Source organism: Buttiauxella sp. B2, from assembly GCF_006376615.1.
In the GTDB taxonomy this organism is placed as follows: domain Bacteria; phylum Pseudomonadota; class Gammaproteobacteria; order Enterobacterales; family Enterobacteriaceae; genus Buttiauxella.
Window position 1 is genome coordinate 1 of sequence record NZ_VEXQ01000008.1, and the last position, 57,671, is coordinate 57,671.

53 protein-coding genes and 1 pseudogene (1 of these 54 running past the window's edge) are annotated in these 57,671 nt (G+C 49.8%); 38 read left to right on the forward strand and 16 right to left on the reverse strand.

From position 1 onward, the window contains the following. Nucleotides 1-84: 84 nt before the first annotated feature. Nucleotides 85-930 (forward strand): annotated as a pseudogene (locus FH968_RS10865) (MFS transporter); the annotation flags it as partial. On the opposite strand, the gene FH968_RS10870 reads toward FH968_RS10865, so the two are convergent. From FH968_RS10870 to trxC, 5 genes are all read right to left on the reverse strand, one after another. Continuing rightward, entirely contained in the window at nt 927-1,250 is a 324-nt protein-coding gene (locus FH968_RS10870) for a YfiM family lipoprotein (RefSeq protein ID WP_139879295.1), read from the reverse strand. The pseudogene FH968_RS10865 and the gene FH968_RS10870 overlap by 4 nt on opposite strands. A 59-nt stretch (nt 1,251-1,309) precedes the next feature. Next, a complete protein-coding gene (gene pssA / locus FH968_RS10875; protein WP_139879298.1) occupies nt 1,310-2,665 on the reverse strand; it encodes a CDP-diacylglycerol--serine O-phosphatidyltransferase in 1,356 nt (451 codons plus the stop codon). Between the two features lie 129 nt (nt 2,666-2,794). Next, nucleotides 2,795-5,440, reverse strand: a complete 2,646-nt coding sequence (gene pat, locus FH968_RS10880) for a protein lysine acetyltransferase (RefSeq protein ID WP_139879302.1) — start codon at nt 5,438-5,440, stop codon at nt 2,795-2,797. A 32-nt stretch (nt 5,441-5,472) separates the two neighbouring features. After that, nucleotides 5,473-6,174: a tRNA-uridine aminocarboxypropyltransferase gene (locus FH968_RS10885; RefSeq protein WP_139879306.1), complete on the reverse strand. Its 702-nt coding sequence runs from the start codon at nt 6,172-6,174 to the stop codon at nt 5,473-5,475. 73 nt (nt 6,175-6,247) lie between these two features. Then, a complete protein-coding gene (trxC, locus tag FH968_RS10890; protein WP_139879309.1) occupies nt 6,248-6,667 on the reverse strand; it encodes a thioredoxin TrxC in 420 nt (139 codons plus the stop codon). A gap of 211 nt (nt 6,668-6,878) precedes the next feature. Here trxC and FH968_RS10895 point away from each other — a divergent pair, with 211 nt between their 5' ends. Then, nucleotides 6,879-7,940, forward strand: coding sequence for a tRNA/rRNA methyltransferase (locus FH968_RS10895; RefSeq protein WP_139879313.1), 1,062 nt, complete (start codon nt 6,879-6,881; stop codon nt 7,938-7,940). A gap of 55 nt (nt 7,941-7,995) precedes the next feature. On the opposite strand, the gene ung is transcribed toward FH968_RS10895, so the two are convergent. Further along, a complete protein-coding gene (gene ung, locus FH968_RS10900; protein WP_139879316.1) occupies nt 7,996-8,676 on the reverse strand; it encodes a uracil-DNA glycosylase in 681 nt (226 codons plus the stop codon). A 319-nt stretch (nt 8,677-8,995) separates the two neighbouring features. On the opposite strand from ung, the gene grcA reads away from it, so the two are divergent. Further along, the gene (gene grcA, locus FH968_RS10905) at nt 8,996-9,379 is read left to right on the forward strand and encodes an autonomous glycyl radical cofactor GrcA (protein ID WP_139879318.1); all 384 of its coding nucleotides are present in this window, start codon (nt 8,996-8,998) and stop codon (nt 9,377-9,379) included. 145 nt (nt 9,380-9,524) lie between these two features. Here the strand turns inward: grcA and srmB are convergent, their stop codons facing one another. Then, the gene (srmB, locus tag FH968_RS10910) at nt 9,525-10,847 is read right to left on the reverse strand and encodes an ATP-dependent RNA helicase SrmB (protein ID WP_139879320.1); all 1,323 of its coding nucleotides are present in this window, start codon (nt 10,845-10,847) and stop codon (nt 9,525-9,527) included. 133 nt (nt 10,848-10,980) lie between these two features. Between srmB and FH968_RS10915 the strand changes: the two genes are divergently transcribed. Further along, on the forward strand, nt 10,981-11,718 hold the full coding sequence (locus FH968_RS10915) for a tRNA1(Val) (adenine(37)-N6)-methyltransferase (RefSeq protein WP_139879322.1): 738 nt from the start codon (nt 10,981-10,983) through the stop codon (nt 11,716-11,718). Here the strand turns inward: FH968_RS10915 and nadB are convergent. Beyond that, a complete protein-coding gene (gene nadB, locus FH968_RS10920; protein ID WP_139879324.1) occupies nt 11,703-13,319 on the reverse strand; it encodes an L-aspartate oxidase in 1,617 nt (538 codons plus the stop codon). The two genes, FH968_RS10915 and nadB, sit on opposite strands and share 16 nt — an antisense overlap. A 353-nt stretch (nt 13,320-13,672) precedes the next feature. Between nadB and FH968_RS24165 the strand changes: the two genes are divergently transcribed. From FH968_RS24165 to acpS, 12 genes are all read left to right on the forward strand, one after another. After that, nucleotides 13,673-13,729, forward strand: a complete 57-nt coding sequence (locus tag FH968_RS24165; RefSeq protein ID WP_370090880.1) for a hypothetical protein — start codon at nt 13,673-13,675, stop codon at nt 13,727-13,729. A 22-nt stretch (nt 13,730-13,751) separates the two neighbouring features. After that, nucleotides 13,752-14,327, forward strand: a complete 576-nt coding sequence (gene rpoE / locus FH968_RS10930) for an RNA polymerase sigma factor RpoE (protein WP_034497749.1) — start codon at nt 13,752-13,754, stop codon at nt 14,325-14,327. A gap of 31 nt (nt 14,328-14,358) precedes the next feature. Continuing rightward, a complete protein-coding gene (gene rseA, locus FH968_RS10935; protein ID WP_139879326.1) occupies nt 14,359-15,006 on the forward strand; it encodes an anti-sigma-E factor RseA in 648 nt (215 codons plus the stop codon). After that, a complete protein-coding gene (rseB, locus tag FH968_RS10940; RefSeq protein WP_139879329.1) occupies nt 15,006-15,962 on the forward strand; it encodes a sigma-E factor regulatory protein RseB in 957 nt (318 codons plus the stop codon). Before rseA ends, rseB begins: the two co-directional genes overlap by 1 nt. Then, nucleotides 15,959-16,438 carry a SoxR-reducing system protein RseC gene (gene rseC / locus FH968_RS10945; RefSeq protein ID WP_139879331.1) on the forward strand — a complete coding sequence of 160 codons (480 nt, stop codon included), beginning with the start codon at nt 15,959-15,961 and terminating at the stop codon, nt 16,436-16,438. Before rseB ends, rseC begins: the two co-directional genes overlap by 4 nt. 205 nt (nt 16,439-16,643) lie before the next feature. Next, nucleotides 16,644-18,443 (forward strand): translation elongation factor 4, encoded by a 1,800-nt coding sequence (lepA, locus tag FH968_RS10955; RefSeq protein ID WP_139879334.1) that lies wholly within the window; start codon nt 16,644-16,646, stop codon nt 18,441-18,443. Nucleotides 18,444-18,457: 14 nt separating this feature from the next. After that, nucleotides 18,458-19,432, forward strand: a complete 975-nt coding sequence (gene lepB / locus FH968_RS10960) for a signal peptidase I (protein ID WP_139879336.1) — start codon at nt 18,458-18,460, stop codon at nt 19,430-19,432. A gap of 170 nt (nt 19,433-19,602) precedes the next feature. Continuing rightward, nucleotides 19,603-20,283: a ribonuclease III gene (gene rnc / locus FH968_RS10965; RefSeq protein WP_034459305.1), complete on the forward strand. Its 681-nt coding sequence runs from the start codon at nt 19,603-19,605 to the stop codon at nt 20,281-20,283. Beyond that, a complete protein-coding gene (gene era, locus FH968_RS10970) occupies nt 20,283-21,191 on the forward strand; it encodes a GTPase Era (RefSeq protein WP_139879338.1) in 909 nt (302 codons plus the stop codon). Before rnc ends, era begins: the two co-directional genes overlap by 1 nt. A gap of 3 nt (nt 21,192-21,194) precedes the next feature. After that, entirely contained in the window at nt 21,195-21,932 is a 738-nt protein-coding gene (gene recO / locus FH968_RS10975) for a DNA repair protein RecO (RefSeq protein ID WP_139879340.1), read from the forward strand. Between the two features lie 77 nt (nt 21,933-22,009). Further along, nucleotides 22,010-22,741, forward strand: a complete 732-nt coding sequence (pdxJ, locus tag FH968_RS10980; RefSeq protein WP_139879342.1) for a pyridoxine 5'-phosphate synthase — start codon at nt 22,010-22,012, stop codon at nt 22,739-22,741. After that, nucleotides 22,741-23,121: a holo-ACP synthase gene (gene acpS, locus FH968_RS10985; RefSeq protein WP_139879344.1), complete on the forward strand. Its 381-nt coding sequence runs from the start codon at nt 22,741-22,743 to the stop codon at nt 23,119-23,121. The genes pdxJ and acpS overlap by 1 nt, the downstream gene beginning before the upstream one ends. Here the strand turns inward: acpS and FH968_RS10990 are convergent. Together FH968_RS10990 and FH968_RS10995 are read right to left on the reverse strand one after the other, a co-directional pair. Then, nucleotides 23,118-23,378, reverse strand: coding sequence for a YfhL family 4Fe-4S dicluster ferredoxin (locus tag FH968_RS10990; RefSeq protein WP_139879346.1), 261 nt, complete (start codon nt 23,376-23,378; stop codon nt 23,118-23,120). The genes acpS and FH968_RS10990 overlap by 4 nt on opposite strands. Before the next feature lie 55 nt (nt 23,379-23,433). Continuing rightward, nucleotides 23,434-24,282, reverse strand: coding sequence for a MurR/RpiR family transcriptional regulator (locus FH968_RS10995; RefSeq protein ID WP_139879348.1), 849 nt, complete (start codon nt 24,280-24,282; stop codon nt 23,434-23,436). A 126-nt stretch (nt 24,283-24,408) separates the two neighbouring features. Between FH968_RS10995 and murQ the strand changes: the two genes are divergently transcribed. The 4 genes from murQ (at nt 24,409) to tadA (ending at nt 27,898) form a co-directional block, all read left to right on the forward strand. Then, the gene (murQ, locus tag FH968_RS11000) at nt 24,409-25,302 is read left to right on the forward strand and encodes an N-acetylmuramic acid 6-phosphate etherase (protein WP_139879624.1); all 894 of its coding nucleotides are present in this window, start codon (nt 24,409-24,411) and stop codon (nt 25,300-25,302) included. A gap of 18 nt (nt 25,303-25,320) precedes the next feature. Beyond that, nucleotides 25,321-26,688, forward strand: coding sequence for a PTS transporter subunit EIIC (locus tag FH968_RS11005; protein WP_139879350.1), 1,368 nt, complete (start codon nt 25,321-25,323; stop codon nt 26,686-26,688). Nucleotides 26,689-26,691: 3 nt separating this feature from the next. Continuing rightward, nucleotides 26,692-27,330 carry a phosphatidylglycerophosphatase C gene (yfhb, locus tag FH968_RS11010; protein ID WP_139879352.1) on the forward strand — a complete coding sequence of 213 codons (639 nt, stop codon included), beginning with the start codon at nt 26,692-26,694 and terminating at the stop codon, nt 27,328-27,330. Nucleotides 27,331-27,427: 97 nt separating this feature from the next. Next, the gene (gene tadA, locus FH968_RS11015; protein WP_370451496.1) at nt 27,428-27,898 is read left to right on the forward strand and encodes a tRNA adenosine(34) deaminase TadA; all 471 of its coding nucleotides are present in this window, start codon (nt 27,428-27,430) and stop codon (nt 27,896-27,898) included. Here tadA and mltF read toward each other — a convergent pair. Beyond that, nucleotides 27,783-29,339: a membrane-bound lytic murein transglycosylase MltF gene (gene mltF, locus FH968_RS11020; RefSeq protein WP_139879359.1), complete on the reverse strand. Its 1,557-nt coding sequence runs from the start codon at nt 29,337-29,339 to the stop codon at nt 27,783-27,785. The genes tadA and mltF overlap by 116 nt on opposite strands. Before the next feature lie 270 nt (nt 29,340-29,609). On the opposite strand from mltF, the gene purL reads away from it, so the two are divergent. From purL to glnB, 5 genes are all read left to right on the forward strand, one after another. After that, nucleotides 29,610-33,500, forward strand: coding sequence for a phosphoribosylformylglycinamidine synthase (purL, locus tag FH968_RS11025; RefSeq protein WP_139879363.1), 3,891 nt, complete (start codon nt 29,610-29,612; stop codon nt 33,498-33,500). Nucleotides 33,501-34,034: 534 nt separating this feature from the next. Then, a complete protein-coding gene (locus FH968_RS11030; RefSeq protein ID WP_139879366.1) occupies nt 34,035-35,471 on the forward strand; it encodes a HAMP domain-containing sensor histidine kinase in 1,437 nt (478 codons plus the stop codon). 3 nt (nt 35,472-35,474) lie between these two features. Beyond that, nucleotides 35,475-36,143: a two-component system QseEF-associated lipoprotein QseG gene (qseG, locus tag FH968_RS11035; protein WP_139879370.1), complete on the forward strand. Its 669-nt coding sequence runs from the start codon at nt 35,475-35,477 to the stop codon at nt 36,141-36,143. Continuing rightward, complete coding sequence (gene glrR, locus FH968_RS11040) at nt 36,140-37,477, forward strand: two-component system response regulator GlrR (RefSeq protein ID WP_139879374.1); 1,338 nt, start codon at nt 36,140-36,142, stop codon at nt 37,475-37,477. Before qseG ends, glrR begins: the two co-directional genes overlap by 4 nt. Before the next feature lie 49 nt (nt 37,478-37,526). Then, the gene (gene glnB / locus FH968_RS11045; RefSeq protein ID WP_002438074.1) at nt 37,527-37,865 is read left to right on the forward strand and encodes a nitrogen regulatory protein P-II; all 339 of its coding nucleotides are present in this window, start codon (nt 37,527-37,529) and stop codon (nt 37,863-37,865) included. Between the two features lie 91 nt (nt 37,866-37,956). Here the strand turns inward: glnB and hmpA are convergent, their stop codons facing one another. Beyond that, complete coding sequence (hmpA, locus tag FH968_RS11050) at nt 37,957-39,147, reverse strand: NO-inducible flavohemoprotein (protein ID WP_139879378.1); 1,191 nt, start codon at nt 39,145-39,147, stop codon at nt 37,957-37,959. 346 nt (nt 39,148-39,493) lie between these two features. On the opposite strand from hmpA, the gene glyA reads away from it, so the two are divergent. Then, the gene (gene glyA, locus FH968_RS11055) at nt 39,494-40,747 is read left to right on the forward strand and encodes a serine hydroxymethyltransferase (protein ID WP_139879381.1); all 1,254 of its coding nucleotides are present in this window, start codon (nt 39,494-39,496) and stop codon (nt 40,745-40,747) included. A gap of 57 nt (nt 40,748-40,804) precedes the next feature. Here the strand turns inward: glyA and FH968_RS11060 are convergent, their stop codons facing one another. Both FH968_RS11060 and FH968_RS11065 read right to left on the reverse strand, forming a co-directional pair. Then, nucleotides 40,805-41,227 (reverse strand): DoxX family protein, encoded by a 423-nt coding sequence (locus tag FH968_RS11060; protein ID WP_139879383.1) that lies wholly within the window; start codon nt 41,225-41,227, stop codon nt 40,805-40,807. Between the two features lie 89 nt (nt 41,228-41,316). Next, nucleotides 41,317-42,510, reverse strand: a complete 1,194-nt coding sequence (locus FH968_RS11065; RefSeq protein WP_139879386.1) for an ROK family protein — start codon at nt 42,508-42,510, stop codon at nt 41,317-41,319. 115 nt (nt 42,511-42,625) lie between these two features. Here FH968_RS11065 and FH968_RS11070 point away from each other — a divergent pair, with 115 nt between their 5' ends. From FH968_RS11070 to FH968_RS11085, 4 genes are all read left to right on the forward strand, one after another. After that, entirely contained in the window at nt 42,626-45,901 is a 3,276-nt protein-coding gene (locus tag FH968_RS11070; RefSeq protein WP_139879388.1) for a DUF5107 domain-containing protein, read from the forward strand. An 88-nt stretch (nt 45,902-45,989) separates the two neighbouring features. Continuing rightward, nucleotides 45,990-47,429, forward strand: coding sequence for a sugar porter family MFS transporter (locus tag FH968_RS11075; protein ID WP_139879390.1), 1,440 nt, complete (start codon nt 45,990-45,992; stop codon nt 47,427-47,429). A 1-nt stretch (nt 47,430) separates the two neighbouring features. Then, complete coding sequence (locus FH968_RS11080; protein WP_139879392.1) at nt 47,431-48,273, forward strand: aldose 1-epimerase; 843 nt, start codon at nt 47,431-47,433, stop codon at nt 48,271-48,273. A gap of 85 nt (nt 48,274-48,358) precedes the next feature. Continuing rightward, nucleotides 48,359-49,510 carry a 3-phenylpropionate MFS transporter gene (locus FH968_RS11085; RefSeq protein ID WP_139879394.1) on the forward strand — a complete coding sequence of 384 codons (1,152 nt, stop codon included), beginning with the start codon at nt 48,359-48,361 and terminating at the stop codon, nt 49,508-49,510. Here FH968_RS11085 and csiE read toward each other — a convergent pair. After that, complete coding sequence (csiE, locus tag FH968_RS11090; RefSeq protein WP_139879396.1) at nt 49,497-50,777, reverse strand: stationary phase inducible protein CsiE; 1,281 nt, start codon at nt 50,775-50,777, stop codon at nt 49,497-49,499. The two genes, FH968_RS11085 and csiE, sit on opposite strands and share 14 nt — an antisense overlap. Before the next feature lie 150 nt (nt 50,778-50,927). Here csiE and FH968_RS11095 point away from each other — a divergent pair, with 150 nt between their 5' ends. Together FH968_RS11095 and FH968_RS11100 are read left to right on the forward strand one after the other, a co-directional pair. After that, the gene (locus tag FH968_RS11095) at nt 50,928-51,551 is read left to right on the forward strand and encodes a DUF1007 family protein (protein ID WP_223271310.1); all 624 of its coding nucleotides are present in this window, start codon (nt 50,928-50,930) and stop codon (nt 51,549-51,551) included. After that, nucleotides 51,542-52,525 carry a nickel/cobalt transporter gene (locus FH968_RS11100; protein WP_139879401.1) on the forward strand — a complete coding sequence of 328 codons (984 nt, stop codon included), beginning with the start codon at nt 51,542-51,544 and terminating at the stop codon, nt 52,523-52,525. Before FH968_RS11095 ends, FH968_RS11100 begins: the two co-directional genes overlap by 10 nt. A 40-nt stretch (nt 52,526-52,565) precedes the next feature. Here FH968_RS11100 and suhB read toward each other — a convergent pair whose 3' ends face one another. Then, entirely contained in the window at nt 52,566-53,369 is an 804-nt protein-coding gene (gene suhB, locus FH968_RS11105) for an inositol-1-monophosphatase (RefSeq protein WP_139879403.1), read from the reverse strand. A 119-nt stretch (nt 53,370-53,488) separates the two neighbouring features. Between suhB and trmJ the strand changes: the two genes are divergently transcribed. From trmJ to hscB, 6 genes are all read left to right on the forward strand, one after another. Next, the gene (gene trmJ, locus FH968_RS11110; protein WP_139879405.1) at nt 53,489-54,229 is read left to right on the forward strand and encodes a tRNA (cytosine(32)/uridine(32)-2'-O)-methyltransferase TrmJ; all 741 of its coding nucleotides are present in this window, start codon (nt 53,489-53,491) and stop codon (nt 54,227-54,229) included. Between the two features lie 130 nt (nt 54,230-54,359). Beyond that, entirely contained in the window at nt 54,360-54,848 is a 489-nt protein-coding gene (gene iscR / locus FH968_RS11115) for a Fe-S cluster assembly transcriptional regulator IscR (protein ID WP_139879407.1), read from the forward strand. 207 nt (nt 54,849-55,055) lie between these two features. Next, the gene (locus FH968_RS11120; protein WP_139879409.1) at nt 55,056-56,270 is read left to right on the forward strand and encodes an IscS subfamily cysteine desulfurase; all 1,215 of its coding nucleotides are present in this window, start codon (nt 55,056-55,058) and stop codon (nt 56,268-56,270) included. A 43-nt stretch (nt 56,271-56,313) separates the two neighbouring features. After that, nucleotides 56,314-56,700, forward strand: coding sequence for a Fe-S cluster assembly scaffold IscU (iscU, locus tag FH968_RS11125; protein ID WP_015703172.1), 387 nt, complete (start codon nt 56,314-56,316; stop codon nt 56,698-56,700). Nucleotides 56,701-56,850: 150 nt separating this feature from the next. Further along, nucleotides 56,851-57,174: an iron-sulfur cluster assembly protein IscA gene (gene iscA / locus FH968_RS11130; protein ID WP_139879411.1), complete on the forward strand. Its 324-nt coding sequence runs from the start codon at nt 56,851-56,853 to the stop codon at nt 57,172-57,174. A gap of 72 nt (nt 57,175-57,246) precedes the next feature. Next, nucleotides 57,247-57,671, forward strand: the 5' portion of a protein-coding gene (gene hscB, locus FH968_RS11135) for a co-chaperone HscB (RefSeq protein ID WP_139879413.1). The gene runs 91 nt beyond the window's last position; 425 of the gene's 516 nt are visible here — the first part of the coding sequence; it begins with the start codon at nt 57,247-57,249; the stop codon falls past the right edge of the window.

Consider the following 57,671-nt stretch of genomic DNA (forward strand, 5'->3'; position numbering starts at 1 on the left):
CTGTACTGACGTACAGGGCTTTTTGCTGTCTGCAGTTTATGGAAATTCAGTTCCCTGTCCCCGTGATAATCCACTGCAAAACCCACTTATATGAGTAAAGTTGCTGTAGAAGGACGGAAGGGTTTTTATGCATCTTTTCAATATGTCACACTAATCAGTGGGCAGTTTTTAGCGCTATTGGTCGTGGTTGTACTTCAGCAGGTTCTTAGTGATGGCGAATTATGTGAATGAGGTTGGAGAATACCGTTCGCGCTTGGAGCCGTCCTGGCGGTCATCGCTCTGTACCTGCGCCGCTCACTGGATGAAACCTCGGATAAAGCAACCAAGAAGCACAAGAATGCTGGGACTCTGGATGGACTAAAAAGCGTCGTGCCTTCATTATGGTTCTTGGGTTTACCGCAGGTGGTTCGTTGAGCTTTTATACCTTCACAACCTATATGCAAAAGTACTTATTGAATACCACTGGTATGCATGCCAATACAGCCAGCGCATTAATGACTTTCGCATTTTTTTATTTATGTTGATGTTGCCATTCTTTGGTACGCTATCGGATAAAATTAGCCGCTGTAATTCTATGCTTTGTTTTGGTGGGTTAACCGCAGTGATGACAATGCTAATTCTGACCGCCCTGCAAAATATGAATTCCCCCTATGTGGCATTCGGTCTTGTTATATTAGCTATGCTGATTGTCATTTTTTACACTTCTACTAGTGGGATTTTGAAAACTGAGATCTTCCTGCCTGAGGTTAGGGTATTAGGTGTCGGTTTGTCTTATGCGATGGCAAATGCACTGTTTGGAGGATCGGCGTATATGTTGCGCTCTCACTGAAATCTATAGGAATGGAGACTGCATTTTTCTGGTATATCTCTGGAATGGGTGCTCTGGCATTCCTGGTGCTGCATCATAAAGGGCAGGGAATCAAACTTTAATATTTAGCTAATTGCCATACTGCATAGCCGGTGGCGGCACCGGCTACATCCCATGTTAAATCTTTCCAGCTCCACCCACTTCCGGCCTGTCGGCTATCCCAAAGCTCTTTTGTTGCACCAAGACTTACCGAAAATAAGAAACCGAAATTCGCACTACGAGAATCACTCCAACTCTGATGCTGACCATACTTATTACCTACTGCAGATAAAATAGCTGATGCAATAAAATGCTGGGCTTTGTCCTGGCCATGCCATTGATCTTGAGACATATGACTGCAACCACTGAGAAGAAATAGTGAGGGGAGTAAAAGGCGCAGCATTCATTATTCTCCGGCTATAAAAAAGCCCTGCAAGCAGGGCATTTCAGTACAGTGATGAACTACAGAATACGACTTATCAAACGATCTATACGGATACGGCGCAAGCGGCGAATAAGCTTGCGCACTTTCACGGGATATTCCGCAATACTCTGCAAATCACGATAATGTTGAACAACGGTGGTATGAGTACGAATTAAATCTAATTCATGGTCTCGCTGTTCGGTCAGCTCATGTTTAGGATCATGAATAAGAATCGCATTCTCTAGATCTAGTCGCCATGCTCTAGGATTCAGGTTATTACCCGTCAGCAGCATCCACTCTTCGTCGACCCACATACCTTTCAGGTGGTAGCTGTTATCATCATCTTTCCACAGGCGTACAATTAATTGCCCACTGTTTACGTAATATTGTAAGCGGCTCAGGAAGCGGCGAAGATTTATTTCATAGAGATATGGCAAAGCACCGATTATTTTAAATGGCTGATCTTCAGGAATATAAAAATCATTAGCCGTTTTATCGCCCACGATAATTTCGACTTGTTTTCCTTCGCGTAACAGCTGAATAATATTACGCACCAGTACGGCTGGCAGGTTGAAATAAGGGGTACAGATAATCAGTTTATGCTCGGTGCACGGCATCAAATGGTAGATAGTTTTATTCAGCAGGCTAGTTTTACCCAACCCGACCAGAGGCGTAACGGCAAGTTGCTCGTTATCGGCATTTCCCTGGAAATGGAAACTAGCCTCACGCAGTTCCTGGCGGAACAAGCGGATATCGTTTTTGATCTCTGGGCTTTTTGGTCTGTGTTGTCTATCTAGGCGATGTACCGCACGGCCTCGGACGAGATTTTCGTGCATCCAGTTATACATGACGTCGGATAACTGTGAATTGCAGATGACCTGATAACGGTCATAACGATATTTATCGTGCTGATGCAGGTAAACATCGTTGACGCTGGCGCCGCTGTAAATCACGCAATCATCGACAATAAAACCTTTGAAGTGCAAGACTCCCAACGCTTCACGAGTATTCACCGGCACGCCATACACTGGAATATTTACATCAGGATATTCCTCGGTCATACGATGATACCAGTCGGCGTTAGTATTAGTTGCAGCAGCGCCAATGCGGCCTCGTTGAGCACGATGCCAATCGACCAGTACCGTCACTTCAATTTCTGGGCGTTGCTGTTTTGCCTGGTAGAGTGCGGTTAACACGGCTTTACCTGCATCATCTTGCTCAAGATACAAAGCAATAATACAGATGCGGTGAGTTGCGCTAGCAATTTTTTGCAGCAGGACTTCACGGAAATCCGCTGGGGAGAAAAGGGTCTTTACATCATCAACTGACTGAGAAAGCTTCGGCAATTGGGCAAGGTGTTGTTGATGTTTACTACGTTTAAATTTAGACAACATCACAGTGCGTATCTTCTCTTTTCATTGGATGGCCTTCTGCAAAATCCAGACGTCAGAACTTGCTGATAATACCACTACTGACCTGCAAAGTGATTAAGTTTTCCAGTGCCTTACTCACGAATCTACATTTTATATCAATGATAAAGTCAGACTAACGATGCCATCTTCTAGCTGTATATCGACATCAAATCCGAGTTTTCGCGCCAGAGACACCATACCGTGGTTGTTCGGCATAGTAATACCATTCAGCCTTTGAAGCCCATGCTCGCCCGTATAGGCAATCAGTTTTTCTAATAGGCGACGCCCCAATCCCAGTCCTTTCAAATCAGAACGCACAAGTACTGCAAATTCAGCATCAATGTTATCGGGATCTGAGATAGCGCGCGTGACGCCGATTATCTCATTATTGCCGTTATATTGGCGGACAGCGACAAAAGCCATTTCTCGATCGTAGTCGATCTGGGTCATATTGGCTAAATCTTCATGAGTAAATTCGTTGATTTCACTGAAATAGCGATAGTAAAGATCCTCTTTAGTGACCAACGAAATAAACTGTTGTAGCAGTGGTTCATCTTCTGGAAGAATCGGGCGGAACAGACATTGTTCACCATTCTTGAGAGTCACACTTTCTTCAAGCTGATAAGGATAAGGACGGATTGCCAGACGAGTTTCTGCGTTGCCTTCGAATTTTTCGAGCAGCAAAGTGACATCCAGCAGTGTGAACTCGTTACCCGAAGCCAGTAGCGGATGAATATCCAGACGACGGATTTCAGGGCAATCAATAATCAGATTGGAAACCTGAACCAGAACCTGGCTAATGCCGGGGACGTCCAACGGACGTAATGCGCTTCGGCCACGAATTTTGCCACTCTTTATCGCCTGAATGACCAGATAGCGAGCAAGATTCATATTGAGTGGCGGTAATGCTACAACAGCTTGTTGGTCCGGACGCCATTCAATGCCACCTTCGCCCAGCATGATCAGCGGGCCGAAAACGGGATCATGTTCAACAACTATTCGTAGTTCCTGAGCGCCGGCACGGTTAGCCATACTTTGAACCAGCAGCCCGTGAATACGAGCCTGTGGCCATGTCATTTTTACGCGATCAATAATGGCATCAGCGGCTTGCTGAACTTCAGTTGCCGTCCTCAGATAAAGCATTACCCCCTGAACCTCTGATTTATGAGGAATGTCAGGCGATCGTAATTTCAGTGCCACGGGATAACCAATCTGCTCAGCGATATGTACCGCTTCTGCACTGTCACCGGCAATCCACGTGGGTAGAGTATTGAGCCCGTACGCCTGCAAAATAGGCCGCACTTCATGAGTATCGAGTGAAGAGGCTCCTTCATTTAATGCTTGCTGGAGAAGATGATGAGCTTCACTGGCATTGGCTTTCAGGTTGACTGGCAATGCAGGGGTTTCACGCAATTGCTTCTGGTTTCGACGATATTCCACCATATGCATAAATGCCGTTACCGCACCTTCAGGTGTGCGATAAGTTGGGATGCCCGCATCACTGAACAGCCGCCTGGCTTCCTGAGAGGAAAACTCACCACACCAGTTGGTAATTAGCGTGATGTATTTACCGCGTGGGTGTCGGCGTATTAATTCGATTAATGAATTGGCACTTTCAGTTCCGGGAGCTGCCGCACTCGGGGCGTGAATGACCATCAACGCATCAAAATCCTGGCTGTCTAGCAGGGTTTCGACTGCACGCAGGTAGCGTTCAGGTGTGGCATCGTCGCGCAGATCTAATGGGTTGCCACTTTCGACACTCACTGGCAACGCACTCTTTAACCTGTTGAGTATTTCATCGCTCAACTTCGCCAGTTTTCCATTGCGCAGCCATAGCTCATCCAATGCCAGTGCAGCAGGTGCTGCACCATTGCTGATAATCATTAAGCGCTCGCCGCGCAGTGGTCTCATATGGCTTAACGTTTCTACCGCCGAGAACAGCTCATGCGTATCCTGAACACGTAATAAACCTGCACGCTGAATTGCAGCATCCCATGCAGCATCAAGCCCGAGATGTGTTTTAAGTAATTCCTGCGCTTTGGCGCTACGGCCACTTTTAATCACCAGAATAGGTTTGTTACGCGATGCACTACGGGCTGCTGAAACAAAGCGTCGTGCATCGCTCAAATGCTCAAGATAAAGCAAAATAGCGCTAGTTTTGGTATCTCGGGCCAAATAGTCCAGTAGCTCATCTACGTCTATATCAAGGCTGTCTCCCAGAGCGATAAACCACGAGAATCCCATTTCACGCTGTTGAGCCCAATCCAGAATCGTATTAGAGACCGCGGCTGATTGTGAAATGAAGGCCAGTTTACCTTTTTGGATCGGGACGGGGGAGAAACTCGCATTAAGACCTTGCCATGGGGCAAGTAAACCAAGGCTATTAGGTCCAAGCAAACGCATCTGCCATTGGGTGGCTGATGCTAGTAGTTCAGGTAATTGTTCAGGTGGAGCAGAAAGAATAATGCAGGCTTTACAGCCCTTCTCACCCAGTGATTGCAGTAATTCGAGATTACGTTTTGAGTGAGTACAAATGATTGCGAGATCGGGTGGGAAGGGGAGTCTTGCGATATCAGGCCAGGCAAGAACGCCACATACCGCTTTATGGCTGGGGGTCACGGGCATTACAGGGCCGTTAAAGCCCCCAGCCAGCAGGTTGCGCATCATTAAATAGCCTGCGCGATCCATTTTTGCGGAAGCCCCGATCACAGCGATTGATTTGGGGCGCAGTAGCGCCTCCAGCCCACGTTGACTCATAGCTCTCTCCCCTGAGAATTAACTCAGTGAGTTTAAACGCTTTCTGACTCTGTTGTTGTGATGCTGGATTGATGATGGGGTTTACCTGCCAGATACCGTTCACGAAATAGCGTGAAATGTTCTGTCAGCCCGACTGAGGCATGCTCATCATCGGCAAGTTCAAGTAGCGCTGCGGCGACTTCTGCGGTGCAATATTGCCCATCAGCATGCGCTTCGCGAAGCCGGTAGGCTGAAACAATGCTCAAATCCACCGAAATCACCGGCAGTTGATCAAGATATGGGCTCTTACGGAACATCTTGCGAGCCTCCGTCCATGTACCATCCAGCATAATAAAGAGCGGCGGCTTTCCACTTTTAGGAGGCGTAGTCAGTACTTTTCTACCAACACTTGCATAAGAAGCAGGGAATACCACCATCGGTTGATAATCCGGAGATCTGACTAAGTCGAGTAGCGCCTGCGGTGGCTCGATACGCGACCATTGGAACGCCTCTGTGTCAGGTAAAATATCTGCGATAAGCCTTCCAGTGTTGCTGGGCTTCATCGGCTCGGTATCAAACATGACCAAACAGAAACGGCTTCGCGCTTTCTGGGGCTTTAGTGTTTCACACAGACATTGTTTCAGCGGCAGCAAGCAGCGCTGACAGCGGCGAATGCGATTACCTCGGGCAAGGAAGGGGCGTGTTGCGCGAGCCAGGCGTTCGGCACGAAGACGTAGGACGGCGTTTTCAGTCATCAGATAAACAAGTTTAAAAACGCCATTCTAACGTAGATGAACTGAACGGGTACTATAAACCGTACCCGTAAACTTAGATGTTTCCGTTCAACCAGCTATCAAATGAGGCTTTTGGCATAGCACCATTCAGCATGTCGACCATTTCACCTTTTTTGAACACCATAATGGTCGGAATACTGCGGATACGGAAACGTGCGCTGAGTGCAGGCTCGGCTTCCGTATTAACCTTAACAAACCGCACTTTGCCACTACGTTCTTCCGCCACATCTTCAAAAATAGGTGCGAAGTTGACACATGGGCCACACCACGGCGCCCAGAAATCGACAACGACAGGCAAATCGTCTTGCAGTAATTTATCCAGGGTTTCGCTGGTGGCATTAATCACGTCGCCATCAAACAGATCATGACCACAACGGCCGCATTTGGCTCCGTCATCAATACGCTCATTGGGTATGCGATTAATCGCCTGGCAGGCGGCACAAACGGTATTCATAACTAACCTCTAAAGGAAGTGTTGTCCGAAAATGGCAAAATTCTTAGATGATGTTTCTTATATGTTAAATATTATCAGCGATTAGTCGAGTGCCAGCAAAGTGATTTATTCGATGGATATAATAGTTATTGGCTTTTGACCAAAGTTAATGGCTAACCAGTGCCACATCGGGTAATCTGCGCGCCACGCGCTCAGCCAGGTGGAGAGAAGAATGAACGACGAATTTAAAGGTAAAAGCGGCAAGGTCAAAGTGATGTATGTCCGCGGTGACGATGACAGCGAAAAACGCAGCCAAAACCCGCGCACAGGTAAAGGTGGTGGGCGTCCGGCGGCACCGTCACGTGGTGAGGGCCGACGTGGCCCACGTCGCGATGATAAACCTGGCGCCGGGCGTGATCGGAATCGTAGTGACGATCGTGAAGATCGCGGTGATAACCCGTGGCGTACGGTTTCTCGTCCGCCAAGAGAAGAAGCGACTGAAGCAGGCGAGCAAATGGGTGCCAACGGTAGACCAATTGTTGACCCTGAAGTTATTCGCCGCCAGCGCGCGGAAGAAACACGTGTTTACGGTGAAAATGCTTGTCAGGCTCTGTTCCAGAGCCGCCCTGATTGCATCGTTCGCGGCTGGTTTGTCCAGAGCGTAACCCCGCGTTTCAAAGAAGCATTGCGTTGGATGGCAGCAAACCGTAAAGCCTATCATGTGGTTGACGATGCTGAGCTTGTCAAAGCATCGGGTACAGAACACCACGGTGGCGTTTGCTTCATCATCAAAAAACGCCGCGGTATTACTGTTCAAAGCTGGTTATCTAAAGCTGGTGAAGAAGATTGTGTACTTGCGCTGGAAAACGTAGGCAACCCGCATAACCTCGGCGGCATTATGCGCAGCTGCGCACACTTCGGTGTGAAAGGTTTGCTGGTGGAAGACGCTGCAATGCTGGAGTCTGGTGCTGCGGTTCGCACTGCTGAAGGTGGTGCGGAGCATGTTGAAGCTATCAGCGGCGAGACTTTCAATGAAGGTCTGGAGCAATTCCGTAATGCCGGTTACACCATTGTCACCACATCAAGCCATAAAGGTACTCCGCTTTTCAAAGCTGAACTGCCAAAGAAAATGGTTCTGGTGTTAGGGCAAGAACGTGAAGGTGTTTCCGATGCTATCTTTGAAAATGCTGATATGAGCGTTGCTATTGATGGTACCGGTAATGTTGAAAGCCTTAACGTATCAGTCGCAACCGGTGTGTTGTTGGCTGAATGGTGGCGTCAGAACAAAGCGTAATCCTTTGTGAATGACAGCTTTAAAAAGCCAGCGAAAGCTGGCTTTTTTGTCTCTTTTATTCAGGTAACACTGGCATCCAGTTAATCGCTGGTTGGTTGTGTTCAGTTAAATACTGATTGGTTTTTGAAAAGTGACCACAACCCAGAAAACCGCGATGTGCAGACAGCGGTGAAGGGTGAGGTGCTTGCAAAACATAATGACGCTGCCGGTCAATAAAACTGCCTTTCTTCTGAGCATGAGAGCCCCACAGTAAAAAGATCACCCCTTCGCAGTGTTCATTTATCAGCGCTATCACTTTATCTGTAAATGTTTCCCAGCCAAGCTTTGCATGGGAGTGTGCCTTGCCAGCCTCAACGGTTAGTACTGTGTTGAGCAATAGCACGCCTTGATGCGCCCAACTTTCCAGATAGCCGTGCTTTGGCCGCTCGAAACCAGCAATATCGCTCTGCAACTCTTTATACATATTGGCTAATGAGGGAGGGACGGCGACGCCTGGTAAAACGGAAAAAGCCAACCCATGTGCTTGCCCAGGCCCGTGGTATGGGTCTTGCCCAAGGATTACAACTTTTACATCACCTAACTCAGTAAACCTGAAAGCATTAAATACATCTTTCTGTGGAGGATAAACAGTGACCCCTGCTGCTCTTCGTTCAGCAACGGTTGCCAGTGTATTGGTGAAATAGGGTTGTTGCTTCTCTTGTGCTAGCACGTCGTGCCAGGTGAGGTGGGTAGTCATCTCGCTCTCCTGCGATTCGGAATCATACTAGCTTAACGGCTTCTTTCTTCTAAACAAAATCATGAGTGACCGATGAGGCTAAAACTTAAAAAAAGTTGATAATTTACATAATTTTTAATTTCATCATGCAAGGCTAAGTTGATGTAAAACAAATAAATGATATGATAGCCACATTAGATGCATGGATTTAATTGATTTAAATCAAGGTTTGGCGTGGGCTTGACTAGTATAAAGATCAGTAACGCAACAATGGTTTTACCAATGAGCCAGTTTATGGCCCGAAAAGAATCAACAAAATTAGCCCATAGGGAGAAATAAAATGATTACTGGTATCCAAATTACTAAAGCTGCAAATGATTCACTGTTGAACTCTATCTGGTTGCTGGACAGCGAGAAAGGTGAAGCACGTTGTGTTTGTGCTAAAGCTGGTTTTGCTGAAGACGAAGTTGTAGAAGTTAGCAAATTGGGTGAGTTCGAATATCGTGAAATCCCAGTTGAAGCAAAACCTGAAGTTCGTGTGGAAGGTGGTCAACACCTGAACGTGAACGTTCTGCGTCGTGAAACTCTGGAAGATGCTGTTAAACACCCAGAAAAATACCCGCAACTGACTATTCGTGTGTCTGGTTACGCGGTACGTTTCAACTCTTTGACTCCAGAACAACAGCGTGACGTGATTGCCCGTACTTTCACAGCAAGCCTGTAATTTCTAAAGTATTTAAAAAGCCGGTGGCAATTGCACCGGCTTTTTTTTGGGTTTGATTCAGTAACTGTTATGAAACGGTTAAAACTCAATATCAGGACGTAAAAAAACCGCCTCATTTGAGACGGTTTTTATATTCGCTGTTGAATTATTCAGCTGAGTCTGTTTTTGCACTGCTTGGTTTGCGGCGCTTACCGACATTCTTTTTATCGCGGAGACGGACTTTCACACGCGGTTTTTCTTTATCGTCCTTTTTCTTCTCTTCGCGTTTGGCGAGCACTTTCTTCGACGGTTTACCGGTGAGTTTCTCACTCGGCGCTCGAGTCGTAGGGCGCAGCTCATCAATCACACGCGGCTTCATGGGTTCTTTCATGTAACGAGTGACTTTGCCAAGCAGCAAATGGTCATGCGCTTCAACAAAAGAAATAGCGGTACCTTTGAGGCCAGCACGGCCAGTACGTCCGATACGGTGCAGATAGGTATCAGCGGTACGCGGCATATCAAAGTTGAACACATGACTCACTTCTGGAATATCAATACCACGAGCGGCAACATCGGTAGCAATCAGCACATTCACGCGGCCATCAGTCAAACGCTTGATAGCTTCAGTACGCTTCATCTGCACCATTTCGCCTTCGAGATAGCAGGTATTGATACCCGCTTCACGCAGCCATGCAACCAGTTCATGCACACGGTCGCGCTTACGCACAAAGACGATTGAACGCGTGGTATCCGGCTGTTGTAGCAAATGCACCAGCATTGCAGTTTTATGCTCAACATTGTCTGCGCGGTAGTACCACTGGTGGATTTTTTTGCGCTCGCGTGTTGAAGACGTTGCAGAAACTTCAACCGGATCTTCTAACAAACGCTCCGCGAAATTCTTAATAGCGTCGCCTTCAAGCGTTGCGGAGAACAGCATGGTTTGTTTGCGCCAGCGAGTTTCAGCAGCAATGGTTTCGATATCCTGCGCAAAGCCCAGATCCAACATGCGATCGGCTTCATCAAGAATCAGTGTTTCTACCGCACGGCAATCAAAGTTTTCTTCCTTGATGTATTGCAGTAGGCGACCCGTCGTTGCAACAACAATATCTTGGTTCTCGCTGAACACTTCCGCGTGGTTCATATAAGCCACGCCACCTGTGATGGTTGCGATATCAAGATGGGTATGTTTTGCCAGTTCACGAGCGTGATCGGCCACTTGCATTGCCAGTTCACGCGTTGGTGTGACGATCAAAATACGTGGTGGGCCAGATTTCTTACGCGGGAAATCGACCAAATGCTGTAACACAGGCAGCAAATAAGCGGCTGTTTTACCGGTGCCGGTAGGCGCGGAACCGAGGACATCACGCCCTTCAAGTGCAGGTGGAATGGCGGCAGCCTGAATAGCTGTCGGGCGGGTAAAGCCCTTGTCCTGGAGCGCGAGCAACAGACTCTCGTCAAGTTCCAGTTCGGAAAAAGTGGTTACAGTCATGGTCTTCCTCTATGTAGGGCGCCGATTATAGACGTTATGGCTGCGATCTTCATCTGTTTGTGTGGATAACTGACGCTTTTCCTGGCTGCGAGTTTCCCCTATGCTACACCCGTTTCTCTACAGGGTAGCTAAGATGTGCAGTCAAAAAGTAGTATTGCGTCGTGATGGATTCACCTTTAAACAATTCTTTGTCGCACACGATCGCTGCGCAATGAAAGTCGGTACCGATGGCACGCTGCTGGGCGCGTGGGTGCCAGTTGCTAATGTGACAAGCGTGTTGGATATCGGAACAGGGAGTGGTTTGCTGGCGTTAATGCTTGCGCAACGCACTCCTGATAATGTCACGATTGACGCAGTAGAGCTTGATCCTATTGCCGCTGAGCAAGCTGCGGAAAATGCAAAAGGCTGCCAGTGGACGTCGCGCATCACAGTGCATTGTGCGGATATTCGTGAATGGGCTCAGCAAGCTACGCAGCGCTATTCACTGATCGTCAGTAACCCTCCGTTCTTTGAACAGGGGAGTAATTGCGCCTCAGCTGAACGTGCGCAGGCTCGCTATACCACGACGCTGGATCATAATGCGTTGTTAAATAGCGCAACGCAGTTAATTACTGAAGATGGTTTTTTCTGTGTGATCATGCCTGAAACGGCGGGAACGGCTTTTACCGAACTGGCAAAGTCGCAGGGCTGGTTTGTTCGCTACCGTAACGATATTTCTGATAACGAAACTCGCCTGCCGCACCGTGTGATGCTGGCTCTGTCACCGACAGATGGCGAATATTTTACCGAACGATTAATGATTCGTGGGCCAGACCAACAATATTCTGAAGGCTATTGCAGTCTGACCCAGGACTTCTATTTGTTTATGTAAAGCGGCGAAAGAATACTTGGCCCGGAGTTTTCAGCCAAATCCGGGTAGTCCAGCGTGTAGTGCAGACCCCGGCTTTCTTTGCGCATCATGGCACAGCGGACAATTAACTCTGCGACCTGTACCAGATTGCGCAGTTCCAGCAAATTGTTCGACACGCGGAAGTTTGCGTAGTACTCGTCGATTTCCTGCTGCAACATGGTGATGCGGCGCAATGCCCGTTCCAGGCGACGCGTTGAACGCACAATCCCGACGTAATCCCACATAAACAGACGAAGCTCATGCCAGTTATGCTGGATAACGACTTGCTCATCTGGGTTATCTACGCGACTGTCATCCCAGTCTGGTAATGATCTGGAAACGCGAGCGTATGGCATACGCTTGATAATATCGTCTGCCGCAGACCAGCCATAAACCAGGCATTCCAACAGTGAATTCGATGCCATACGGTTGGCACCGTGTAATCCGGTATAGGTCACTTCACCAATAGCGTATAAACCATCTACATCGGTACGACCATTTTCATCCACCATTACGCCACCGCAGGTGTAGTGCGCTGCGGGCACAATCGGAACCGGTTCTTTAGTGAGGTCGATACCCAATCCCATCAGTTTTTCATAAATGGTCGGGAAGTGGTGGCGTACAAATTCTTCAGGCTTGTGACTAATATCCAGATACATGCAATCTGCGCCCAGACGTTTCATCTCATGATCGATAGCTCGAGCCACAATATCTCGAGGTGCGAGTTCACCGCGCTCATCAAAATCAGGCATAAAGCGGCTGCCATCAGGGCGCTTGAGATAAGCACCTTCACCGCGTAACGCTTCGGTCAGCAGGAAATTGCGCGCCTGTGGATGGAAGAGGGCAGTCGGATGGAACTGATTAAACTCCAGATTTGCTACACGACACCCTGCACGCCACGCCATGGCAATGCCATCACCAGACGAGATATCTGGGTTAGTGGTGTATTGATAAACTTTTGATGCGCCACCGGTGGCTAATACCACGGCTTTCGCGCGGCAAGTTTCCACTTTTTCACGATTGCGGTTCCAGACCCAAGCTCCGACAACTCGACGCGTGCCAGGAAGGCCTATTTTGTCAGAAACGATAAGGTCGACGGCATTACTACGCTCAATTACCCGAATATTGGGATGGCTCAGCGCTTTGCCAACTAACGTGGTTTCAACTTCTTTACCGGTTGCATCGGCTGCATGAAGAATTCGGCGATGGCTATGCCCACCTTCACGGGTCAAATGATAGCTTTCTGCGCCATTTGGCTGAATCTCAGTATCAAACAGAACACCTTGATCGATTAACCATTGCACACAATGACGTGCATTGCTGGCGACAAACTCTACTGCTTCTCGATCACAAATTCCGGCACCGGCAATAAGAGTATCTTCTACGTGCGAATCAATACTGTCAGTTTCATCAAACACAGCGGCAATGCCACCCTGAGCATAAAATGTTGAGCCTTCATTGATTGGCCCCTTGCTCAGAACAATAACTTTGCAGTTTTCAGCAAGCCGTAAAGCAAGAGAGAGGCCAGCAGCTCCGCTACCGACGATTAATACATCACAAGTGAGTTCGGAATTTGTGTTCATAGTGTTTAATTTACTAAACAATGGTTGGGCCAGCATACCATCCGATGTGGGCTGCAACACGTTTTTTTTAACTTAGGGTTATATGAACTAAACAAGAGCGTGGGGATCTCAGTTTCATCCGAATTATATGTGAGATAAGCCATATTTATCGCGAGTTCGCTGTGAATGGCAGATTTTCTGATGAAAAATCATGATTCATGCGATACTCTGCATGCAGTTTAGCGATCGCCTTTTATGATAAAAAGGTGCCACCGTTTGTGCCATGAAACTTATAATCAAGAAGAGATAATTCGTGGAGCAGATCAGGAAAACAAAGGCGTAAGGGAACTTTGCTCAAATCGAGCGTTCCAACCGTGAACTTGCTCATATATGCAGAGTTCGGGTGGCTTTTCAATTACGCGTGGAAATAGGTTTGGGGAGACATTACCTCGGATGAGCGAGCAGTTAACGGATCAGGTCCTCGTCGAACGGGTCCAGAAGGGAGATCAGAAGTCATTCAATTTACTGGTAATTCGTTATCAGCATAAAGTGGCGAGTCTGGTTTCCCGTTATGTACCTTCAGGGGATGTCCCTGACGTGGTACAGGAGTCTTTCATTAAAGCTTATCGCGCATTGGATTCTTTCCGTGGCGATAGCGCGTTTTATACATGGTTGTACCGCATAGCGGTCAACACGGCAAAAAATTATCTGGTTGCTCAGGGTCGCCGTCCACCATCAAGCGATGTGGATGCAATTGATGCGGAAAACTACGAAAGTGGCAGCGCATTGAAAGAAATTTCGAACCCTGAGAACTTAATGTTGTCTGAAGAACTGAGACAAATAGTTTTCCGTACTATTGAGTCGCTCCCGGAAGATTTACGCATGGCAATTACGTTGCGGGAGTTGGATGGTTTGAGCTATGAAGAAATAGCCGCCATCATGGATTGCCCTGTAGGGACTGTACGCTCTCGTATTTTCCGTGCGCGGGAAGCTATTGATAATAAAGTTCAACCGCTTATCAGGCGTTGACGATAGCGGATTACTGGAAGGGTAATTAGGCATGCAGAAAGAAAAGCTTTCCGCTTTAATGGATGGGGAAACTCTGGATAGCGAACTGCTTAGCACTTTGTCGAAAGACGAATCATTGCAGAAGAGCTGGGAGAGCTACCACCTAATCCGCGATACTATGCGCGGCGATACCAGCGAATTACTTCATTTTGATATTGCAGCCAATGTCATGGCCGCGATTGAAAATGAGCCAGTGCGTAACGTCACGCCACTCATTATTGAACAGCAGCCTGAACCTCAGCAATGGCAGAAGATGTCGTTCTGGAATAAGGTTCGCCCATGGGCAAGTCAGCTCACCCAAATGGGCGTTGCAGCATGCGTATCGCTTGCGGTAATTGTTGGGGTGCAGCACTATAATGGCCAGTCTGAGAACTCTGCTCAACCTGAGGCTCCGGTGTTTAACACCTTGCCAATGATGGGTAAAGCGAGTCCGGTAAGTTTGGGTGTGCCATCTGACAGCACAGCCAGTACAGGTCAGCAGCAGGTACAGGAACAGCGTCGACGTATCAATGCTATGTTGCAAGATTACGAATTGCAGCGTCGTTTACACGCCGAGCAACTCCAGTTTGAACAGGCACAAACCCAGCAAGCTGCGGTACAAGTGCCAGGAAACCAAACTTTAGGAACTCAATCGCAGTAATGAAGCAACTTTGGTATGCCCTGTCTCTTATGACAAGCAGCCTGTTGTTCAGCTCAAATGCCTCGGCGGACACTGTTTCGTCCGGGGCATTGTTGCAGCAGATGAACCAGGCGAGTCAGTCACTCAATTATGAGTTGGCATTTATCAGCGTTAATAAGCAAGGGATAGAGTCCTTACGCTATCGCCATGCAAGGCTTGATAATCGCCCGCTTGCACAATTGCTTCAGATGGATGGCCCACGCCGAGAAGTTGTCCAGCGTGGTAGTGAAATTAGCTATTTTGAACCGGGACTTGAGCCTTTTACGCTCACCGGGGATTACATCGTTGATTCGCTTCCATCAATCGTCTATACCGATTTCAAACGTCTTACGCCATATTACGACTTCATCTCTGTCGGGCGCACTCGTATTGCCGATAGGCTTTGCGAAGTCATTCGTGTTGTAGCTCGAGACGGTACGCGTTACAGCTACATGGTATGGATGGACTCAGAAACCAAATTACCACTGCGTGTTGATTTACTGGATCGTGATGGCGAAACGCTGGAACAATTCCGCGTTATCTCGTTTAACGTCAGTAAAGAAGCCAATGGCATGATGCAAAGTCTGGCGAAGGCAAGTTTACCGCCGCTGCTGTCGGTTCCTGGTGCTGAAAAAGTCAATTTCGCTTGGGCACCAACTTGGCTGCCGCAAGGGTTTAGCGAAGTATCCAGCAGCCGCCGTCCATTGCCGACTGTCGATGTGCCTATTGAATCACGCCTCTATTCTGATGGTTTGTTTAGTTTCTCTGTAAACATTAGCCAGGCTGCAAGTAACAGCAGCGATCAGATACTGCGCACAGGGCGCCGTACCGTCAGCTCTGAAATCCGTGATAAAACAGAAATTACGATTGTCGGTGAACTGCCACCACAAACGGCAAAACGTATTGCTGACAGCATCAAATTCAGGACAGCGCAATGATCAAGGAGTGGGCGACAGTCGTCTCCTGGCATAAAGGTGAAGCACTGCTGAGTTGCGATGTGAAAGCATCATGCAGCAGTTGTGCTTCACGCGCAGGCTGTGGGAGCCGTATTCTCAACAAGCTTGGTCCGCAAACTAATCACACCCTATCGGTTGCTTGTGATACACCGCTGGTCGCTGGTCAAAAAGTCGAATTGGGCATTGCTGAAGGTAGCCTGATAGGCTCTGCGTTACTGGTTTACATGTCTCCTTTGGTGGGGTTGTTTCTGGTTTCTGCCCTTTTTCAGGCAATGTTTAGTACTAACCTTGCTGCGATTTGTGGGGCGCTACTGGGTGGTGTTGGCGGTTTTCTAATCGCACGTGGGTTCTCTCAGAAGCTCAGCCGCCGTGAAACCTGGCAACCTGTTATTCTTAGCGTCGCACTGCCGCCAGATGCCCTCAGAGTCGAAACCATTACCCCTGCGGATAGTCAGTGAACTCACTTGCATTCGCTATCCGTTTGACACACATTCCATCGGCTTTTCATCGCTCAGCTAAGCTTGCATGATGACCTGTTTCCTCGCTTTCTCGTTGTAGTGTAGAATGCGGCGTTTCAGGCAAAAGACAGCCATTGACATCATGCTCTGTACAGCGCATTGCGCCGAGCTTTCCCGGATTTGTAAGGCATAAAAACCTCTAACTATGAAGAATATACGTAACTTTTCTATTATTGCCCACATCGACCACGGCAAATCGACGCTGTCTGACCGTATTATCCAAATTTGCGGTGGCCTGTCCGATCGTGAAATGGAAGCCCAGGTGCTTGACTCCATGGATCTGGAGCGTGAACGTGGTATTACCATCAAAGCGCAAAGCGTAACGCTGGATTACAAAGCCAGTGATGGTGAAACTTATCACCTTAATTTTATCGATACCCCCGGGCACGTCGACTTCTCTTATGAAGTTTCCCGTTCCCTTGCGGCTTGCGAAGGTGCGTTGCTGGTGGTGGATGCTGGTCAGGGCGTAGAAGCTCAGACCCTGGCAAACTGCTATACCGCCATGGAAATGGATCTGGAAGTGGTTCCCGTTCTGAACAAAATTGACCTGCCGGCTGCCGATCCTGAACGTGCCGCACAGGAAATTGAAGATATCGTCGGTATTGATGCAGCGGATGCTGTGCGCTGTTCGGCAAAAACCGGTGTGGGTGTAATCGATGTTCTTGAACGTTTAGTTCGTGACATTCCGGGGCCAGAAGGCGATCCGGAAGCGCCACTGCAAGCGCTGATCATCGACTCCTGGTTCGATAACTATCTTGGTGTTGTCTCTCTGGTTCGTATTAAAAACGGCACTATGAGAAAGGGCGACAAAATCAAAGTAATGAGTACCGGCCAGGTTTATAACGCAGACCGTCTGGGTATCTTCACGCCAAAACGTGTTGACCGTGATGTGTTGGGTTGTGGTGAAGTAGGCTGGTTGGTCTGTGCAATCAAAGACATCCTGGGCGCGCCAGTTGGCGATACCTTGACCCTTTCCCGTAATCCGGCAGATAAAGCACTGCCAGGCTTTAAAAAAGTGAAGCCTCAGGTTTACGCGGGTCTGTTCCCGGTCAGCTCTGACGATTACGAAAACTTCCGTGATGCGTTGGGTAAATTGAGCCTGAACGATGCTTCATTGTTCTATGAGCCAGAAAGCTCCACAGCGCTGGGCTTCGGCTTCCGCTGCGGCTTCCTTGGTCTGCTGCACATGGAAATCATTCAGGAACGTCTTGAGCGTGAATACGATCTTGATCTGATTACCACGGCACCAACGGTAGTTTACGAAGTTGAAACTACCACTGGCGAAACAATCTACGTTGATAGCCCATCTAAGCTGCCAGCGCTGAATAACATAGCTGAACTGCGTGAGCCAATTGCTGAATGTCATATGCTGATGCCGCAGGAGTATCTGGGCAGCGTTATCACTTTGTGTATTGAGAAGCGTGGCGTACAGACCAACATGGTTTACCACGGTAACCAAGTTGCGTTGACCTATGAAATCCCAATGGCTGAAGTGGTACTCGACTTCTTCGATCGTCTGAAATCAACATCCCGTGGCTATGCTTCACTGGACTATAACTTCAAGCGTTTCCAGACTTCCGACATGGTGCGTGTTGATGTACTGATTAACGGCGATCGTGTTGATGCTCTGGCATTAATCACCCACCGTGGTAACTCGCAGTTCCGTGGCCGTCAGTTGGTTGAAAAAATGCAAGAGCTGATCCCACGTCAGCAGTTTGATATTGCCATTCAGGCCGCTATCGGCGCACATATCATTGCGCGTTCTACTGTTAAACAGTTGCGTAAAAACGTATTGGCGAAATGCTACGGCGGTGACGTCAGCCGTAAGAAAAAGCTGTTGCAGAAACAAAAAGACGGTAAGAAACGTATGAAGCAAGTCGGCAACGTCGAACTGCCTCAGGAAGCGTTCCTCGCTATTCTGCATGTCGGGAAAGACGGCAAATAAATTAAGGAGTTGGCATGGCGAATATGTTTGCGCTAATCCTCGTGATAGCGACGCTGGTAACGGGCCTTTTATGGTGTATCGATAAGTTTATTTTTGCGCCAAAACGTCGGGAAAAACAGGCGGCAGCGCAAGCTGCCACTGGTGATGCGCTTGATAGCAAGACGCTAAAAAAAGTGGCACCTAAGCCAGGTTGGTTAGAAACGGGGGCATCTGTATTCCCTGTGCTGGCAATTGTCCTGATTGTGCGTTCATTTGTTTATGAACCATTCCAAATTCCGTCAGGTTCAATGATGCCAACGTTATTAATTGGCGATTTTATTCTGGTCGAAAAATTTGCTTACGGCATCAAAGATCCGATTTACCAGAAAACGCTAATTGAAACGGGTCATCCGAAACGCGGCGATATTGTGGTGTTCAAATATCCACAAGACCCACGTCTGGATTACATCAAGCGTGCTGTGGGTCTACCGGGTGATCGTGTCAGTTACGATCCTGTCGCAAAAGAAGTCACTATTCAGCCAAATTGTAGTTCTGGCCAGGCATGTGATAACGCGTTGCCAATTACCTACAGCAATGTAGAACCAAGTGATTTTGTGCAGACTTTTGCTCGTCGTAATGGAAGTGAAGCGAACTCCGGTTTCTTCCAGTTACCGCTGGACCAGACAAAAGAAGATGGTATTCGTCTGTCTGAGCGCAAAGAAACGCTGGGCGACGTGACTCATCACATTCTGACCGTACCAATTGCACAGGACCAGGTGGGTATGTATTACCAGCAACCGGGCCAACAACTTGCAACCTGGATTGTGCCACCGGGCCATTACTTCATGATGGGCGATAACCGCGATAACAGTGCTGATAGCCGTTATTGGGGCTTTGTTCCTGAGGCGAATCTGGTAGGTAAAGCAACCGCAATCTGGATGAGTTTTGAGAAACAAGAAGGTGAATGGCCGACAGGTGTTCGTTTAAGCCGTATTGGCGGAATTCATTGATCAATTAAATCCATTCAGGTAACGACATACCTTGTCGTTGTGTATAGAATATCCCCCCGTATTTAGGTTGGCTCCCGAAAGGGAGCCACGGCAAACGAAACAGCGTTGGTTCTCTTTTTCAGGTCTGTTCCGTGTGCTGAATAATTGACGCATTCATTAATTGGTATCGCATGAACCCCATCGTAATTAATAGGCTGCAGCGTAAGCTGGGCTACACTTTTGTACATCAGGATCTGTTGCAACAGGCATTAACGCACCGCAGTGCCAGCAGCAAGCACAATGAGCGCCTTGAGTTCCTGGGTGACTCCATTCTTAGCTACGTTATTGCAAACGCGCTTTACCATCGTTTTCCTCGTGTAGACGAAGGTGATATGAGCCGTATGCGTGCGACGCTAGTACGCGGTAATACGCTGGCAGAAATTGCTCGCGAATTTGAATTAGGCGAATGTCTGCGCCTTGGGCCGGGTGAACTGAAAAGTGGTGGTTTCCGCCGCGAATCTATTCTGGCCGATACCGTCGAAGCCTTAATTGGCGGCGTTTTCCTCGACAGTGATATCCAGAATGTTGAGCGTTTAATTCTTTCCTGGTATCAATCTCGTCTGGATGAAATTAGCCCAGGCGATAAGCAAAAAGACCCTAAGACGCGTCTGCAAGAGTATTTGCAGGGTCGCCACTTGCCACTGCCATCTTATTTGGTGGTGCAGGTTCGTGGTGAAGCGCACGATCAGGAATTTACCATTCACTGTCAGGTGAGTGGCCTGCCTGAGCCGGTTATTGGTACCGGTTCAAGCCGCCGTAAAGCGGAACAGGCTGCAGCTGAGCAGGCGCTTATCAAGCTGGAGCTGGAATAATGAGCGAAGAACAAACCTTTTGCGGATTCGTGGCCATCGTTGGTCGCCCGAATGTCGGCAAATCCACGCTGCTAAACCAGTTGCTTGGGCAAAAAATCTCTATCACTTCCCGTAAAGCGCAGACGACTCGTCACCGCATTATGGGTATCCATACTGAAGGCCCGTATCAGGCGATTTACGTCGATACCCCAGGGCTGCATATGGAAGAAAAGCGCGCCATCAACCGCCTGATGAACAAAGCTGCCAGTAGCTCTATCGGTGATGTTGAGCTGGTTATCTTCGTGGTTGAAGGCACGAAGTGGACCGCAGATGATGAGATGGTGCTCAACAAACTGCGTGACGCGCGTGCCCCGGTTATCCTCGCTGTCAACAAAGTTGATAACGTTCAGGACAAAGGCATCCTGCTGCCGCATCTGCAATTCCTTGGCAGCCAGATGAACTTCCTGGATATCGTGCCAATTTCTGCTGAAAATGGCTTCAATGTAGACACTATCGCCAGCATTGTTCGTAAACGTCTGCCGGAAGCGATTCACCACTTCCCGGAAGATCACATCACAGACCGTTCACAGCGTTTCATGGCGTCTGAAATCATCCGTGAAAAACTGATGCGATTCCTGGGCGCGGAACTGCCATATTCCGTTACCGTTGAAATTGAACAGTTTGTAGAGAATGCTCGTGGCGGTTACGACATCAACGGTCTGATTCTGGTTGAACGTGAAGGCCAGAAGAAAATGGTGATTGGCAATAAAGGCGCCAAAATCAAAACCATCGGTATCGAAGCTCGTAAAGATATGGAAGAGATGTTCGAAGCCAAAATTCACCTGGAACTGTGGGTGAAGGTGAAATCCGGTTGGGCTGATGACGAACGCGCATTGCGCAGCCTTGGTTATACCGACGATCTGAAATAAAGAATGGAAGGCTGGCAGCGGGCTTTTGTCTTGCATAGTCGCCCCTGGAGCGAAACCAGCCTTCTACTTGACCTCTTTTCAGAAGAGTCCGGGCGCGTTCGCGTCATCGCGAAAGGCGCTCGTTCTCGTCGCTCCAACCTCAAAGGGACCCTACAACCCTTTACCCCCTTATTAGTTCGCTGGGGCGGACGTGGTGAAGTTAAAACACTGCGTAGCGCTGAAGCTGTTTCACTGGCACTTCCCCTTAGTGGCATAACTCTCTACAGCGGCTTGTACGTGAACGAACTGGTTTCACGCGTGCTGGAAGATGAAACACGTTTCTCTGAATTATTCTTCGACTACCTTCACTGTATTCAAGCATTAGCGGGAACCAATGGTTCACCGGAACCGGCTTTGCGCCGTTTTGAACTGGCTCTGCTTGGGCACTTGGGTTATGGCATGGACTTCCTGCACTGTGCCGGAAGTGGTGACGAAGTCAGCGACACCATGACCTACCGATATCGTGAAGAGAAAGGGTTTATCGCAAGCCTGGTGGTGGATAACAACAGTTTCACCGGCCATGAATTAAAAGCACTCGCCAACCGTGAATTTCCTGACGTTGCCACCTTGCGCGCCGCTAAACGTTTTACCCGTATCGCGTTGAAACCCTACCTGGGCGGCAAGCCCCTTAAAAGCCGCGAGTTGTTCCGTCAGTTTGTGCCTAAAAAACCACCACTCAAATCGCCTCAAGACCCGCAATAATTGCCTGGCCGTAGCCATGCTTTCCTTCCACGGTGTAAACTGCCAGAACTAAAACCGTTCTGACCCCGAGGCAAGGCATGGCTGAATTACTGTTAGGCGTAAACATCGATCACATCGCAACTTTGCGTAACGCGCGCGGCACGGCATATCCTGATCCAGTACAGGCCGCATTCATTTGTGAGCAAGCTGGGGCCGACGGTATTACGATTCACCTGCGTGAAGATCGCCGCCATATCACCGATCGCGATGTGCGCATTCTGCGCCAGACCCTCGATACCCGTATGAATCTGGAAATGGCCGTCACTGAAGAGATGATTGGTATTGCTTGCGAAACCAAACCTCATTTCTGTTGCCTGGTACCGGAAAAACGCCAGGAAGTGACCACTGAAGGCGGGCTAGATGTTGCCGGTCAGCTAGATAAAATGCGCGATGCCTGTAAACGCCTCGCTGATGCTGGCATTCTGGTTTCCTTATTTATTGATGCCGACCACGCACAAATTGATGCAGCTGTTGATGTTGGCGCGCCATATATCGAAATTCACACAGGTTGTTACGCCGATGCCAAAGACGAAGCGACTCAGGCAAAAGAACTTGCCCGTATCGCAGAAGCTGCAACTTACGCTGCAGGCAAAGGCCTGAAAGTGAATGCCGGACACGGGCTGACGTACCACAACGTTCAGGCTATCGCGCGTCTGCCAGAAATGCATGAACTGAATATTGGCCACGCTATTATTGGCCGTGCGGTAATGAGTGGCTTGAAAGATGCGGTGGCAGAAATGAAACGCCTGATGCAGGAAGCTCGTAGCTAATGGCAATCCTCGGCCTTGGCACCGATATCGTTGAGATAGCGCGTATTGAAAGCGTTATCTTGCGTTCGGGTGACAGACTGGCGAAGCGTGTACTCAGTGCCAATGAATGGCTGCAATATCAAGCGCACCAACAACCGGTGCGCTTTCTCGCCAAACGTTTTGCAGTAAAAGAAGCGGCAGCCAAAGCATTTGGTACCGGGATCCGCAATGGTCTGGCATTTAATCAGTTTGAAGTTTTTAACGATCCACTCGGCAAACCGCAGCTGCGTTTTTGGGAAGAGGCGCTACGGCTTTCAGAAAGAATGGGTGTGCGTTCGGTGCATGTTACGCTTGCAGATGAACGGCACTATGCATGTGCAACGGTCATTATCGAAGATTAAAGCTTATCGGCGTGGTGCAACTGTACGAATTTATCCCACAGTTGCTCTTCGTTTTCCTTATGTGCCGGATCGCTGATGATGGTGTTTGGGATCGGGCAAACTTTTTGGCAAGTCGGTGTTTCGTAATGCCCAACACACTCGGTACAACGATCGGTGTTGATCTCATAAATGCTATCCCCCATAGAAATGGCCTCGTTCGGGCATTCCGGCTCGCACATATCGCAATTAATACATTTTTTAGTGATAAGTAACGCCATGGGAAAATCTCGATAACAACAGAAACAGGGCGGGCATTATACGCCCAATCCCCAATCAGACCAGTTTTTTTACCAGCGCTTCACTGTGGCGAATACGCTTCGGCGCATGTTCCAGATCCCGTTGTACCAACGCCATAAACAGTAAATCGGTTAACATCATTTGCGCGCTGGTCGATGAGATTGCCGCACTGCGCGTGGCTTGTTCCTCGGCGATGGTGTACAGGCACAGAGTTGCTCGTTGCTGTAACGCATTTGGCGTAAAACCCGTAATCGCAAGGATCTTCGCGCCGGTACGTAGGGTTTCATCGGCGGCGAGATTTATCTCACGCCGTTCACCAGAATAGGAAATCGCCAATAAAATATCGTCGCTGCATGAGGCTTGCGCCGTTGCCAGCAGTGCGTGCATGTCCTGTTCTGCCACGGCATTAATGCCAATTTTCATCAGCTTCCACGCAAAGTTTTTGGCAACCAGCCCGGATGCGCCAATTCCGACCAGTAGCACTCGCCGAGCATTACGCAGCATATTCACACTCGCCAGTAGCTTTTCTTCGCTATTGATATCAAGCGTGGCATGCATTGCCGCCAGATTATCTTTAATCAGTTTTTCACCCACCAGCCGCAACGGATCGTCACCAAGAATCAGGTTATGAACCGGGACGGATTGTGACACCTGCCCGCTGGCAAGCGCTTCACTGATGGCAAGTTTGAGTGCTGGGAAGCCTTTGAAGCCCAATTTTTGGGAAAACTTTACCACGCTGGACTGGCTAACACCGGCTTCAGTTGCAAGTTGTTGCGAACTTAAATGGCGAGCATAGTCAGGCCTTTCCAATAGAAAATCGGCCAGTTTACGGTCACTCTGTGCCAGGGTTGAGTAGCGGCTTCGAATACGCAGTAAACAGTTCATTTCCTCTCCAGTCTGCCGGGTCAATTATGTGAGCGGCCCCATAATAACGTAAATTTCGCTCGCCTGAATGAATTTTATATTCCATTATGATTAAACTTTAAGGAATTAAATATTCAAAGGTGCATGATGAATCTTGGCTCACTCGTTTCTGAAACTCGTAATCCACAAACGATGGATCTCGATTGTCTCTCCACGCTTGCTATGGTTGAGCGTTTTAATCAGCAAGATGCGCTGGTTGCAGGGGCAGTAGAAAAAACGCTACCGGAAGTTGCTAAAGCTGTTGATGCCGCGAGTGAATCACTTAAGGCTGGCGGGCGTTTGATTTATATGGGCGCGGGAACCAGTGGGCGTCTTGGTGTACTGGATGCGTCAGAGTGCCCACCAACGTTTGGCGTTCCGCACGGGCTGGTGATTGGTTTAATTGCCGGTGGGCCTGGCGCTCTACTCAAAGCAGTAGAAGGTGCTGAAGATAATCAGCAGCTCGGAGAAGACGACCTGAAAGAACTCAATCTAACTGCAAACGATATGGTGGTTGGGCTTGCGGCTTCCGGGCGCACGCCGTATGTGATTGGTGGTTTGCGTTATGCCCGTAATCTTGGCTGCCGTACCGCAGCGATTTCCTGCAACCCGGGCTCCGCCATCGCACAGGAAGCTGAAATTGCCATTTCTCCGGTTGTCGGGCCAGAGGCACTGACCGGTTCAACTCGCCTGAAGTCAGGTACTGCACAAAAACTGGTGCTGAACATGATCTCTACCGGTGCGATGGTCAAACTTGGCAAGGTCTATCAGAACCTGATGGTGGATATGAAAGCCACCAACATTAAGCTGGTGGACCGCGCGTGCCGAATTGTCATCGAAGCAACAGGGGCTACCCGTGAAGAGGCTGAAAAAGCGCTCAAACAAACGGATTACGAAGTTAAACCTGCCATTCTAATGATACTCACCGGTGTTGATGCCCAAACCGCGCAAGCGCGTTTGGCTGACAGTCGTGGTTATCTCCGTCCCGCACTGAATAACTAAAATAACAGGCACTGAATCATGGATAAAACAGCGACTTTGGCCCGTGAAATTTTGTTTGGAATTGGTGGGCAAGGAAATATTACCCGTCTGGAAAACTGCATGACACGCGTGCGTGTTGAAGTGAATGACGACAGCCAGCTTGATGTTGCTCGCCTGAAAAAACTGCCGGGAGTCAGCGGCTACGTGAAGCAAGGTGCGCAGCATCAGCTGATTGTTGGGCCGGGTCGTGCGGCTCAGGTTGTTGATGCGATGCGCGAACTGTTGCATAGCAGTGGCCAGACTCTCTCAAGTGAAGATGATATCGCGCAGAATAAAGCCCAGGCGAAAGAGCGTTATCAGGCACCGATGAGTGAAGCTCTGCGTAAACTGGCAAATGTTTTTATTCCATTGATTCCCGCTTTTATTGCATCGGGGCTTATCACCGGGATTATTAACATCTTAAAACGCCCGGATATTGTGGGTGACCTTGCCACGCAGTACCCAAACATTCTCGGCTTGCTCGCCATCTTCGGTAGTGCGGTTTTTGCTATCATGAATATTCTGGTGGGGGTAAATGCCGCTAAAGTATTCGGTGGTTCGATGGCGATGGGTGGCGTGATGGCGGGTATTCTTTCCAGCCCACAACTGGCGCAAATCCATCTGTTTGGCGAGAACCTCCAGCCTGGACGCGGTGGTATTATTGCCGTGTTGCTGGTGGTGGCGTTGATGTGTTGGATTGAAAAACGCTTACGCCGCTTGCTGCCAGGTTCAATAGAGCTAATCCTCAATCCGCTACTGACGACACTCATTACCGCTTCGATTGCGATTGTTGCACTGCAACCGCTGGGTGGCCTGATTTCTGACGCGATTGCTCACGGTGCGACACTGGCAATCGACAAAGGGGGTTTGGTTGTCGGCGCGGTGCTTTCCGGCTTATTCCTGCCGTTGGTGCTTTCAGGTTTGCATCAGGGGTTGGTGCCGATTCATGTCGAGCTTATCCAGACTCATGGTCAGAACGCATTATTGCCAATTTTGGCGATGGCAGGGGTTGGGCAAGTCGGTGCAGCGCTGGCCGTATTAATGAAAACACGTAACCAACGGTTGAAAAAGTTGATCAAGGGTGCATTACCTGTGGGGCTACTGGGCATTGGCGAACCGCTGATTTTTGGAGTGACGCTACCGCTTGGTAAGCCTTTTATCGGTGCCTGTTTAGGCGGTGCGGTTGGTGGAGCGCTAATCAGTTACTGGAAAGTGGCAACAGTCATCACGTTCGGAATTTCAGGTTTACCACTGGCATTAACTATTGTTGCCGGAAAAGTGATGTTCTATCTGTTAGGCTTTCTGATAACGGTGATCGCCGGGTTCTTGTTTACATGGTTTATGGGCTTTAATGATCCAGAGGAATAAAGTTTGGCAACTCAGAGTGAGCGTCGGGTAGTATTTTTCGATTTAGATGGCACGTTGCATCAGCAGGATATGTTTGGCAGCTTCTTGCGCTACCTGCTTCGCCATCAACCTCTCAATCTGTTACTTGTCATTCCACTTTTGCCGGTGATAGGCGGTGCGTTGTTGATTAAAGGGCGCGCCGCTCGCTGGCCAATGAGTCTATTGCTGTGGGGGGCGACGTTTGGTCATAGCGAAACGCGCCTCAAACAACGGGAAAAGGAATTTGTCACCTGGTTCCGTGAGCGAGTTACGGCCTTTCCGGTGGTACAGCAACGTCTTACCGATTATCTGACCAGCTCAGATGCGGATGTCTGGCTTATCACCGGTTCGCCACAACCTCTTGTTCAACAAGTTTATTTCGATACTCCGTGGCTGCCTAAAGTGAAACTGATCGCCAGCCAGATTAAGCGTTCTCACGGTGGGTGGGTACTCACACTGCGCTGCCTGGGACATGAAAAGGTGTCGCAACTGGAACAGCAAATCGGCACGCCATTACAACTCTACAGTGGCTACAGCGACAGCAATCAGGACAACCCATTGCTCTATTTTTGCCAACATCGCTGGCGCGTCACGCCGCTTGGGCAGTTGCAACAGCTTGAGTAACGCCGTTTCGCATAGCTGGGTTGGTGTGTATAATGCGCCGCCAAAATGTTGCCTGGAGAGTCCCTTGTCAGAAAGTGAATTTACCCACGAACACTGGATGCGTCATGCGCTTATCCTCGCGCGTCGTGCATGGGAAGAAGGCGAAGTTCCAGTTGGTGCTGTGCTGGTGCATAACAATCAGGTGATTGGCGAAGGCTGGAATCGCCTGATTGGCCGACACGATCCGACGGCACATGCGGAAATTATGGCGCTGCGCCAGGGTGGGTTGGTGTTGCAGAACTACCGTCTGCTAGATACCACGCTTTATGTCACCCTCGAGCCTTGCGTAATGTGCGCGGGGGCGATGATTCATGGCCGTATCGGTAACCTGGTATTTGGCGCACGTGATGCCAAAACGGGTGCTATTGGTTCGCTAATGGACGTGTTGGGCCATCTTGGAATGAATCACCGGGTTAATGTGACTGAGGGCGTGTTGGCAGAAGAGTGTTCGGCAATGCTGAGTGATTTCTTTCGAGCCCGCCGTCTTGAGAAAAAGGCCCTAAAGGAAAAGGCCCGAAGCGCGGAGTAGGCAATTCAACTGGGGCGACAACGGGATAAGCCTCAGCATATTTTTCTTCTTGTGCCACCTGAGTTTCCTTTTCGAGTAAATACCCCGCAAGGCTTATGTGATATTTACGGATGTTTTCCACATACGCATAAGCCTCATGGCCGCGGGCGTAGCCATAAGTTGTTTTGCTGTAATACTGTTTTTGGCTCAGCAATGGCAGCCGCACTTTCACATCAGCCCAGCTGTCAGGATTACCTTTTTGCTTCGCGGTAAGTTGGCGAGCATCCAGCATATGGGCGTATCCCATGTTGTACGCCGTTAATGCAAACCAAATGCGTTCTTCTTCGGGCACTGTTTCAGGAACTTTCGACATCATATCTTTCAGATAACGACTTCCCCCTTCAATGCTTTGCTCCGGGTCTAACCGGTCGGATACGCCAAGACTTTGCGCTGTGTTTTTGGTCAGCATCATTAACCCACGTACACCGGTGGGTGAAGTGGCCTGGTCATCCCAGTGCGATTCCTGATACGAAATAGCGGCCAATAAACGCCAGTCTATTTCTGTGGCATATTTTTCGAATAACGGCTGTAGATTTGGTAGTACGGTATCAACCGCTTTAAGGAATGTGCGGGTATCGACATAATCGAAATCACCAACGTGGCCGAGATATTTTTCTTCCAGGCGAGCAAATGTGCCATCGCTGTTGAGTCGATTATAAAAATCGAGCAGGGCGGCGGAAAGGCTGTCGTCGCTATCTAACGCGCTAAACCACGTAACTGGCTGCTCATCCGTTACATCCAGGGCGACAGCAAGTTTTGGGTGAACGCGTTGGAACGTACTAATGGCAACGGAATCAGCAATGGTAAAAGCAATCTTCCCGTCGACAACTTGTTGCATCAACTCGGTACTGCTTTTTTGCTCATCGACTTGCCAGCTTAAATTTGGGAATTTTTGTTCTTTCAGTTTGTTCAAAGCATTAAGAGACGTTACGCCAGGTGAGAGCACTAACTGATTTTCTTTAACGTCTGCCAGAGTCCTCGGACGGAAACTTCCAATGCGATAAACCATCTGCTGGGAAACAGAATAGTATGCTGGTCCTGCCTGGTAATGTTGGCTGCGTTGCGTGTTGTAAACCAGGCCTGCTGCAATCACATCGGCTTTGTCATTATCAATATCATCGAATAGCTCCTGGATATTGGGCCGAACGGTCACTTCCAGCTTCACGCCAAGATAATCAGCAAACTGCTGGGCCAGTTCGTAATCCAGACCGATCTTCTTCCCCTGATAAACGATGTAGGTCAAAGGTGACTGAATAGTACTGACGCGCAAAATCCCCCGCGCTTGAATGGCGGCAATACGGTTTTCGGCTTGTCCGAACCAGGGAATGGAGGGCCATAGCGCCACTGCCAGCAACACGGTTACGGCACCGATAAGCAGATAATTAATTTTAAATCTTTTCAAATAGTTAATCTTCTGCGGTGCGTAGGGTTTTAGCTAACAACAGGCATCAAAAATGGAGGATCTTTAAAAAGGTGTGGCGCATTTTGCTTAACAAAACGCCACTGTGCAACTTATTCAACATTTCTGGCTAAATTTACGCCAGTGAAAACTAATCTTTTTATTTATACGCAAACGGTTTCGTCACGGCGACGGATTCTCTATAATAGCGCCCGTTTTCCCCTTGCGCCCACTGAAGCGTCCCCCTGGCGTTTCGAAGACGAGAGATCTTTGATGATGGAAATTCTGCGTGGTTCGCCCGCTTTATCGGCATTTCGTATTAACAAATTACTGGCCCGCTTGAATGATGCCAACCTTCCGGTTAGCGACATTTATGCCGAGTATGTTCACTTTGCCGATCTCGACGCGCCGCTAACGGCTGAAGAGCACGCCCGCCTGCAACGGTTGTTGAAATATGGTCCAACCCTTGCCGACCACGCCCCGACCGGCCACCTGATTCTGGTCACGCCGCGTCCTGGTACCATCTCACCCTGGTCCTCCAAAGCTACCGATATTGCTCATAATTGCGATTTGGCAAAAGTTAAGCGTCTGGAACGCGGCGTTGCGTATTACGTCACCGCGAGCCAACTGACCGACGCACAACGCCAGGAGGTCGCGGCATTGCTGCATGACCGCATGATGGAAAGCGTTTTTGGCGCGCTTGATGATGCGCAGCAATTGTTCTCCCAACATCAACCAGCACCTGTGCAAAATGTTGACCTGCTAACGCAAGGGCGCGCAGCGTTGGTGGAAGCTAACATCCGTCTGGGCCTGGCTCTGGCAGAAGATGAAATCGACTACCTACAGGATGCGTTCACTAAGCTTGGACGTAATCCGAACGACATCGAACTGTATATGTTCGCGCAGGCGAACTCTGAACACTGCCGCCATAAAATCTTTAATGCCGACTGGATTATCGACGGCGTAGAACAGCCCAAATCGCTGTTTAAAATGATTAAAAATACCTTCGAGAAAACCCCTGACTACGTGTTATCAGCCTATAAAGATAACGCCGCAGTGATGGAAGGCTCGTCAGTAGGGCGCTTCTTTGCTGACCACGACGCTGGGCGCTACGACTATCACCAGGAAGATGCGCATATCCTGATGAAAGTCGAAACCCATAACCACCCAACCGCTATCTCTCCATGGCCGGGTGCTGCGACAGGTTCCGGTGGCGAAATTCGTGATGAAGGTGCGACTGGTCGTGGTGCTAAACCAAAAGCGGGTCTTGTTGGTTTCTCCGTTTCGAACTTGCGTATCCCTGGTTTTGAACAGCCGTGGGAAGAAGATTTCGGTAAGCCAGATCGTATCGTGACTGCGCTGGATATCATGACCGACGGCCCACTGGGCGGAGCGGCATTCAACAACGAATTTGGCCGACCAGCGCTGACTGGTTACTTCCGTACTTATGAAGAGCAAGTCAATAGTCACAATGGTGTAGAGCTGCGCGGTTACCACAAGCCAATCATGCTGGCGGGCGGTATAGGTAATATTCGTGCCGATCATGTTCAGAAAGGTGAAATCACCGTTGGCGCGAAACTGATAGTCCTCGGCGGCCCATCAATGAACATTGGTCTGGGCGGTGGTGCGGCATCTTCTATGGCGTCTGGTCAGTCTGATGCCGATCTGGATTTTGCTTCCGTACAACGTGATAACCCTGAAATGGAGCGGCGTTGCCAGGAGGTTATCGACCGTTGCTGGGAGCTGGGTGACGCTAACCCAATCCTGTTTATTCACGATGTGGGCGCTGGTGGTCTTTCCAACGCGATGCCAGAACTGGTTAGCGACGGTGGTCGTGGCGGACGCTTCGATCTGCGTAAAATTCTGAATGACGAACCAGGCATGAGTCCGCTGGAAGTATGGTGTAACGAATCCCAGGAGCGTTACGTTCTTGCGGTATCACCAGACCAACTGCCGTTGTTTGACGAACTCTGCCGCCGCGAGCGCGCGCCATATGCCGTCATCGGTGAAGCTACCGAAGAAAAACATCTGACGCTTAGTGACAGCCATTTCGACAACCAACCGATTGATATGCCGTTGGACGTTCTGCTCGGCAAAACACCGAAAATGGAACGTAACGTTGAAACCCTGAAAGCGAAAGGTGATGCGCTAGATTGCCGTAGCATTACGATTGCTGATGCGGTAAACCGCGTGTTGCATTTACCCACCGTTGCGGAAAAAACATTTCTTGTGACCATCGGTGACCGTTCGGTTACCGGCATGGTTGCCCGCGACCAAATGGTTGGGCCGTGGCAGATCCCGGTAGCTAACTGTGCGGTAACCACCGCAAGCCTTGATAGCTATTACGGCGAAGCGATGTCCCTCGGTGAGCGTGCGCCTGTCGCACTGCTGGACTTTGCTGCATCAGGTCGTCTGGCTGTCGGTGAAGCGCTTACTAACATTGCAGCGACGCAAATCGGTGCACTGAACCGCATTAAACTCTCGGCGAACTGGATGTCTGCAGCCGGTCACCCAGGTGAAGACGCAGGTCTTTATGAAGCGGTGAAAGCAGTAGGTGAAGAACTTTGCCCAACGCTTGGTCTGACTATTCCGGTGGGCAAAGACTCTATGTCGATGAAAACCCGCTGGCAGGAAGGCACTGAACAGCGTGAGATGACTTCTCCGCTATCACTGGTAATCACTGCATTTGCTCGTGTAGAAGACGTTCGCCGTACTGTTACGCCGCAACTACGCACCGAAGAAGATAACGCCTTGTTGCTTATTGATTTGGGCGCAGGCCACAACGCACTGGGGGCCACCGCGTTGTCTCAAGTTTATCGCCAACTGGGTGACAAACCTGCTGATGTGCGCAGCGCTGAACAGCTTAAAGGATTCTTTAATGCGATTCAGGCACTGGTAGCCGAGCAAAAACTGCAGGCCTACCATGACCGTTCCGATGGTGGTTTGTTGGTGACGTTGGCAGAGATGGCGTTCGCCGGTCACTGTGGTGTGGAGGCGGATATTGCAACGCTGGGTAACGATCATCTGGCAGCGCTGTTTAACGAAGAGTTGGGTGCAGTGATTCAGGTGAGAGCGGCGGATCGTGCAGCGGTTGAGAAAACGATGGCAGACCACGGCCTGGCCGATTGCGTTCACTTCCTCGGTAAGGCTGTACCCGGTGACCGTTTCACTCTGGCTTCTGATGGCCACGCGGTGTTTAGCGAAAGCCGCACCACGCTTCGCATGTGGTGGGCGGAAACAACCTGGCAGATGCAGCGCCTGCGCGACAATCCAGACTGTGCCGATCAAGAGCATCAAGCGAAAGCCAATGACAACGATCCTGGTCTGAACGTTAAACTGAGTTTCGATATTAAAGAAGATATTGCGGCACCGTTTATCGCCAAAGGTGCACGCCCTCAAGTTGCCGTACTGCGCGAGCAGGGCGTTAACTCCCACATTGAAATGGCAGCTGCTTTCCACCGTGCGGGCTTCGATGCTATCGACGTTCATATGAGTGATTTGCTGGCTGGTCGTCGCGGTCTGGAAGATTTCCAGGCGCTGGTGGCGTGTGGTGGCTTCTCTTACGGCGACGTACTGGGCGCGGGTGAAGGCTGGGCTAAGTCCATTCTCTTTAACTCACGCGTGCGTGACGAGTTCGAAACCTTCTTCCACCGTCCGCAAACCCTGGCATTGGGCGTGTGTAACGGTTGCCAGATGATGTCGAACCTGCGTGAATTGGTTCCGGGCAGTGACCTGTGGCCACGCTTTGTGCGCAACCATTCAGATCGTTTTGAAGCACGTTTCAGTTTGGTTGAAGTCACTTCAAGCCCGTCGTTGTTGCTGCAAGGTATGGTCGGTTCGCATATGCCAATCGCCGTTTCTCATGGTGAAGGGCATGTTGAAGTACGCGATGCCGCACATCTGGCTGCACTTGAAAGTAAAGGGTTGGTGGCGCTGCGCTTTATCGATAACTTCGGCAAAGTCACGCAAGACTACCCTGCAAACCCGAACGGCTCTCCAAACGGGATTACTGCGGTAACCAACGAAAGCGGGCGAGTTACGATTATGATGCCGCACCCAGAGCGTGTGTTCCGCACCGTCAGCAATTCCTGGCACCCGGAAGAGTGGGGCGAGGATAGCCCATGGATGCGTATTTTCCGTAATGCGCGTAAGCAACTCGGTTAAGCTCATACGCAATCCCTGCTTCGGCAGGGATTTTTTTGTCACCCATTCCCGACATTACACATTTTTGCCTGTCTCAAATAGGAGACATTTAACACATTGAATTTTAATTAATTTAAATTAACTCTTTCATTGTGTTGCTAATAGGCGACATTTTCGATGAAAAGTGAATAGGTTGTTGAAAGAGAAATAATATAAATAAACATAATAGAAACAATTATGTAAATTATTATTGGTAGAAATGGCACATATAATGCATAATACTGCGCAGTGGCTCATTCACCATCCTATGTCAGTCCCCGAAAGGGCAGTGCTACATAGACTTCGAATGACGCACACCAGGTGCCTGCCGTCCACCTTTTGATTATTGTCAGTCTCGTACTGCTTTATCATGCTCCGGGCGAAACGTTGAGTAAGGCACCGCCTGATTCCAGAACAAAGGCAGAGATTATTCTCTGCCTTTGTTGTTTCTGAGCTTCCAGACTTTAAACTCCCGCCGATCCCCGCTAGCATCATGTCATACAGCCAATGAATGAGATGAAGCTATTGAACCAGTGGCATTTTTTCCCACGATCCTTACGCCAGCTTGTCATGATGGCCTTTTTGCTGGTGTTGGTTCCTCTATTAGTTCTGGCATGGCAAGCTTGGCAAAGCCTTAATGCGCTTAGCGATCAGGCTGCGTTGACTAACCGCACTACGCTTGTCGATGCGCGTCGCAGTGAAGCCATGACGAACGTGGCGCTGGAAATGGAACGAAGTTACCGCCAGTACTGTGTGCTTGATGATGCAACACTTGCGACTGTTTATCAGGGGCAGCGTAAACGCTACGCTCAGATGCTCGAAGCTCATGCGGGCGTTTTGCCCGACAATCATCTTTATCATGCCTTACGCCAGTCGCTAAACGATCTCGCCGAAATACAGTGCAAAAATAGTGGGCCAGATACTGCCTCCGCTGCACATCTTGAAACGTTCGCCACGGCAAATGCTGAAATGGTGCAGGCGACCCGTGCGGTGGTATTTTCCCGAGGGCAGCAACTTCAGCAAGAAATTGCCGAGCGCGGGCAGTTCTTTGGCTGGCAAGCGTTGGTATTATTCCTGTTGAGCGTTGCACTTGTGATTATCTTCACACGCATGATTATCGGCCCGGTAAAGGGCATCGAACAAATGATTAACTTGCTCGGCGAAGGGCATTCCCTGGGCAATGCCGTACTGTTTAAAGGGCCGCGCGAATTGCGTTCAGTAGGGCAGCGGATTGTCTGGCTAAGCGAGCGCCTTTCCTGGCTTGAATCCCAGCGACATGAGTTTTTACGCCATATCTCCCACGAATTAAAAACCCCGCTTGCTAGCATGCGTGAAGGTACTGAACTGCTAGCCGATCAGGTCGTCGGGCCGCTGACTAACGACCAAAAAGAAGTGGTGGAAATTCTTGATAACAGTAGCCGTCACTTACAAAAATTGATTGAACAATTATTGGATTACAACCGCAAACTTGCCGATGTCCCAGTCGAGTTGGAAAAAGTTGAGCTGGCACCGTTAGTGGATGTGATTATCGCCGCTCACAGTTTGCCAGCACGGGCTAAAATGATGCGTACCGAATGTGATTTCAGCCCAGTACCTTGCCTTGCAGAACCTATGTTGTTAATGAGCGTGCTGGATAATCTCTATTCCAATGCGGTGCACTATGGGTCTGAATCCGGTACCATTTATCTACGAAGCTCACAGGTAGGGAATACGCTCCATATTGATGTAGGTAACACGGGCGACCCTATTCCGTCTGCGGAACGAGAGATGATATTTGAACCTTTTTATCAGGGAAGTCGCCAGCGTAAAGGTGCAGTTAAAGGTAGTGGCTTGGGGTTGAGTATTGCCCAGGATTGTATTCGCCGAATGCATGGTGAATTGCACCTGATTGACGATGAAACGGCGGATGTTTGCTTCCGTATTGAATTGCCTGTTTTTCCCGAGAATGAATAAATAATGAAAGCGACTATTTTTCGCCCGATATCAGCATTGTTACTGCCGTTGTTGCTGGCGAGCTGTGTTCAGAGCACAGTGGCCCAAAACATAAAACACCCACAGCCAATAGAAGAACCTGAACAAAAACTGGCCGATTATATGTCGACAGATTGCGAAGACATCTGGCAAAACCAGAATTACGAGTCCATGAAAAACCCGCTTTATTGGCTGCGGGCTATGGATTGTGCCGAACGTTTAGCACCTATTCAGGCTCGAGCGGAAGCGCGTCGCTGGCCTTCTGATAGCTGGCGTGACACCTTTAAACGCGGCATTTTGCTGGCAAATGCCAAAATTACGCCTACTGAGCGTCGTCGTTACATGACTAAACTGGATGCGATGACCGCTGAAGTTCCTGCGCAGGTGCGCTCGTTATTCCAGGTCTGGCGCGATGGGCAAGCTTCACTGCTGGCACTTTCGGACGAACGTACGCGTTACAGCAAGCTCCAGCAATCCACCGATAGCGAACTGGATACGCTACGTGAGCAGCAGCAACGGCTCCGAAGTCAGTTAAGCTTGACCACTCGAAAACTGGAAAACCTCACGGATATTGAACGACAGCTCTCTAGCCGTAAACCGGTCAGTACCGAATTGCCGGACAATACCAAACCCGCGCCGGAGGCAAAACCATGACACAGCGTAAACCTGCCAGATTACTGCTGGTTGACGACGATCCTGGTTTGCTCAAACTTCTTGGGATGCGCCTGACCAGTGAAGGCTACACCGTCACTACCGCTGAAAGTGGTGCCGAAGGGCTGCGTCTATTGGGGCGAGAAAAAATAGATCTGGTGATTAGTGACCTGCGAATGGACGAGATGGATGGTATGGCGCTGTTTGCCGAAATCCAGAAAGTACTGCCGGGAATGCCGGTAATCATACTCACCGCTCATGGTTCAATTCCCGACGCTGTTGCCGCAACGCAACAGGGTGTATTTAGCTTTCTAACCAAGCCTGTTGATAAAGACGCGCTTTATAAAGCCATTGACGATGCGCTGGTGCACTCGGTTATCGCCGGGGACGACATGTGGCGCGATACCATCGTCACGCGTAGCCCGATTATGCAACGTTTGCTGGATCAAGCGCGCATGGTGGCGCAGTCAGATGTTAGCGTGTTAATTCATGGGCAAAGTGGTACTGGCAAAGAGATCCTTGCTCAAGCCATTCACAACGCCAGCCCGCGCAGCAAAAAAGCGTTTATCGCTATTAACTGTGGTGCGCTGCCGGAGCAGTTGCTGGAGTCCGAACTGTTTGGTCATTCGCGCGGCGCCTTCACGGGGGCGGTGAGTAGCAGGGAAGGGTTGTTCCAGGCCGCGGAAGGTGGAACATTATTCCTTGATGAAATTGGCGATATGCCAATCCCGTTGCAAGTCAAACTGTTGCGTGTCCTGCAGGAACGCAAAGTGCGCCCGCTAGGCAGCAACCGCGACCTCGACATCGACGTGCGTATTCTCTCGGCCACCCACCGCGATTTACCCAAAGCGATGGAACGGGGCGAATTTCGTGAAGACTTGTTCTACCGCCTGAATGTGGTGAGCCTCAAGATCCCGGCGCTGCAAGAACGAGCTGAAGATGTCCCTTTGTTGGCGAATCATCTGTTACGCCAATCAGCCGATCGCCATAAACCGTTTGTACGCAGTTTTTCGACGGATGCCATGACGCGTCTGATGGCGGCAAGCTGGCCTGGCAACGTGCGCCAATTGGTCAACGTAATTGAACAGTGTGTTGCACTGACTTCTGCCCCGGTTATCAGCGAAGCGCTGGTTCAACAGGCGTTGGAAGGAGAAAACACCGCGCTACCGACTTTTGTCGAGGCACGTAATCAGTTTGAGCTAAATTACCTGCGAAAATTGCTGCAAATGACCAAAGGAAATGTCACCCAAGCTGCACGTGTAGCGGGGCGTAACCGTACCGAATTCTACAAATTACTCTCAAGGCATGAGCTCGATGCCAATGACTTTAAAGAGTAGTCTGTGGTAGGTTGAACCATTGATGAAGTGCGGAAAGATAGAGAGAACTATGAAAAAAATTGATGCGATTATTAAACCTTTCAAATTGGATGATGTACGCGAAGCGCTGGCAGAGGTTGGCATCACCGGCATGACGGTAACGGAAGTTAAAGGTTTCGGTCGCCAAAAAGGTCACACCGAACTGTACCGTGGTGCTGAGTACATGGTGGATTTTCTGCCAAAAGTAAAAATTGAAATTGTGGTCACCGACGATATCGTCGATACCTGTGTAGACACCATCATTCGCACCGCGCAAACCGGTAAAATCGGCGATGGTAAAATCTTTGTCTTTGACGTAGCGCGTGTGGTGCGTATCCGTACCGGCGAAGAAGACGACGCAGCGATTTGATTTTATACCCTCAACCTTACGGGCGAGGGTGAAATCAACTCGGCTCCAGCTCCCTCGCCCCTTCGGGGAGAGGGTTAGGGTGAGGAGAAAATTACATCACCTTATGCGGACCAAAGCACTCGTAATGAATCCTGTCCTGCTCAATACCCAACTTCACTAGCTGTTCCGCCGCAAAACGCATAAAACTCACTGGGCCGCACAGATAAAACTGCATATCTGGCGCGCTGATTTTGCTTTCCAGCGCCACCAAATCTATCAAACCTTCACTATCAAATTTTGCCTGTGCATGGCAGCTTTCGCTCGGTGTGCGATACCAGACATGACGCTCAAAGCACGCTAACTGTTCACCCAACTGATTCACTTCATCGGCAAATGCATGCACATCGCTGTGTTCGGCTGCATGGAACCAGTTAACCTGGGCCTGATGGGCATTTTTCGCCAATGTATCAAGCATTGCCAGCATGGGTGTCTGGCCAACGCCTGCTGAAATCAGCGTAACTGGAGTCTGGGTGGCAACATCCATAAAGAAATCACCTGCTGGCGCGGCAAGATGCACTTCATCACCGACTTGCGCATGGTTGTGCAGCCAGCTTGAAACCTGGCCCAAATCTTCGCGTTTAACCGCTATGCGATAGCTTTTGGCATCTGGCTTGCGGGTCAATGAGTACTGGCGAATCTCCTGATGTGGGAAACCTTCTGGCTTCAACCACACACCAATGTATTGGCCGGGCTGATAATCAGCTACGGGTTTGCCATCCACAGGTTCAAATTCAAAGCTGGTGATAAGTGTGCTTTGCGGCTCTTTTGCCACAATTCGGAATGCACGAGTTCCTTCCCAACCACCCGTTTTAACCGCGTTGCTTTGGTAGATTTCAGCTTCGCGATTGATAAACACGCCAGCCAGCACGCCGTAAGCTTTACCCCAGGCATTCAGTACTTCCTGGCCCGGGCTGAACATTTCATCCAGCGTCGCCAACAAATGGCCACCAACAATGTCGTACTGCTCAGGTTTGATCTGGAAGCTAGTGTGCTTCTGTGCGATTTTTTCAACAGCAGGCAACAGCGCCGCCAGATTTTCGATATTGGTGGCGTACGCACAGATAGCATTAAACAACGCTTCACGTTGATCGCCATTGCGCTGGTTGCTCATATTAAAGATCTCTTTTAGCTCAGGATTATGGCTAAACATACGATCATAAAAATGCGCGGTAAGTTTTGGACCAGTGGCGGTAAGTAGGGGAATGGTGGATTTCACAACGGCGATGGTTTGTGCATCAAGCATGGTATAGCTCCTGATTTCTGGCATGTAGAGTTAATGTTGTATTTTAAATGCATCTTATAAAATAATCAGATTAAAAAAAAGAACTACATTGTAAATGGATACTCACGGGGTCGACATGGGTCACAGAACATGAATTTTCTGCATGTTGGTGATGAATTAATATCCGTTGAAATAGCTAACAACTTTTGCCTTCAAACCCTTGCAGGGCGCCAAGCCAATCGTTTGCGTAAAAACCTCTGTCAAGACCTATCACCCAATACCGATTCGGTTTACACTGTTGCCCGTTGTTTGAGAGAGCCCTCAAAGCTGTTCGAATTTTTACTGTTAGCTGAGTCTGGAGATGCGAATGTTAAAACGTGAAATGAACATTGCCGATTATGATGCCCAACTGTGGCAGGCTATGGAGCAAGAAAAAGTACGTCAGGAAGAGCACATTGAACTGATCGCCTCCGAAAACTACACCAGCCCGCGTGTGATGCAGGCTCAGGGTTCTCAGTTAACCAACAAGTACGCTGAAGGCTACCCAGGCAAACGTTACTATGGCGGTTGCGAATACGTTGACGTGGTTGAGCAACTGGCAATCGACCGTGCAAAAGAGCTGTTTGGCGCTGATTACGCAAACGTACAGCCGCACTCCGGTTCTCAGGCTAACTTCGCGGTATACACCACTTTGCTGGAACCAGGCGATACCGTTCTGGGTATGAACCTGGCACACGGCGGCCACCTGACTCACGGCTCCCCGGTAAACTTCTCCGGTAAGCTGTACAACATCGTTCCTTACGGTATCGATGAAACAGGCCACATTGACTACGTAGACCTGGAAAAACAAGCAAAAGAACACAAACCGAAAATGATTATCGGTGGTTTCTCCGCTTACTCCGGTGTAGTTGACTGGGCAAAAATGCGTGAAATCGCAGACATGGTTGGCGCATATCTGTTCGTTGATATGGCGCACGTTGCGGGTCTTATTGCAGCAGACGTCTACCCCAACCCAGTTCCACATGCGCACGTTGTTACGACGACCACACATAAAACACTGGCAGGCCCGCGCGGTGGTTTAATCCTCGCAAAAGGCGGCAGCGAAGAGCTGTATAAGAAACTGAACTCCGCTGTATTCCCTGGCGCGCAGGGCGGCCCACTGATGCACGTCATCGCGGGTAAAGCTGTTGCGTTGAAAGAAGCTATGGAGCCTGAGTTCAAAACTTATCAGCAGCAAGTAGCTAAGAACGCAAAAGCTATGGTTGCTGTGTTCCTTGAGCGCGGTTACAAAGTCGTTTCTGGCGGTACGGATAACCATCTGTTCCTGCTGGATCTGGTTGATAAAAACCTGACCGGTAAAGAAGCTGATGCAGCTCTTGGCCGTGCAAACATCACCGTGAACAAAAACAGCGTGCCAAACGATCCTAAGAGCCCGTTTGTGACCTCCGGTATCCGTATCGGTACACCAGCAGTCACTCGCCGTGGCTTCACTGAAGCCGATGTTCGCGAGCTGGCTGGCTGGATGTGTGATGTGTTAGATAGCATCAATGATGAAGCGGTTATCGAACGTACCAAACAGAAAGTTCTGGATATCTGCGCCCGCTTGCCGGTTTACGCATAAGACTGCTCAGTATGAAAAAGGCCGCGAAAGCGGCCTTTTTTTATGGCAAAAATGAGCTCAACGTTTATCGAGTGAAATACTGCCCGGGCCGACAATTGCTAGTAGCAAAAAGGCGGCGGCAATGCTGATGTTTTTATAGAAATTAATCATGTTGGGTACCACCGCATCGCCGCTCATATTCCAGTAATGGTGGCCAATCACTGCGGTACCTAAGGTGTAGAAAATAAAGAGTATGGCCAGCGGACGAGTGAAGAAGCCGAGCACAATCAGAATGGCGGCAACAATTTCCATCAGTACGGCAATAATTGCAGCCACCATCGGCAGCGGCGCGCCAAGGGTTGCCATGTACTGTACCGTTCCGTCAAAACCGGTCATTTTCGGATAGCCAAAAATAATAAACAGCAGCACGAGGGCTATTCGGGCAATCAGCAGCATCAGAGGGCGCGACTGACCAAAATCGAAATAGCGTAATGTGTTCATATCGGTCTCAATTTGTGAGGAGGTTCAAATTAACCGTAATACACAACCACAAACTGCGCCAGAAACAGCGGCTTAATAAAACCTCCCGCTTAGCCGGTCAGCGCTTCCTCGACGTATAAATAGCCAATGCCCATCACCTGCTGCGCACGGGTAAGCTGCCCGAAATCGATCTGCGTGGCGTTCATTTTGAGTGTGTCTCCGTGATCAAAGGGATTAAAACCAATCTGCCGGTTAATAGTCGCCAACCAGCTATCCCCAAACCCGCAGCTTCTACCGTAAAACCAAATCTGGTTGATATTCAGGATATTGAGAAAATTATACAGACTCAGGCCAATGGCGTTTGCCGCGCTGTCTACCCAGCGGCGAACCTGTTCGTCACCTTCGTGCCAGGCATTGATAAGTTGCGTGGAGGTTACTGAGTCGGGGTTCAGCTTCGGTGCGTCCGGCTGGGATTTAAGCCAGATGCGCGCCTGCTTTTTCAGCGCCGTCAGCGAGGCCACGGTTTCCAAACATCCGTAACGCCCGCAATCGCACGCCATCCCGTCAGGGTTCACAATTGTGTGGCCGATTTGTCCGCTACCGTAGAGACTGCCGCGATAAATCTGCCCGTTTATCACAAACGATGAACCAATCCCGTAATCGACGTTTATCACACAGAAGTCCTGGCGATTAGCCGGGTTCTGCCATTTTTCCGCCAACGCCAGCATCACACAGTCGTTATCTACGCGCACTGTCACGCCGAGTTTTTCTTCCAGGAGATATTTGATTTCTACCGGCTCGCGCCACGGTGCTTGCGGCATAGTTTGCGATACACCGGTAACCGGATTGACTTGCCCGTGAATACCCAATGCGAGGTTAATGGTTTTCTTCGGCCATGTTTTGCGTTGGTTGCGCCAGATATTTTCAATAGCGGCCAGCAATGCTTGCGGTGTGGAGGCATTCACTTGAATACGTTCAAATTCCCCTTTGGGTGAAAGCTGCGCGTCGCAAAGTTGGCTTTCAATGCTGGTGGGGGTGACATTCATGCAAAGAATAAAATCGCCGTCTGGCGGAATTTGATAACTGCCACTGTTAATACCGCGGTTACTGAGATTCTCACTGGAATGGCTTAATTTGCCATCGCCCACTAACTCTTCGAGGATCTTGCTAACTGCTGGAATCGAAAGGCCAGTGAACTGAGAAAACTGCGATTTGCTTAGCTGCTTATGCTGCCACACCAGCTTCATAATCGTCTGGCGATTGAGTTGTCGTACTCGTTGGTTATTCAGCCCTGAATTATACATTTCACTAAACTCCGTTAACTTTATTGTGTGAGCATTAAGCGCTCTAAGCCGTAATGAGTTCTCTACACTGCAAACATAACGTATTTCACTGTTGTTTGTTTACTGGAGAAGCGAAATGTACGGAGCCGTTAACGTCTGGCAAGAGACGATTGCTTTACCCACCTGGGCTACAGGTGCAGAAGACCCGAACCCAATGTTTTTGGAAAATCGTGTTTATCAGGGTTCTTCCGGTGCCGTTTATCCATACGGCGTGATAGATACTCTCACCGGCAAGCGCGAGATGCGTGATTACAAAGCGGTGTGGATTGAAAACGATTTTATCCGCGTGATGTTGCTCCCTGAATTGGGCGGACGTATCCATCGTGCGTATGACAAAGTGATGGAACGTGATTTCGTGTACTACAACGAAGTCGTGAAACCGGCGCTGGTGGGTTTGGTCGGGCCGTGGATTTCCGGCGGTATAGAATTTAACTGGCCGCAGCACCATCGCCCGACCACCTTCATGCCGGTGGACGTGGCTTTCCAGAAACATGACAACGGTGCGCAAACCGTATGGCTTGGCGAAGTTGAACCGATGCGTGGCTTGCAGGTCATGACCGGATTCACGCTTTACCCGGAAAAAGCACTGATCGAAATCACCGGCAAAGTGTTCAACGGTAATGCGACACCACGCCACTTCTTGTGGTGGGCGAATCCGGCGGTGAAAGGTGGCGATGATCACCAAAGTGTATTCCCACCAGATGTCACAGCGGTATTCGACCATGGGAAACGTGACGTTTCTGCCTTCCCGATTGCCCACGGAACCTACTACAAAGTCGACTACTCCGCAGGCGTCGATATCTCGCGTTACAAAAACATCCCGGTGCCAACATCGTATATGGCGGATAAATCAGATTACGATTTTGTCGGCGCTTACCATCACGGCGAACAGGGCGGTTTACTGCACATTGCCGATCATCACGTTTCCCCAGGTAAGAAACAGTGGACGTGGGGAAACTGCGATTTCGGACTGGCGTGGGACCGCAATCTGACTGATGAAAACGGCCCATATATCGAACTAATGACCGGTGTGTTTACCGATAATCAGCCAGATTTCACCTGGATTGCACCCTACGAAGAGAAAGTCTTCGTACAGAACTTCCTTCCGTACAGCCAGCTTGGCACTTTGCAAAATGCCAACACTCAGGCGGCGATGAAACTGGAGCGTCACAACGGTGAATTGCACCTTGGCGTGTACGCCATCGCACCGCTTTCTGAAACCACACTTGAAATTCAAGCCGAAGGGAACACGCTCTGGCAGAGACCGCTTTCATTGCAACCGGCGCAGGCGTGGCAGGAAACTCTCAACGAAAACTGGCCGCAGCGGCTGACGCTGAATCTGCGTGATGCTCAGGGCAATCTCATTCTCAGCTACTGCGAACATATTCCGGCTGATTTGCCCCTGCCGCAGCCTGCAAGCGTACCTGCTAAACCGCAGGAAATCGCGAATTGCGATGAGCTTTATTTTATCGGCCAGCATCTTGAGCAATACCTGCATGCCAGCCGCTCGGCCTTTGATTACTACCAGCGTGCGCTGGAATTAGATCCACAAGATTACCGCTGCAATGTGGCACTCGGCCGGCTTGAATTTAACCGTGGCAATTGGGTGTTAGCCGAACAGCATGCTGATGGCGCACTGAAACGGGCCCATCGTCTGAATAAGAATCCGCAAAACGGCGATGCCAGCATGTTGCGCGGTGCGGCAAAAGAAAAGCAGGGCGAATTCGATGCTGCGTTTGATGATTACTTCAAAGCGAGCTGGAGCGGTAACTGCCGTGATGCTGCGTTCTACGCACTGGCGCGCCTGGCATTACGCAAAGGCGATGCAACTCAGGCGCTGGTATTTGTGACTCAAAGCCTGAAATTCAACGCCAGCAATAACCTGGCGATGGGGCTAAAAGCGCTGGTTCTGCATCAAACAGGCTCGTCACAAAAGGCACTTACCTGGATTGCGCAACAGCTTGAGGAGTACCCACTGAGTTACGTTCTGCACTACGCCCGCTGGGCTATTACGCAAAACGAAACTGACCGAGCCGAACTGTTACGCGTCACCGGACAGCGCGGTGTGAATGCCAGTGTGCTGGCGGGATGGCTGGTGAGTATCGGCTGTGAATCGGCGGCGAAAGAGATGCTGAACGTTCTGGATTCACAAGAAGCGATGCCGCTTTTATGGCGAGCGGCTCTGGAAACTAACCGCGTTCAGCAACAGGCTTTTGTACAACTGGCTCAGGAGAATTTTGCCCGTAAAGTACGCTTCCCGAACACACTTGATGAAGTACAAATGCTGCAAAACCTACCTCTTGATGGTTTTGCTCAGTATCTGTTGGGCTGTTTCTGGTACAGCAAACGCCGTTATAACGAAGCGGTTGCGTGCTGGAAATTTACCGCAGGGCAGCTACCTGAGTTTGGTGCAGTGCAGCGCGTACTGGGGATCCATGCCTGGAACAAAAAACATGATGTCCAGCTTGCAGAACAGTATCTGCAACGCGCGGTTGAACTTGAGCCGGACAACGCTCGCTTCCTGTTTGAACTCGATTTCCTGCAAAAGCTTAATGGTCGTTCCACCGTGCAGCGGCTGGCAAACCTTGCCGCACGCCGTGACGTAGTGCTTAAACGCGATGATCTCACTGCTGAATTATTGAGTTTGTGGAACATTCACGGTGATACCGAGGCCGCGGCACAGGTGCTGGCGCAACGTAAATTCCATCCATGGGAAGGCGGCGAGGGCAAAGTCACCGGGCAGTATCTGATTAACCTGCAACGCCGGGCGCTGGAATGCATTGCTGATAAACAGTTTGGTAAGGCGGAGGAGTTACTTCAGCAGGCACTGAGCTACCCGGAAAACCTCGGTGAAGGGCGCTTAGTCGGTCAGAGTGATAACGATATCTGGTATTTGCTCGGCTGGTGTGCTCAACAACAGCAACAGCCTGAACGTGCACAGCAGTATTTCGATCGCGCACTGGAAGGTGGGTCCACGCTCGAAGCTGGACGTTACTACAACGACCAGCCCGTTGATTACCTGTTTTACCAGGCAATGGCGTTGGTGCGTACAGGCGAAAAAGCGCAAGCACAGCAGCAATTTCGTCGCTTTATTACCTGGGCTGACGCGCACTTCAATCACCTGTCCGAACCTGATTTCTTTGCCGTCTCATTGCCGGATTTGGTGGCGCTGGATGCCGATCGTCAATCAGCGCATCAACAGCATTGCCTGTTTGTCGCAGCTCTTGGGCATTTGGGACTTGAAGAATATCCCGAGTTTGAAGCAGCACTCAAAGCCTTACTTTCACAAAATCCTGCTCACGACAAAGCGCATCTGTTGCAACTGGCAATGCAGCGCGGCATCTTTGCCTGAGCAGTGAAATAACAATAAACGGCGGGTGGTAAATTGAATTTTGCGCACCCGCCCCTCTGTATCTCTACAATACGAATGAGGAATTACAATGAACACTGCGCAGACACAATTACGTATGGGGTATATCTGGACTATCTGTCTGGTGGCCGCCTGCGGAGGTTTGCTATTTGGTTATGACTGGGTAGTTATTGGCGGAGCGAAACCGTTCTATGAAGCCTATTTTTCGATTACCGATCCCGCCCAATCCGGTTGGGCGATGAGCTCAGCCCTGGTCGGCTGTATTTTTGGTGCGTTGATTTCCGGTTGGTGTGCGGACAAATTCGGGCGTAAAACACCGTTGATCATGTCAGCGATATTGTTTACTGCTTCCGCCTGGGGTACGGCGATGGCCAGCAATTTCGACATGTTTGTGGTTTATCGCATCGTGGGTGGCGTGGGGATTGGCCTTGCATCGGCGTTAAGCCCGATGTATATCGCGGAAGTTAGCCCTGCGGAAAAACGCGGTAAGTTTGTTGCCATCAACCAGCTAACCATTGTGATTGGCGTGCTGGCGGCACAACTTATCAACCTGATGATTGCCGAACCGGTGGGGACTGCCGCTAGCATGCAGCAAATCACTGAAAGCTGGAACGGGCAGGTGGGTTGGCGCTGGATGTTTGGCGCGGAACTGGTTCCGGCTCTGGCGTTTTTAGTACTGATGTTCTTTGTTCCGGAATCTCCACGCTGGCTGGCACGTGCTGGTAAAAATGAACGTGCTCACCAGATGTTAAAGCGCATTGGTAACCAGAAATATGCCGATGACACGATGAATGACATTCTGCAAACGTTGAACAATGACACGCAAAAAGTGACCTGGAGTGCGTTGTGGCAACCGAAAGTTAAGCCGATCATTATCATTGGTATGGTGTTGGCGGTGTTCCAACAATGGTGCGGAATTAACGTGATTTTCAACTATGCGCAGGAGATTTTTGCCTCCGCCGGGTTTGATATCAACAGCACGCTGAAATCCATTGTAGCCACTGGTTTGATCAACTTAATCTTCACGCTGGCAGCGCTGCCGCTGGTAGATAAAATTGGCCGTCGCAAACTGATGCTATTTGGTGCAGCAGGGTTGACCATCATTTATGCCTTAATCGGCGCGGCATACGGCCTGGGGATTATGGGGTTGCCGGTGTTAATCCTGGTTCTGGCGGCGATTGCTATTTATGCACTGACGCTGGCACCGGTTACCTGGGTTCTGCTTTCAGAGATTTTCCCTAACCGGGTGCGCGGTCTTGCCATGTCGATGGGGACTCTGGCGCTGTGGATTGCCTGCTTCTTGCTGACATATACGTTCCCATTGTTAAACGCAAGTCTGGGTGCTGCGGGTAGCTTCCTGCTTTACGGTGTGATTTGTGCGGCGGGCTTTGTGTACGTGCGTCGTTATGTTCCTGAAACCAAAGGCGTGAGTCTGGAAGCGCTGGAAAAACGCATGGCAGAGCAGCATGGTGCGGCTGCGAAAGCACGCGCAGAAAAAGTGGCGCACTAAAATGCAAAGTTTGGTGCTCGAAAACAACCATCTGCGCTTAACCGTCGCCCCGCAAGGGGCGGCAGTTCTCAGCCTGGAATCATTAACTCATCAGCAACCGGTATTTAATGCGGGAGAAAAAGCGCAGTTCCCCATGTTACCGTTGGCAAACCGGGTCGCCGGAAATACTTTTCAACTGCACGGTGAAACCATCACATTGCCAAAAAGCCCTGTTGATGATCAGTTCTTTTTGCACGGCGACGGTTGGCTGAAAACCTGGAAGGTGGAAACGCACGATGCGCTACAGATTGTGCTCACGCTTAAAAGCCAGCATTGTTGTGGGTTTGATTATCAGGCGCGGCTGACATACCGGCTGGTAGAACAGTGTTTTATCTCTGAACTGGAGCTGACTCACCTGGGAAGTAAACCGATGGTTTACGGGCTGGGTTTTCATCCCTTTTTCCATCTCACTCCTTCCACGCTCGTGCAATTTGGTGCGACAGGATTCTGGCCTGAAGGTGCTAGCCATTTACCAAAAGAGTGGAATGGTAAGTTAACGGCGCAAACGAATTTTATTCATGCGAAAGCACCGGATAATCAGTGGTTGAACGTCGGTTATTCCGGTTGGAATGGCGTGGCAATGATTGAAACTGACGAGATGCGGGTAGAACTTAGCTGCGACACACCGTATTTGATGGTGTTTCGTATGGCTAACGAGCCGTTCATTTGCCTTGAGCCACAAAGCCATCCTGTCAACGCTCATAATATGGCTGGGCAGCCGGGATTAGTTTTACTGGGAGAAGGGGAGTCAACGCAGATGAAAATGGATATTAAAGTTAGCCAGGTTAACGATTTAGACTCGTAATTATTGTGTGTTATTAGTCTGTTAATGAAAGCTTGCAAGCCAGCCAACGCTCGGACACACTAACGCCTCCAAAACGGGAGGGATCATGGTTTTGCATTCAACGCGCTGGCTGGCGCTCAGTTATTTTACCTACTTCTTTAGCTACGGGATTTTCCTACCTTTCTGGAGTGTCTGGCTTGCCGGAGTTGGTTTACCCCCTGAAACCATTGGGTTGTTGCTGGGTGCGGGGTTAATCGCTCGTTTCCTCGGTAGTTTGCTTCTGGCCCCTCGTGTTACTGACCCTTCCCGACTTGTCTTTGCTCTACGTTTGCTCACCCTATTCACTTTGCTTTTTGCTGTTGCTTTCTGGTTTGGACAAACCGCTACCTGGCTGTTGGTTGTGATGGTCGGTTTTAACTTGTTCTTCTCACCGTTGGTGCCGCTTACCGATGCGTTGGCTGGCACCTGGCAGCGACAAATTACGATGGACTACGGGCGTGTGCGCCTGTGGGGATCGCTGGCATTTGTGATTGGCTCCGCCATGACCGGCAAGCTGGTAAGCATGTTTAGTTACCAGGCGATTCTGGTGCTGTTAAGTATTGGTGTCACGTCGATGTTAATCGGCATGATGTTGCGTCCATCGGTGATGCCACAGGGTGAGTCCCGACATAACGAAGGTGCGGGCTGGCCGGCGTGGAAGAAACTGGTACTCGGCTCCTGGCGCTTCCTTGCTTGCGTGACTTTATTACAAGGCGCGCATGCAGCTTACTACGGATTCAGCGCCATTTACTGGCAGGGCGCAGGATATTCTGCTTCGGTTGTCGGGTATCTTTGGTCGCTGGGTGTCGTCGCAGAAATTGTGATTTTTGCTTTGAGCAACAAACTGTTCCGCAACTGGAGCGCGCGCGATTTGCTGCTGCTTTCTGGCGTGACGGGGATTTTGCGCTGGAGCTTGATGGCGTGGACTACCGACTTGCCGTGGTTAATTGCCGCGCAAATACTGCACTGCGGCAGTTTCACCGTTTGCCACCTCGCGGCGATGCGTTATATCTCTGCACGTGAAGGTAACGAAGTTATCCGTTTGCAGGCTGTCTATTCAGCGGTGGCGATGGGGGGCGGTATTGCCATTATGACCATGCTCTCCGGCTACCTATACCAGCACATGCAAGGTGGGGTGTTCTGGATAATGGCTTTGGTTGCAGTTCCGGCATTGTTTATTCGACCACGACCGGTCGCTTATTGCACTAACACTCAATAATTTTGCGAATTTGCTGCTGCTGGTGATCACCCAGCGGCAGCGTAACGTGAATTAGCGGCGGAGAGTAAAGCGGTAGCGTGGTGGAGTAGGGTGTTATCACCAATATTACTTCTTTCGGCGCTCCCTCTTTTTGATAGCTGTGAATAGTCAGATGCTTAATATTGAGCGGCAGTAGTGTGAGCTCTCGTAACTGCTGTTCAATATTTTGCTCAAGTTCCATATTGTTGCCCGTGAGCAGCAAAACCTGCTTCTCGTGCAGGTCATTTTCCTGCATTAACCATGCGCCAAAGATAACCGCTACCAGACCTACTTCTTCGTCAGAAAAACGCATCTCAAAATGGCTTTCAAATTCGCTGAATGCTTCGCGTGTGGTGCGCATCAGGCGTGGATACAGACGCGTGATTTCTTCCGGTAGGCTGTTATCTATTCCAATACCGAACTGGCAGCGGTCAAGTGCCTGGGCGAGATGAATATAGAGCTGGTCGCTAAGACCTTGTTCGTCGCTAAAAGACATTCCCGCTTGTTCACGAAAACGGGCAATCATCCCGCAAATGGCTGACCGTAGGCGTAAATCCTGCGGATGATTATCACGAATAGGGTCGGGCATACGCAGTAGCTGGAATAACAGTGCAAGGAATAACTGCTCATTTTCATTGGCCGATTGCATCACACGGCGCTTCCAGTGACGGGCAATCTCAAGCGCTGCCAGAAACTCCGGGCGCATTTGAGTCCAGGCGCGTTGCCGTTCAGTAAATTCTGGTGTAATTCCTGCGTGATGCTGATGCAAACAATATTGCAAAAACAGCGTTAGAAACTGCACATCACGGCTATCAAACTGCCGCTGCAAACGACGAGCACAGAGGCTTATCAGCGCCTGTAAATTCTTCTCGTCATACAATGCGGTCAGGATCCCTTGTTGTTTAAGTTGAGTTTTAAGCGCTGGAGTAAAATGCTGCTGCACGAAGTGCGGGCAAAGACGCAATGCGCGGCGCAACCAGTGCAACAAGCACAGGCGACGATCCAGCGGCGTGCCCTCAATCCGGTAGCTGCCATCCTGTTGTGTGATAAGCCTCAGCCGGTGATAGCGCTGGATTTCATCGCCTGTGTCGGCTATATCTTGCAGGGCTTTGGTGTCATCGACCCCGTTGAGCCTGGCGAGGATCTCTGGAGTGACGGTTTGGCCCGGTAAGTAAAGCAACAAAAGCAGGTGGCAGCGACGCTGCGGACTGGAGAGTACAGATGGTGTGGGGGAGAGAAGTGTCATCATCCGCATAACCAAGTCAAAATTTATTAATGCTAAGAATAGCTAAACCTTTTGTCGCAGAGCGCCACATTTGAGCTTTTTAATTACGGAATTTTGACTGGCTCACAGAATTTTAAGCTTAAGAGAATAATGAGCAGGATAATGTGTAACAGAATGATGTTTTTCGCCTTGGGAACCGCGCTTTTTAGCCCGATGGTTTTGGCGCATCCACACAGTTTCATTACCCTTGTGACGACGGTGATGGTTGAAAACGACCAACTGACTGGTCTGAAAATGCAGTGGACGATGGATGAAATTACTTCAGCAGATCTACTGTATGACGCAGGGAATGCCAAACCTGATTCGCCGGTCTGGAAGAAATTGGCGGCAGAAGTCATGGCCAATGTGCTGGGGCAACATTATTTCACTGAATTCTGGCATAACGGCGAAAAGGTGACGTTTAATAATTTGCCACCGGAGTACGGCCTTGCGCAGTCAGGGCATCAGGCCGTCTTGAGCTTTGTATTGCCGCTTGCGCATCCGCAGCCACTAAAAGGCCAAACGTACCAATTCGCGACATTCGACCCGACCTACTTTGTTGATATGAGTTATGACCACCCCGATGACGCTAAATTACCAAAAGCATTAGCGGAACAATGCAAGATCTCGATTAAAACCCCACAGCCGACAGAAGATATGCAGGCGTTCGCCTTATCACTGGATAAAGCTGATGCACCGCCTGAGGACATGGAACTGGGTAAACAATTTTCTCAACAGGTTACGTTGCAATGTCAGTAATTTCTTCATCCAGGCCTCATTCACGGCGTTGGGTGCATTTATGGCCGTTGGTGCTCTTCCTTATAGTAAGCGGCGTTGTGCTCTATAGCCTGTGGCACTACTGGCCGCAAATCATTCTTAATAGTGCTATTTGGCAGAAATCGATTAACCAGCAAATGAGTGCATTGTTGCGTGAGGTTGCCGAAAATCCTGCACGCGCGGGATGGTCGTTACTGTCTTTTAGTTTTGTTTACGGTGTACTTCACGCGCTGGGGCCGGGACATGGAAAAGTCGTGATCACAACCTGGCTTGCGACACATCCTTCACGTTTGAAAAGCAGCCTCAAGCTGACTTTCGCCGCTTCACTGTTGCAAGGCCTGGTGGCTATTAGTCTGGTCACCGTTGTGTTGGGTATTCTGGCACTGCCTTCGCGGCAATTGCATTTGAGCAGTTTCTGGCTGGAGAAAGGCAGCTATTTGCTGGTGGGCATTTTAGGATTGATGCTGTGTGGTCGTGCCCTGCGAAATTTACAGCGCGTACTGCGCAAACCTAAGCGTTTTACCGCTTTCAAACCCCATCATGAACATCACGAAAAATGTGACTGTGGCCATCAACATTTGCCAACGGAGAAGCAGCTTGAAGCCGGAGAGGACTGGCGCGCGCGGGCGATGATTATTTTGTCCATGGGCATGCGTCCGTGTTCCGGGGCAATAATGGTGTTGTTGTTTAGCAAAGTCATCGGGGTATACGGCTGGGGAATGTTGTCGGCTTTGACAATGGCTGCGGGTACATCTATCACCATTTCCGGTCTGGCTTTTTTAGTACACGGTTTTCGCACACTGGCGGTTCGCATCAGTGGTAATCAAGCACCGGTGTTATGGCGACAAGTTACCTGGGCGACATTGGCGTTTGCGGGAGGGGGGATTTTGGTATTAGCGGCGGCGGTAATGTGGCTGAGTGCTCAACCGGTGATGCGCGGGATAAGACCTTTTTAATGTTTAATGCCTTCCCTTTATGGGAAGGCATTATCTGAGATTAACGCTTCAGCGCTTCGCTCAGTTCGTCACGCATAGTTGCAAGCATTGCTTTAACTACGCGTGGGTTACCTGCAACGATGTTGCCGCTGGTCAGGTAGTTGTGGCCGCCGGTAAAATCACAGACCAGGCTGCCGGATTCGCGTGCCAGCAATTCGCCCGCTGCAAAATCCCAAGGCTTCAGGCCAATCTCAAAGAAACCATCAACACGACCAGCTGCAACGTAAGCCAGATCCAGCGCAGCTGAACCAGTGCGACGGAAGTCTGCACACTGAGTGAACAGTTTAGCGACGATGTTGATATAAGGAGTGGCGTGTTGCTTGAGTTTGAATGGGAAGCCGGTTGCCAGAATGGTGCCGTCGAGGTCACGTGCATTGCTGCCACGCAGACGGTAACCGTTCAATTGTGCGCCTTGACCACGAACAGCAGTGAACAACTCGTTACGCATTGGGTCATAAACCACAGCAACTTCAGTGCGGCCTTTAACACGAACAGCGATAGATACCGCGAAGTGCGGCAAACGTTTGATGAAGTTAGAAGTGCCATCCAGAGGATCGATAACCCATTGCACATCCTGCTCGGTACCCGCCAGTTCGCCTGATTCTTCAGCGATAATAGTGTGTTGCGGGTAAGATTTGCGGATAACTTCGATAATTAGACGCTCGGCGTCTCTATCTACGTTAGTCACAAAATCGTTGCTCCCTTTTTGGCTCGCTTCTACAGCGTCAGGAGTTTCGTAGTTTTTGGCAATTAAATTGCCCGCCTTGCGCGCAGCTCGCACGGCGATGTTGAGCATCGGATGCATCGGTCTCTCTCTGGATGTTAAAGAACGGGAAAACGCGGCGGAGTATAGCAGAGCGTTCGGAATATGTCCCAAGGTTATGATAGGATATCGCGATAATCTTTTCAGGCTATGAGTCAAGAATGCTGCAAAACGTACGTATAGTGCTGGTCGAAACCTCCCATACCGGCAACATGGGCTCTGTAGCCCGTGCGATGAAAACTATGGGGCTGACAAATCTGTGGCTGGTTAACCCACTGGTGAAACCTGACTCCCAGGCCATCGCGCTCGCCGCGGGTGCCAGCGATGTCATTGGTGAAGCGAAGATTGTCGATACGCTTGATGAAGCGTTGGCAGGATGCAGCCTGGTGGTCGGCACCAGTGCCCGTTCTCGTACGCTCCCATGGCCAATGCTTGATCCGCGCGAATGTGGTTTAAAAGCGATTTCTGAAGCGCAAGATGCGCCAGTCGCGATTGTATTTGGTCGCGAACGCGTAGGATTAACCAACGACGAATTACAGAAATGCCATTATCACGTCGCAATTCAGGCAAATCCTGAATATAGCTCGTTGAACCTCGCGATGGCGGTGCAAATCCTCGCCTATGAAGTGCGAATCGCCTGGCTTGCGACGCAAGAAGAAGGTAAAGAAGCGGTCGTTGTAGAAGACCAGACACAGTATCCATCGGCTGATGATCTTGAGCGCTTTTACGGCCATCTGGAACAAGTACTGCTGAAAACCGGCTTTATTCGCACCAGCCATCCGGGCCAGATTATGAGCAAGTTACGTCGCTTATATACTCGCGCACGCCCGGAAACTCAGGAACTTAACATCCTGCGCGGCATGCTTTCCTCTATCGATAACGAGAAAAAATCAGGCAAATAATACTTGAGTAAATTACTAGGTTAAATAGTTGACCAATTTACTCGGGAATGTCAGACTTGCGCCCTGCTATGTGACAATCACATTTATAAAAAACCCCCGGTTCGAGGGGCGATTTGAGGTTAAGTAAGACATGAGACTGACATCGAAAGGACGTTATGCCGTGACCGCAATGCTTGACGTTGCGTTGAACTCCGAATCAGGTCCAGTGCCGTTGGCTGATATTTCTGAACGCCAGGGAATCTCCCTCTCCTACCTGGAGCAGTTATTCTCTCGTCTGCGTAAAAATGGCCTCGTCGCCAGTGTTCGCGGTCCTGGTGGTGGTTATCTGCTCGGTAAAGAAGCAAACAGCATTGCAGTAGGCGAAGTGATTAGCGCTGTAGATGAATCTGTTGATGCGACGCGTTGCCAGGGTAAAGGTGGTTGTCAGGGCGGCGATAAGTGCCTGACTCATGCGCTGTGGCGCGACCTGAGTGACCGTCTGACTGGTTTTTTAAACAACATCACCTTAGGTGAGCTGGTGAACAACCAGGAAGTGTTGGACGTCTCTGGTCGTCAGCAGAATGAAAACCATCGCAGCTCGCGCTCTCAAGACGCGATCGACGTCAAACTGCGCGCATAAGCAAACAAAAAGAATTTTAGAATCAGCCATTTCCTTTGAAAATGGCAATTCCCAAAATAGCTGGAGCTACATCAAGGCGGCAAGTGAACGAATCCCGATGAGCTTACTAAAGTAAGTGATTCGGGTGAGTAAGCATAGCCAACGCCGAGGTAGTTTCAGGTATGAAGGGGATTTCGTATTGAAGTGATGTACGGAGCTTAAAGAGCAATGAAATTACCGATTTATCTCGATTACTCTGCGACTACGCCGGTTGACCCGCGTGTTGCGCAGAAAATGATGCAGTTTTTGACTATGGACGGAACCTTCGGTAACCCGGCTTCTCGTTCACACCGTTTCGGTTGGCAGGCGGAAGAAGCTGTAGATATCGCCCGTAACCAAATCGCTGAACTGGTTGGTGCAGACCCGCGTGAAATCGTCTTTACCTCCGGTGCAACTGAATCTGATAACCTCGCTATCAAAGGTGCGGCTAACTTCTATCAGAAGAAAGGCAAGCACATCATCACCGTAAAAACCGAACACAAAGCTGTGCTGGACACCTGTCGTCAGCTTGAGCGTGAAGGTTTTGAAGTGACTTATCTTGCGCCACAGAGCAACGGTATCGTTGACCTGAACGTGCTGGAAGCGGCAATGCGTGACGACACCATTCTGGTTTCTATCATGCACGTGAATAATGAAATCGGCGTGGTGCAGGATATCGCGGCAATCGGCGAAATGTGCCGTGCACGTGGCATTATCTATCACGTTGATGCGACTCAAAGCGTAGGCAAACTGCCTATCGATCTGAGCACCCTCAAAGTTGACCTGATGTCCTTCTCTGGCCACAAAATCTATGGTCCGAAAGGTATCGGCGCACTGTATGTTCGCCGTAAACCACGTATTCGTATCGAAGCTCAGATACACGGTGGCGGTCATGAGCGCGGTATGCGTTCTGGTACTCTGCCTGTTCACCAGATTGCTGGCATGGGCGAAGCTTACCGTATCGCGAAAGAAGAGATGGAAACAGAAATGTCTCGTCTGCGTGAGCTGCGTAACCGTCTGTGGAACGGCGTAAAAGATATGGAAGAAGTGTATCTGAACGGCGACCTGGAAAATGGGGTTCCTACTATCCTGAACGTGAGCTTTAACTACGTTGAAGGCGAGTCCCTGATCATGGCGCTTAAAGACCTCGCGGTTTCTTCTGGTTCTGCCTGTACTTCAGCAAGTCTTGAGCCATCCTACGTGCTGCGCGCACTGGGCATGACCGACGAACTGGCTCACAGCTCTATCCGTTTCTCTTTGGGTCGTTTTACTACTGAAGAAGAGATCGACTACACCATCGAACTGGTACGTAAATCCATTGGCCGTCTGCGCGACCTTTCTCCTCTGTGGGATATGTTCAAGCAGGGGGTGGATATTAATTCCATCGAATGGGCTCATCACTAATCGTTCTTTACGGACGTCGATATCGGATTCAGGAGAATTAAAAATGGCTTATAGCGAAAAAGTAATCGATCACTACGAAAACCCACGCAACGTTGGCTCTTTTGATAACAGCGATGACAGTGTTGGCTCTGGCATGGTGGGCGCACCGGCTTGTGGCGACGTTATGAAGTTGCAGATTAAAGTCAACAATGAAGGTATTATTGAAGACGCACGCTTCAAAACCTACGGCTGTGGCTCTGCCATTGCTTCCAGCTCGCTGGTGACCGAATGGGTTAAAGGTAAATCTCTGGATGAAGCGCAGGCAATCAAAAACACCGACATCGCAGAAGAACTCGAACTGCCACCGGTGAAGATTCACTGCTCAATCCTTGCAGAAGACGCTATCAAAGCGGCAATTGCAGATTACAAAAGTAAGCGTGAAGCAAAGTAAATTTGAGCCTTTTCAAAATAATTTGAGTTGCGGGAAGGCGGCAAGATCGTAAATCCCCAAGAGCTTACTAAAGTATGTGACTGGGGTGAGTGAGCGCAGCCAACGCCCCAGCAACTCGAAGTATGAAGAAAAATTAATTGAGGTTGTTGTATGTCGATTACCCTTAGCGACAGTGCTGCTGCACGCGTGAATGCTTTCCTGAACAATCGTGGCAAAGGCTTTGGTTTGCGGTTAGGCGTTCGCACTTCAGGCTGCTCTGGTATGGCTTATGTTCTGGAATTTGTTGATGAACCGATGGCGGAAGACACCGTGTTCGAAGACAAAGGCGTGAAAGTGGTCGTCGATGGTAAAAGCCTGCAATTTTTAGACGGCACTGAGCTCGACTTCGTCAAAGAAGGTCTTAACGAAGGGTTTAAATTTACTAACCCGAACGTGAAAGATGAGTGTGGCTGCGGTGAAAGCTTCCACGTCTGATACTCGCAAATCCCCCGCGTAGTTCAATGTTGGGTGGGGGATACGCTTTACTACGTTAACCCTGAGTCTGTTATGGATTACTTCACCCTCTTTGGGTTACCGGTAGGCTTCGCCCTCAATACTGAGCTGCTGGCTACCCGTTACCAGGAGCTGCAACGCCAGTTCCACCCTGATAAATACACCAGCCGCCCTCAGGCGGAACAACTGCTTGCGGTCCAACAATCTGCGACCATCAACCAGGCGTGGCAAACGCTGCGTCATCCGCTGCCGCGCGCCGAGTACATCCTCTCTCTCAACGGTTTTGATCTGGCAAATGAACAGCATACCGTGCGCGACACCGCGTTTTTGATAGAACAACTCGAACTTCGCGAAGAGCTTGATAACATCGAGCACGACAAAGATAGCGACCGCCTGGAATCCTTTAGTGCCAAGGTTAATGCGATGGTGAAAACCCGCATGGCTTTGATGGTGCAGCAACTGGATAATCAGGACTGGAC

What these genes read in the sequence shown, in the direction of transcription:
- FH968_RS10870 (WP_139879295.1), bottom strand. Translation starts at nt 1,250, where the DNA reads ATGCTGCGCCTTTTACTCCCCTCACTATTTCTTCTCAGTGGTTGCAGT.
- pssA (WP_139879298.1), bottom strand. Translation starts at nt 2,665, where the DNA reads ATGTTGTCTAAATTTAAACGTAGTAAACATCAACAACACCTTGCCCAA.
- pat (WP_139879302.1), bottom strand. Translation starts at nt 5,440, where the DNA reads ATGAGTCAACGTGGGCTGGAGGCGCTACTGCGCCCCAAATCAATCGCT.
- FH968_RS10885 (WP_139879306.1), bottom strand. Translation starts at nt 6,174, where the DNA reads ATGACTGAAAACGCCGTCCTACGTCTTCGTGCCGAACGCCTGGCTCGC.
- trxC (WP_139879309.1), bottom strand. Translation starts at nt 6,667, where the DNA reads ATGAATACCGTTTGTGCCGCCTGCCAGGCGATTAATCGCATACCCAAT.
- FH968_RS10895 (WP_139879313.1), top strand. Translation starts at nt 6,879, where the DNA reads ATGAACGACGAATTTAAAGGTAAAAGCGGCAAGGTCAAAGTGATGTAT.
- ung (WP_139879316.1), bottom strand. Translation starts at nt 8,676, where the DNA reads ATGACTACCCACCTCACCTGGCACGACGTGCTAGCACAAGAGAAGCAA.
- grcA (WP_139879318.1), top strand. Translation starts at nt 8,996, where the DNA reads ATGATTACTGGTATCCAAATTACTAAAGCTGCAAATGATTCACTGTTG.
- srmB (WP_139879320.1), bottom strand. Translation starts at nt 10,847, where the DNA reads ATGACTGTAACCACTTTTTCCGAACTGGAACTTGACGAGAGTCTGTTG.
- FH968_RS10915 (WP_139879322.1), top strand. Translation starts at nt 10,981, where the DNA reads ATGTGCAGTCAAAAAGTAGTATTGCGTCGTGATGGATTCACCTTTAAA.
- nadB (WP_139879324.1), bottom strand. Translation starts at nt 13,319, where the DNA reads ATGAACACAAATTCCGAACTCACTTGTGATGTATTAATCGTCGGTAGC.
- rpoE (WP_034497749.1), top strand. Translation starts at nt 13,752, where the DNA reads ATGAGCGAGCAGTTAACGGATCAGGTCCTCGTCGAACGGGTCCAGAAG.
- rseA (WP_139879326.1), top strand. Translation starts at nt 14,359, where the DNA reads ATGCAGAAAGAAAAGCTTTCCGCTTTAATGGATGGGGAAACTCTGGAT.
- rseB (WP_139879329.1), top strand. Translation starts at nt 15,006, where the DNA reads ATGAAGCAACTTTGGTATGCCCTGTCTCTTATGACAAGCAGCCTGTTG.
- rseC (WP_139879331.1), top strand. Translation starts at nt 15,959, where the DNA reads ATGATCAAGGAGTGGGCGACAGTCGTCTCCTGGCATAAAGGTGAAGCA.
- lepA (WP_139879334.1), top strand. Translation starts at nt 16,644, where the DNA reads ATGAAGAATATACGTAACTTTTCTATTATTGCCCACATCGACCACGGC.
- lepB (WP_139879336.1), top strand. Translation starts at nt 18,458, where the DNA reads ATGGCGAATATGTTTGCGCTAATCCTCGTGATAGCGACGCTGGTAACG.
- rnc (WP_034459305.1), top strand. Translation starts at nt 19,603, where the DNA reads ATGAACCCCATCGTAATTAATAGGCTGCAGCGTAAGCTGGGCTACACT.
- era (WP_139879338.1), top strand. Translation starts at nt 20,283, where the DNA reads ATGAGCGAAGAACAAACCTTTTGCGGATTCGTGGCCATCGTTGGTCGC.
- recO (WP_139879340.1), top strand. Translation starts at nt 21,195, where the DNA reads ATGGAAGGCTGGCAGCGGGCTTTTGTCTTGCATAGTCGCCCCTGGAGC.
- pdxJ (WP_139879342.1), top strand. Translation starts at nt 22,010, where the DNA reads ATGGCTGAATTACTGTTAGGCGTAAACATCGATCACATCGCAACTTTG.
- acpS (WP_139879344.1), top strand. Translation starts at nt 22,741, where the DNA reads ATGGCAATCCTCGGCCTTGGCACCGATATCGTTGAGATAGCGCGTATT.
- FH968_RS10990 (WP_139879346.1), bottom strand. Translation starts at nt 23,378, where the DNA reads ATGGCGTTACTTATCACTAAAAAATGTATTAATTGCGATATGTGCGAG.
- FH968_RS10995 (WP_139879348.1), bottom strand. Translation starts at nt 24,282, where the DNA reads ATGAACTGTTTACTGCGTATTCGAAGCCGCTACTCAACCCTGGCACAG.
- murQ (WP_139879624.1), top strand. Translation starts at nt 24,409, where the DNA reads ATGAATCTTGGCTCACTCGTTTCTGAAACTCGTAATCCACAAACGATG.
- FH968_RS11005 (WP_139879350.1), top strand. Translation starts at nt 25,321, where the DNA reads ATGGATAAAACAGCGACTTTGGCCCGTGAAATTTTGTTTGGAATTGGT.
- tadA (WP_370451496.1), top strand. Translation starts at nt 27,428, where the DNA reads ATGCGTCATGCGCTTATCCTCGCGCGTCGTGCATGGGAAGAAGGCGAA.
- purL (WP_139879363.1), top strand. Translation starts at nt 29,610, where the DNA reads ATGATGGAAATTCTGCGTGGTTCGCCCGCTTTATCGGCATTTCGTATT.
- FH968_RS11030 (WP_139879366.1), top strand. Translation starts at nt 34,035, where the DNA reads ATGAAGCTATTGAACCAGTGGCATTTTTTCCCACGATCCTTACGCCAG.
- qseG (WP_139879370.1), top strand. Translation starts at nt 35,475, where the DNA reads ATGAAAGCGACTATTTTTCGCCCGATATCAGCATTGTTACTGCCGTTG.
- glrR (WP_139879374.1), top strand. Translation starts at nt 36,140, where the DNA reads ATGACACAGCGTAAACCTGCCAGATTACTGCTGGTTGACGACGATCCT.
- glnB (WP_002438074.1), top strand. Translation starts at nt 37,527, where the DNA reads ATGAAAAAAATTGATGCGATTATTAAACCTTTCAAATTGGATGATGTA.
- hmpA (WP_139879378.1), bottom strand. Translation starts at nt 39,147, where the DNA reads ATGCTTGATGCACAAACCATCGCCGTTGTGAAATCCACCATTCCCCTA.
- glyA (WP_139879381.1), top strand. Translation starts at nt 39,494, where the DNA reads ATGTTAAAACGTGAAATGAACATTGCCGATTATGATGCCCAACTGTGG.
- FH968_RS11060 (WP_139879383.1), bottom strand. Translation starts at nt 41,227, where the DNA reads ATGAACACATTACGCTATTTCGATTTTGGTCAGTCGCGCCCTCTGATG.
- FH968_RS11065 (WP_139879386.1), bottom strand. Translation starts at nt 42,510, where the DNA reads ATGTATAATTCAGGGCTGAATAACCAACGAGTACGACAACTCAATCGC.
- FH968_RS11070 (WP_139879388.1), top strand. Translation starts at nt 42,626, where the DNA reads ATGTACGGAGCCGTTAACGTCTGGCAAGAGACGATTGCTTTACCCACC.
- FH968_RS11075 (WP_139879390.1), top strand. Translation starts at nt 45,990, where the DNA reads ATGAACACTGCGCAGACACAATTACGTATGGGGTATATCTGGACTATC.
- FH968_RS11080 (WP_139879392.1), top strand. Translation starts at nt 47,431, where the DNA reads ATGCAAAGTTTGGTGCTCGAAAACAACCATCTGCGCTTAACCGTCGCC.
- FH968_RS11085 (WP_139879394.1), top strand. Translation starts at nt 48,359, where the DNA reads ATGGTTTTGCATTCAACGCGCTGGCTGGCGCTCAGTTATTTTACCTAC.
- csiE (WP_139879396.1), bottom strand. Translation starts at nt 50,777, where the DNA reads ATGATGACACTTCTCTCCCCCACACCATCTGTACTCTCCAGTCCGCAG.
- FH968_RS11095 (WP_223271310.1), top strand. Translation starts at nt 50,928, where the DNA reads ATGATGTTTTTCGCCTTGGGAACCGCGCTTTTTAGCCCGATGGTTTTG.
- FH968_RS11100 (WP_139879401.1), top strand. Translation starts at nt 51,542, where the DNA reads ATGTCAGTAATTTCTTCATCCAGGCCTCATTCACGGCGTTGGGTGCAT.
- suhB (WP_139879403.1), bottom strand. Translation starts at nt 53,369, where the DNA reads ATGCATCCGATGCTCAACATCGCCGTGCGAGCTGCGCGCAAGGCGGGC.
- trmJ (WP_139879405.1), top strand. Translation starts at nt 53,489, where the DNA reads ATGCTGCAAAACGTACGTATAGTGCTGGTCGAAACCTCCCATACCGGC.
- iscR (WP_139879407.1), top strand. Translation starts at nt 54,360, where the DNA reads ATGAGACTGACATCGAAAGGACGTTATGCCGTGACCGCAATGCTTGAC.
- FH968_RS11120 (WP_139879409.1), top strand. Translation starts at nt 55,056, where the DNA reads ATGAAATTACCGATTTATCTCGATTACTCTGCGACTACGCCGGTTGAC.
- iscU (WP_015703172.1), top strand. Translation starts at nt 56,314, where the DNA reads ATGGCTTATAGCGAAAAAGTAATCGATCACTACGAAAACCCACGCAAC.
- iscA (WP_139879411.1), top strand. Translation starts at nt 56,851, where the DNA reads ATGTCGATTACCCTTAGCGACAGTGCTGCTGCACGCGTGAATGCTTTC.